Source organism: Paraburkholderia sp. RL17-383-BIF-A, from assembly GCF_046028015.1.
Taxonomy (GTDB): Bacteria; Pseudomonadota; Gammaproteobacteria; order Burkholderiales; family Burkholderiaceae; genus Paraburkholderia.
The window spans coordinates 1-57671 of the sequence record NZ_JARESR010000017.1 but is presented as its reverse complement, the minus strand read 5'-3'; the positions used below and the strand labels follow the sequence as shown (position 1 = coordinate 57671).

Annotated in this window: 45 protein-coding genes (1 of these 45 running past the window's edge); 9 read left to right on the top strand and 36 right to left on the bottom strand. The window is 60.9% G+C overall.

The window, feature by feature from the left end; all coding sequences use genetic code 11:
• The 4 genes from cuyB to P0D71_RS20190 form a co-directional block, all read right to left on the bottom strand.
• A protein-coding gene (gene cuyB / locus P0D71_RS20205) for a cysteate racemase (protein WP_408481736.1) crosses the window boundary here: on the bottom strand, positions 1-267 show its 5' portion. It extends 1230 nt beyond the left edge of the window; 267 of the gene's 1497 nt are visible here — the first part of the coding sequence; its start codon is at positions 265-267; its stop codon lies beyond the left edge, outside the window.
• Positions 268-420: 153 nt separating this feature from the next.
• Positions 421-1734 (bottom strand): MFS transporter, encoded by a 1314-nt coding sequence (locus P0D71_RS20200; protein ID WP_408481734.1) that lies wholly within the window; start codon positions 1732-1734, stop codon positions 421-423.
• 57 nt (positions 1735-1791) lie between these two features.
• On the bottom strand, positions 1792-3021 hold the full coding sequence (locus tag P0D71_RS20195; protein WP_408481732.1) for a CaiB/BaiF CoA transferase family protein: 1230 nt from the start codon (positions 3019-3021) through the stop codon (positions 1792-1794).
• Complete coding sequence (locus P0D71_RS20190; RefSeq protein ID WP_408481730.1) at positions 3018-4784, bottom strand: acyl-CoA dehydrogenase family protein; 1767 nt, start codon at positions 4782-4784, stop codon at positions 3018-3020. The genes P0D71_RS20195 and P0D71_RS20190 overlap by 4 nt, the downstream gene beginning before the upstream one ends.
• A gap of 122 nt (positions 4785-4906) precedes the next feature.
• Between P0D71_RS20190 and P0D71_RS20185 the strand changes: the two genes are divergently transcribed.
• Positions 4907-5833, top strand: coding sequence for a LysR family transcriptional regulator (locus tag P0D71_RS20185; protein WP_408481728.1), 927 nt, complete (start codon positions 4907-4909; stop codon positions 5831-5833).
• Here P0D71_RS20185 and P0D71_RS20180 read toward each other — a convergent pair.
• Entirely contained in the window at positions 5803-6120 is a 318-nt protein-coding gene (locus P0D71_RS20180; protein ID WP_091795362.1) for a single-stranded DNA-binding protein, read from the bottom strand. The genes P0D71_RS20185 and P0D71_RS20180 overlap by 31 nt on opposite strands.
• Positions 6121-6259: 139 nt before the next feature.
• Positions 6260-7159, bottom strand: a complete 900-nt coding sequence (locus P0D71_RS20175) for a LysR family transcriptional regulator (protein WP_408481726.1) — start codon at positions 7157-7159, stop codon at positions 6260-6262.
• Positions 7160-7296: 137 nt separating this feature from the next.
• Here P0D71_RS20175 and P0D71_RS20170 point away from each other — a divergent pair, with 137 nt between their 5' ends.
• The gene (locus tag P0D71_RS20170) at positions 7297-8040 is read left to right on the top strand and encodes an SDR family oxidoreductase (RefSeq protein ID WP_091795368.1); all 744 of its coding nucleotides are present in this window, start codon (positions 7297-7299) and stop codon (positions 8038-8040) included.
• Between the two features lie 113 nt (positions 8041-8153).
• On the opposite strand, the gene P0D71_RS20165 is transcribed toward P0D71_RS20170, so the two are convergent.
• The 3 genes from P0D71_RS20165 to P0D71_RS20155 all read right to left on the bottom strand — a co-directional run bounded on the left by P0D71_RS20165 (position 8154) and on the right by P0D71_RS20155 (position 11759).
• A complete protein-coding gene (locus P0D71_RS20165) occupies positions 8154-9179 on the bottom strand; it encodes an aldo/keto reductase (protein ID WP_091795371.1) in 1026 nt (341 codons plus the stop codon).
• 88 nt (positions 9180-9267) lie between these two features.
• Positions 9268-11001 carry a tetratricopeptide repeat protein gene (locus P0D71_RS20160; protein WP_408481723.1) on the bottom strand — a complete coding sequence of 578 codons (1734 nt, stop codon included), beginning with the start codon at positions 10999-11001 and terminating at the stop codon, positions 9268-9270.
• Positions 11002-11186: 185 nt separating this feature from the next.
• Positions 11187-11759 carry a DUF4142 domain-containing protein gene (locus P0D71_RS20155; protein WP_408481721.1) on the bottom strand — a complete coding sequence of 191 codons (573 nt, stop codon included), beginning with the start codon at positions 11757-11759 and terminating at the stop codon, positions 11187-11189.
• A gap of 424 nt (positions 11760-12183) precedes the next feature.
• Here P0D71_RS20155 and P0D71_RS20150 point away from each other — a divergent pair, with 424 nt between their 5' ends.
• Positions 12184-13164, top strand: coding sequence for a chemotaxis protein (locus P0D71_RS20150; protein WP_408296732.1), 981 nt, complete (start codon positions 12184-12186; stop codon positions 13162-13164).
• 338 nt (positions 13165-13502) lie between these two features.
• On the opposite strand, the gene P0D71_RS20145 is transcribed toward P0D71_RS20150, so the two are convergent.
• The 4 genes from P0D71_RS20145 to P0D71_RS20130 form a co-directional block, all read right to left on the bottom strand.
• The gene (locus P0D71_RS20145) at positions 13503-13850 is read right to left on the bottom strand and encodes a hypothetical protein (protein ID WP_286161957.1); all 348 of its coding nucleotides are present in this window, start codon (positions 13848-13850) and stop codon (positions 13503-13505) included.
• Between the two features lie 49 nt (positions 13851-13899).
• Positions 13900-14478 (bottom strand): lysozyme, encoded by a 579-nt coding sequence (locus P0D71_RS20140; protein WP_408296729.1) that lies wholly within the window; start codon positions 14476-14478, stop codon positions 13900-13902.
• Between the two features lie 1000 nt (positions 14479-15478).
• Positions 15479-16573, bottom strand: coding sequence for an asparaginase (locus P0D71_RS20135; RefSeq protein ID WP_408481719.1), 1095 nt, complete (start codon positions 16571-16573; stop codon positions 15479-15481).
• A gap of 131 nt (positions 16574-16704) precedes the next feature.
• Positions 16705-17634, bottom strand: coding sequence for a LysR family transcriptional regulator (locus P0D71_RS20130; RefSeq protein ID WP_408481717.1), 930 nt, complete (start codon positions 17632-17634; stop codon positions 16705-16707).
• Between the two features lie 135 nt (positions 17635-17769).
• Between P0D71_RS20130 and P0D71_RS20125 the strand changes: the two genes are divergently transcribed.
• Positions 17770-18681, top strand: a complete 912-nt coding sequence (locus P0D71_RS20125) for a DMT family transporter (RefSeq protein ID WP_408481715.1) — start codon at positions 17770-17772, stop codon at positions 18679-18681.
• Between the two features lie 34 nt (positions 18682-18715).
• Here P0D71_RS20125 and P0D71_RS20120 read toward each other — a convergent pair whose 3' ends face one another.
• From P0D71_RS20120 to speC, 9 genes are all read right to left on the bottom strand, one after another.
• Positions 18716-19963 carry a metal-dependent hydrolase family protein gene (locus tag P0D71_RS20120; protein WP_408481713.1) on the bottom strand — a complete coding sequence of 416 codons (1248 nt, stop codon included), beginning with the start codon at positions 19961-19963 and terminating at the stop codon, positions 18716-18718.
• A gap of 60 nt (positions 19964-20023) precedes the next feature.
• Positions 20024-21331, bottom strand: a complete 1308-nt coding sequence (locus P0D71_RS20115; RefSeq protein ID WP_091795397.1) for an MFS transporter — start codon at positions 21329-21331, stop codon at positions 20024-20026.
• Positions 21332-21496: 165 nt separating this feature from the next.
• Complete coding sequence (locus tag P0D71_RS20110) at positions 21497-22414, bottom strand: LysR substrate-binding domain-containing protein (RefSeq protein WP_408481711.1); 918 nt, start codon at positions 22412-22414, stop codon at positions 21497-21499.
• A 114-nt stretch (positions 22415-22528) separates the two neighbouring features.
• Positions 22529-23791: an MFS transporter gene (locus P0D71_RS20105; protein ID WP_408481709.1), complete on the bottom strand. Its 1263-nt coding sequence runs from the start codon at positions 23789-23791 to the stop codon at positions 22529-22531.
• Positions 23792-23961: 170 nt separating this feature from the next.
• Positions 23962-25095: an acyltransferase family protein gene (locus P0D71_RS20100; RefSeq protein ID WP_408481707.1), complete on the bottom strand. Its 1134-nt coding sequence runs from the start codon at positions 25093-25095 to the stop codon at positions 23962-23964.
• An 82-nt stretch (positions 25096-25177) separates the two neighbouring features.
• Entirely contained in the window at positions 25178-27976 is a 2799-nt protein-coding gene (locus P0D71_RS20095) for a bifunctional diguanylate cyclase/phosphodiesterase (protein WP_408296709.1), read from the bottom strand.
• Entirely contained in the window at positions 27973-28767 is a 795-nt protein-coding gene (locus P0D71_RS20090; RefSeq protein ID WP_408481705.1) for a substrate-binding periplasmic protein, read from the bottom strand. The genes P0D71_RS20095 and P0D71_RS20090 overlap by 4 nt, the downstream gene beginning before the upstream one ends.
• Positions 28768-29359: 592 nt before the next feature.
• Positions 29360-31624, bottom strand: coding sequence for a putrescine-ornithine antiporter (gene potE / locus P0D71_RS20085; RefSeq protein WP_408481703.1), 2265 nt, complete (start codon positions 31622-31624; stop codon positions 29360-29362).
• 31 nt (positions 31625-31655) lie between these two features.
• On the bottom strand, positions 31656-34019 hold the full coding sequence (gene speC / locus P0D71_RS20080) for an ornithine decarboxylase (protein ID WP_408481702.1): 2364 nt from the start codon (positions 34017-34019) through the stop codon (positions 31656-31658).
• A 500-nt stretch (positions 34020-34519) separates the two neighbouring features.
• Between speC and P0D71_RS20075 the strand changes: the two genes are divergently transcribed.
• The 4 genes from P0D71_RS20075 to P0D71_RS20060 all read left to right on the top strand — a co-directional run bounded on the left by P0D71_RS20075 (position 34520) and on the right by P0D71_RS20060 (position 38949).
• Positions 34520-36010 carry a DUF3300 domain-containing protein gene (locus P0D71_RS20075; RefSeq protein ID WP_408481820.1) on the top strand — a complete coding sequence of 497 codons (1491 nt, stop codon included), beginning with the start codon at positions 34520-34522 and terminating at the stop codon, positions 36008-36010.
• A gap of 12 nt (positions 36011-36022) precedes the next feature.
• Entirely contained in the window at positions 36023-36940 is a 918-nt protein-coding gene (locus tag P0D71_RS20070; RefSeq protein WP_408481700.1) for a DUF2950 domain-containing protein, read from the top strand.
• The gene (locus P0D71_RS20065) at positions 36937-37281 is read left to right on the top strand and encodes a hypothetical protein (RefSeq protein ID WP_408481698.1); all 345 of its coding nucleotides are present in this window, start codon (positions 36937-36939) and stop codon (positions 37279-37281) included. Before P0D71_RS20070 ends, P0D71_RS20065 begins: the two co-directional genes overlap by 4 nt.
• A gap of 174 nt (positions 37282-37455) precedes the next feature.
• Entirely contained in the window at positions 37456-38949 is a 1494-nt protein-coding gene (locus P0D71_RS20060) for a DUF2254 domain-containing protein (RefSeq protein WP_408481696.1), read from the top strand.
• A gap of 69 nt (positions 38950-39018) precedes the next feature.
• Here the strand turns inward: P0D71_RS20060 and P0D71_RS20055 are convergent, their stop codons facing one another.
• The 3 genes from P0D71_RS20055 to P0D71_RS20045 form a co-directional block, all read right to left on the bottom strand.
• Positions 39019-40809: a SulP family inorganic anion transporter gene (locus P0D71_RS20055; RefSeq protein ID WP_408481694.1), complete on the bottom strand. Its 1791-nt coding sequence runs from the start codon at positions 40807-40809 to the stop codon at positions 39019-39021.
• Between the two features lie 268 nt (positions 40810-41077).
• Positions 41078-41332: an RNA recognition motif domain-containing protein gene (locus P0D71_RS20050; RefSeq protein WP_091795429.1), complete on the bottom strand. Its 255-nt coding sequence runs from the start codon at positions 41330-41332 to the stop codon at positions 41078-41080.
• Positions 41333-41497: 165 nt separating this feature from the next.
• Positions 41498-43249, bottom strand: coding sequence for a SulP family inorganic anion transporter (locus P0D71_RS20045; protein WP_408481692.1), 1752 nt, complete (start codon positions 43247-43249; stop codon positions 41498-41500).
• 453 nt (positions 43250-43702) lie between these two features.
• On the opposite strand from P0D71_RS20045, the gene P0D71_RS20040 reads away from it, so the two are divergent.
• Positions 43703-44290 carry a BPSL1445 family SYLF domain-containing lipoprotein gene (locus tag P0D71_RS20040; RefSeq protein ID WP_091795433.1) on the top strand — a complete coding sequence of 196 codons (588 nt, stop codon included), beginning with the start codon at positions 43703-43705 and terminating at the stop codon, positions 44288-44290.
• A 145-nt stretch (positions 44291-44435) separates the two neighbouring features.
• On the opposite strand, the gene P0D71_RS20035 is transcribed toward P0D71_RS20040, so the two are convergent.
• The 11 genes from P0D71_RS20035 to P0D71_RS19985 form a co-directional block, all read right to left on the bottom strand.
• Positions 44436-44834 (bottom strand): hypothetical protein, encoded by a 399-nt coding sequence (locus P0D71_RS20035; RefSeq protein WP_408296685.1) that lies wholly within the window; start codon positions 44832-44834, stop codon positions 44436-44438.
• Positions 44835-44931: 97 nt separating this feature from the next.
• Positions 44932-45576: a PqiC family protein gene (locus P0D71_RS20030; RefSeq protein WP_408481691.1), complete on the bottom strand. Its 645-nt coding sequence runs from the start codon at positions 45574-45576 to the stop codon at positions 44932-44934.
• A 164-nt stretch (positions 45577-45740) separates the two neighbouring features.
• A complete protein-coding gene (locus tag P0D71_RS20025) occupies positions 45741-47360 on the bottom strand; it encodes a PqiB family protein (RefSeq protein WP_408481689.1) in 1620 nt (539 codons plus the stop codon).
• Positions 47347-48627, bottom strand: coding sequence for a paraquat-inducible protein A (locus tag P0D71_RS20020; protein WP_408481688.1), 1281 nt, complete (start codon positions 48625-48627; stop codon positions 47347-47349). Before P0D71_RS20020 ends, P0D71_RS20025 begins: the two co-directional genes overlap by 14 nt.
• Positions 48624-50153, bottom strand: a complete 1530-nt coding sequence (locus tag P0D71_RS20015; protein WP_408481686.1) for an efflux transporter outer membrane subunit — start codon at positions 50151-50153, stop codon at positions 48624-48626. Before P0D71_RS20015 ends, P0D71_RS20020 begins: the two co-directional genes overlap by 4 nt.
• A gap of 1 nt (position 50154) precedes the next feature.
• On the bottom strand, positions 50155-53388 hold the full coding sequence (locus tag P0D71_RS20010; RefSeq protein ID WP_408342890.1) for an efflux RND transporter permease subunit: 3234 nt from the start codon (positions 53386-53388) through the stop codon (positions 50155-50157).
• Between the two features lie 13 nt (positions 53389-53401).
• The gene (locus P0D71_RS20005) at positions 53402-54820 is read right to left on the bottom strand and encodes an efflux RND transporter periplasmic adaptor subunit (protein WP_286161959.1); all 1419 of its coding nucleotides are present in this window, start codon (positions 54818-54820) and stop codon (positions 53402-53404) included.
• Positions 54821-54834: 14 nt separating this feature from the next.
• Positions 54835-55227: a hypothetical protein gene (locus P0D71_RS20000; protein WP_091795450.1), complete on the bottom strand. Its 393-nt coding sequence runs from the start codon at positions 55225-55227 to the stop codon at positions 54835-54837.
• Positions 55228-55387: 160 nt separating this feature from the next.
• The gene (locus P0D71_RS19995) at positions 55388-55786 is read right to left on the bottom strand and encodes a response regulator transcription factor (protein ID WP_091795452.1); all 399 of its coding nucleotides are present in this window, start codon (positions 55784-55786) and stop codon (positions 55388-55390) included.
• A gap of 148 nt (positions 55787-55934) precedes the next feature.
• Complete coding sequence (locus tag P0D71_RS19990) at positions 55935-56570, bottom strand: response regulator transcription factor (RefSeq protein ID WP_091795455.1); 636 nt, start codon at positions 56568-56570, stop codon at positions 55935-55937.
• Positions 56557-57671, bottom strand: a 1115-nt coding sequence (locus tag P0D71_RS19985; RefSeq protein WP_408481684.1) for a two-component system sensor histidine kinase NtrB, incomplete at its 5' end; no start/stop codon positions are given. The genes P0D71_RS19990 and P0D71_RS19985, both read right to left, overlap by 14 nt.

Here is a 57671-nt window from a genome sequence, read left to right as displayed (position 1 = left end):
GAAGGTATGACTCAGGAAGCACGGCAACACGACCGCTTCGACACCGCGCTTTTCAAACGCGCGTAGGGTATCAAACACATGAATCTTGAACTGGGCGCTCACTTCGCTCTGCGAGGCGGGTCCCTGCCAGGACTGCTGCTCGAGCACGAGATCGAATGGACGCGCCGCGCCGTGTCGCTGCCAGGCAGCGTTCATTCTGCACAGGACATCGGCGCTGGCGAGTTGCGCCGCACCGGTCACGACGCCCAGCGAACGATAGCGATTCATGATGACTTCCCGTGTTTTTCTTGCCATCCGCTTTGATGGTAGGCGGCTTTGGCGCCACTGAGGATGACATTATGTCGGGGGAGTATGACGTGGGGTTAACCACGAAGCGCACATTTCCTCGCGTTTCCAGGCGTCGACGGCACGGATATCCCGCTAGGCCGCTTCGACGACGCCGTGCGCCGCCACGCGCTTGCGGCGCTCCAGCGTACTGATGCACACCAGCGACACCCCGGCCAGCACGCTATAGAACACGGCCAGCGGCCACCAGGCGCCCGGATATCGATGCGCGAGCAACGTTCCGATCAGGGGCGTGAGGCCGCCGGCCAGTGCGGCGCACACCTGATACGACAGCGAAATCGCCGAATACCTGACACGCACGGCGAATGCGGTCGACATGAACCCGGCCATCACCGCATACGAGCTCGACATGCACATCACCGCCAGCGCAATGCCGATCACGATCGCCACCGGCCGCCCGGTCGAAACGAGCGCGAACATGGGATACGGCGAAAGCATCGCCAACGCCGCCGCGCCCTTCAGGAATCGTCCCGTACCGATGCGTTGGGCGAACCATCCCGAACCTAGTTGCGTGAACAACTGGATGAACGCCACGACGAACAGGCAATCGAGAATCAACGATCGATCGAGGCCGAGGGTCTGCGTCGTGTAATTGAGCATGAAGGTGTTGACGAACCACGCTCCGGCCACACCGATCACGTTCGCGCCGAGGCACAGCAAGAGCGTGCGCCACGCATCACGCACGACTTCGGCGACCGGCAGCGCGGCCACTCGCCGTTGCGCCTTCAGTGCCTTGAATTCTGGTGATTCGTCAACGCCCACCCGGACCAGCAAGCCGACCACCAGCAACACCGCGCTCGCGAGGAACGGCAGACGCCAGCCCCAGGTGAGGAACGCATCCTTGTCCATCGAGGCCACCGCGCGAAACGCGAGCAGCGACAGAATCAGCCCCGCTGGGCTGCCGAGTTGCGCGAACGACGCAAAGAACGTGCGCCGTCCTTGCGGCGCGTGTTCGCTCGCCATCAGCACCGCGCCGCCCCACTCGCCGCCGATCGCGATCCCCTGCGCGACGCGCAGCAGCACGAGCAGCACGGGCGCCCACACACCGGCGCTCGCATAGGTCGGCAGGAAGCCGATGCCGACAGTACCCACGCCCATGATCGCCAGCGTCGCCACGAGCGCTTTCTTACGGCCGATACGGTCGCCGAGGTGGCCGAACACCAGGCCGCCGAACGGTCGCGCGAAGAACCCGACCGCGAACGTGCCGAACGAAGCCAGCGTGGCGAAAAACGGATCGCTGCCGGGAAAGAACAGCTTGCCGAAGATCAGTGCGGACGCCGTGGCGTAAATATAAAAGTCGTACCACTCGATCGTGGTGCCGACAAAAGCCGCGGCTGCGGCGCGCGTGGGTTGCCGGCCTGCGGCGTGGACATCGGGCTCGCGATTCATGTCTCTGTCTCCTAGGTCTTTCTTCTGGATGGCGCGGCTTCTTCGTGCCATCACCGCTCACTGCTGCGCTGATGCTGGGTACCCGCCCGCTTTGAGCACGCCGGCTTCGAACAGACGCTGCTGGGTCGCGGAGTCGATACCCAATCTATCGAGCACGTCGCGCGTATCCGCACCGAGCGACGGCGGCGCACTGCGATACGTGGCCGGCGTGCGCGACAATTTGATCGGCGAAGCGGTGCCGCGATACTCGCCCATCTCAACCACCATGCCGCGATGCAAGGTATGCGGATGCCGTGCCACGACGTCGACGGTCTGCACCGGCCCGCACGGCACGCCCGCGCTGATCAGCGCGTGCGCGAGCGGTTCGCACTCGTGCGCGGCGAGCAGACTTTCGAGCGCGGCCTTCAGCGGCTCGCGATGCGCGCAGCGGCTGCGGTTGTCGACGTAGCGCGGGTCGTCGGCGAGGTCGGGTGCGCCGAGATGCGCGCACAGTTTCGCAAACTGCCGGTCGTTGCCCACCGCGAGAAAGATGGGCGCGGTCGCGGTCCGATAGCTGTCGTACGGCGTGATGTTGGGATGCGCGTTGCCGCTGCGCTGCGGCGTGCGGCCCGAGCCGAAATAGTTCGGCAGATGCGGATGCAGCAGCGATACGCCGCAGTCGTATAACGCAATATCGATCGACTGGCCACGACCGCTCTGCGCGCGCTCGGCGAGTGCGAGCAGAATGCCTGCGAGCGCGTTCAGGCCGGTGACCATGTCGACCACCGGCAAGCCGACGCGTGTGGCCGGCCCGTCACGCTCGCCGTTCACGCTCATCAGGCCGGTCATCGCCTGAATCGCGGCGTCGTAGCCGGGCAAACCACCGAGCGGACCGTCGGGACCGAACCCGGATACGGCGCAATGAATCAGCTTCGGGAAGCGCTCACGCAAATCGCGCTCGTAGTCCATGCCCCAGCGCGCGAGCGTGCCGGGCTTGAAATTTTCGACCAGCACGTCGGCGTCTTCGAGCAGCTTCCAGAGAATCGCGCGGCCTTCGTCGCGTGAAAGATCGACCGCGATGCCCTGCTTGTTGCGGTTCACGCCCGCGAAGTACCACGCGGTGTCGCCATAAAAAGGCGGCCCCCAGCCGCGGGTTTCGTCACCGTCCGGTGGTTCGAGCTTGATCACCTGCGCGCCGTGATCGGCGAGCGCCTGCGTGCAGTACGGGCCGCCGAGCACACGGCTCAGGTCGATGACTTTGATGCCCTGCAGCGCGCCTTGCTTGCCGTCGTTCACGTGTGTGGTCATTGCGCGCTCCCTGCCGGCAAGAGTTGCAGCGCCTCTTCAAGCGTCACGCTGCGGCCATTGACCAACGCATCGATCACAGCGCTTTCATCCGATGCCGAATGCAATGCCAGCGGATCCACGGGCAACAGCTTGTGCCGCACCACCAGATGAGCGAGCGCAAGACGCCGGTAATCGGGTGCGAAATGCACGCCTTCGCAAGCCATCAGCACGGCGGCGCTCGCGTGATACAACGCGGTGCCGGCCTGGCGAACCCATTCGTCGCGACCGGAATCCGCCACCCTGGCCAGCGCATCGCACGCACGCGCGAGCGTCGAGCGCAGCAACGCGAGGCTGGCCGTCGGCAAACCCGCCGTGCCAAGCAGATCCTGCAGATAGGTGCGCAACGGTTCGAGCGCGCCGTCGCGTTTCGCCGCGCGCGCGATGTCGAGTGCGACGATGTTGCTCGTGCCTTCCCAGATCGAGCCGAGATGCGCGTCGCGCACGAGCCGCGCGTCGCTCCATTCTTCGATATAGCCGGTGCCGCCGCGCACTTCCATCGCGTCGCCGGTCACGCGGCGCGCGTCGCGGCAAGCGCGGAACTTGATGAGCGGTGTAAGGATGCGCACGCATTTAGCCGCCTGCCGGTCGCCTGCGTCGGCCTGTTGCAGCAGCTGTGCAATGCGCATGAACATCGAACGCGCCTGTTCGGCGGGCAGCATCATCTTGAGCAACTGACGCTGCATCAACGGCATATCGATCAGCTTGCGGCCGAACGCTTCGCGATGGCGGGCAATGTGCAGCGCTTCCGTCAGCGCACGGCGCATCAAACCCGCGGCACGCACACCGTTAGACAAACGCGACATGTTGATCATGTCGGCCATCTGATGAAAACCGCGCCCCACTTCGCCAATCAGATAGGCCACCGCGCCGTCCAGCACGATCTCGCCGCTCGCCATCGAACGGCTGCCGAGTTTGTCCTTCAGACGCACGATCCGATAGCTGTTGCGCGATCCATCCGGCAGGGTCTTCGGCAAGAGGAACAGACCGAGTCCGTTGATGCCGGGCGGCGCCGTGTCCGGACGCGCGAGCACCATCGCGAGATCGGCGTCGGCGTTCGAGCAGAACCATTTGTCGCCGTAGAGGCGCCACGTTTCTTCGCCATTCGCATCGGTCCCGAGCGACGCACGCGTGGCAATACGCGCGACGTCCGAGCCCGCCGCCTGTTCGGTCATGAACATCGCGCCCTGAAACAGCGTGTCGAAATCGCGCGAGGCGAGCATGGGCAGAAAGCGCGCGACCAGCTCTGGCGCGCCGAACTTGCGCAGCGTGCGCGTGAGCGAATCGGTCATGCTCACGGGGCAGCACAGGCCGAATTCTGCCTGCACGAACAAAAAGGTCAGCGCGTACTTGACGAGCGGCGGCGGTGACATTGCGCCGTCGTGCGTCTCATGACTCATCGCGGCGAGTCCCAACTCCGCATATGCCACGCGTTCCAGCGCGACGTAATCGGGATGCTTGTCGATGCTTTGCACTGCTTCGCCGCGCCGCGTGCGATGGTTCAATTGCGGCGGATGCTTGTCGGCGGACAGCGCCCAGGCGTCGAGTTCTTCGGAGGCACGCTGGCCCAGCGAAACGAACTGGCCCTCGAGTTCGTGAAACAGCGTGTCGCCGAGATGCAGCTTAAGCAGACGCTCGAAGTCGGGATCGCTGGTGAAGAAGTTGATGCCCCGGCTGTCGGGAATGTTGGACGAGCCGTGTGCCGGCTGCGCGTCGTCTTCGCTCATGCTTGTCTCCATGCACGATAGTGCTAGTGAAAGGAGCATATGAGCGCCGACGATAATCGTCTAATACAAACTATATCCGGTACGATAGACACAGATTATCGATAAGAAACCGGGAGACAGCCATGGACCTGAAACAGTTGCGCTATTTCGTGGCGGTCGCCGAGGAGTTGCATTTCGGCCGCGCAGCCAAGCGGCTCTTCATTTCGCAGCCCGCCCTCAGCTTCGACATTCGCAAGTTCGAGGAGCAACTCGGCGTGCAGTTGCTCGCGCGCACCAACAAAACCGTGTCGCTGACCAACGCCGGGCAAGTGCTGCTCGGCGAAGCGCGCCGCCTGTTATTGCAGGCGAGCGAAGCGCAACGCATGACCGTTCGCTCGGCGCATGGCCTCGCCGGCCGCTTGCGGATCGGCTTCGTGAATTCGATGCTGTACCGCGGAATGCCGCAAGCAGTGAAACGCTTCGAGGCCGATTACCCCAGCGTCGAAATCGTATTGAAGGAGATGAACACCAGCGAGCAGGTGCACGCAATCCAGCGGATGCAGATCGACATGGGGTGCGCGCACTGGGGCAATTTCCCGTCCGATGTCACTTCCACGCCGATCTTCTCCGAGCCGTTCCTGTGCTGTCTGCCCGCCGCTCATCCGCTCGCGCGCAAACGCAAGGTCGATCTGCGCGCGCTGGCGCAGGAACCGTTCATTCTGTTTCCGCGTACCGTGTCGCCGCACTATCACGACCTGATCATCGCGCAGTGCGTGGGAGCAGGATTCAGTCCGCTGATTCGCCATGAGGCACGCTTGTGGCAGACCGTCGTGACGATGGTCGGCTTCGACATGGGCGTTGCGCTGGTGCCGTACACGTTGCGCCAGGTGCAGGATCCGCGCGTGTGTTTTTTGCCGCTAACGGGCGAGACGCTGTCATCGCAAGTGCTTCTGTTGCGCAGAAGCGGCGACGCGGAGCCTGTCGCCGAGCGCTTTGTCGAGTATCTCAGCGATGCTGGCGGTGCGCCGGGAGCCACGCGTCACTCGTCCGCTTCGCGGCGTCCTTCGTAGGCCGTTAGCAGCTTGTGGGCGACCATATCCACCGCGGGTTTGACGAGCCCGTTCTTGTCGGTCCAGACCTTGGGCGTCAAGGTGCCGCTCAGCGCTACGCTGTCCGCGTCGCTCAACGCGAGCAGCGCGGTTTGCACGTCGTCGTCGAAGGCAATTACGTTGACGAAAATCGTGTCGCCGTCGTTGGTGGTCGCGCGCACCTTGCAGGTCACGAAACGCCTGCCGTTCTGCCCCGTGCGGATCTGCGCCTCGCCGTACAACCGCCCGCCCACCAGTCCATCGATCATTGCCCTGCTCCTTTTGTGCCGTACCGTGCAAAAGCAGAATCGCCCCGCACGGCGCGTATGATCCCACGAGAAGCCGCGCCGCCCGCATAAAAAGCCGCGCGATTGCGTGCGGCCCGGCGTATGGGCTGACGCCAGACGTTCAAGCCGCCGCGCGACGCGGGCTGAAGATGTCGCTCAACCACTGCGCAAACACCCGCACTCGCGACGACAACTGACGGTTCTGCGGATACAGCACGGACACCGGCATCGGCGGTGGCGGAAAGTCCGCAAGAATGATTTTCAACTGGCCCGCTTCCAGTTCCGCCGCGACCCGGTATTGCGGCACCTGCACGATACCGAGCCCGGCAAGCGCCGAGCCGGTATAGAGTTCGGTGCCGGTCACCGACACCGCCGACGGCAGCACCGTCGCCACGATTCGCCCCGCCACGTTGAATTCGAGCGGTACGGCCTTGCCCGTTGCACTCGACACATAATTGACCGCCCGATGCGCGGACAGCGCCGCCGGATCGGCCGGCTCGCCATAGGCTGCGAGATACGCCGGACTCGCGACGGTGACTTGCGCTAGTTGCGCGACGCGGCGGCCCACCAACGTCGAATCCTGCAGATTACCTGCTCGCAGCACGCAATCCACGCCCTCACGAACCAGGTCGACGAACCGGTCATCTTCGCCGATCGTCAATTCGATCTCGGGAAAGCGCGCGAGAAACGCCGGCAGCACGGGCACCACGAAGTGCCGCGCCAGCGTGCCCTGCAAATTCGCCCGCAGCAGTCCCTTGGGCGCGAGGTTCGAAAACGAGCCCTCCGCCTCTTCCATGTCGGCAATCAGCCGCACACAGCGGCGGTAGTGCGCCTCGCCGTCGTGGGTGAGGCGCACCGTACGCGTGGTGCGTTCGAGCAGCCGCGCGCCGAGCCGCTGCTCCATGCGCTTCATCAGGTTGGTCACGGTGGCGCGCGGAATCTGCAGATCGTCCGCGGCGCGCGTGAAGCTCTGCCGCTCGGCGATCCGCACGAAAACGCGCATTTCCTCGAAACGATCCATGTTCAGTGCCTGGCGGGCGGGCTGAGCGCCCATTGTTAAAGCAAATGGAATGATGATGGCCAGTCTAACCGGATTATCTATGGGCGAAAAGCGTCCATGATTCAGCTCATCTACTCACTGGACCAAGGGAACGCCTCATGAACAAGCCTGCCCATACTCAAGTCGCCATCGTGACCGGCGCATCGCGCGGCATCGGCGCGGCGGTCGCGCAACGTCTGGCCAAAGAAGGCTTCGCCGTCGCGGTCAATTACGCGTCCAGCTCGGCCGAAGCCGACGCACTCGTGGCGGAACTCGCGGCTGCCGGCGCGCAAGCCGTTGCGGTGAAGGCCGACGTATCGAACGCCGACGACGTGCGCCGCCTGTTCGAGATCACCGAACAGCAACTAGGCAAGGTGGACGTGCTGGTCAACAACGCCGGCGTGCTCAAGACCATGCCGCTCGCCGACACCAGCGACGCGCTCTACGACCAGACCTTCGACATCAACGTGCGCGGCACTTTCAACACGTTGCGGGAAGCCGCCGCCCGCATGAACGATGGCGGACGCATCGTCAACTTTTCGAGCACAGCACTCGCGCTGAACATGCCTGGCTACGCGATCTACAACGCGACCAAAGCGGCGGTCGAAGCCTTCACGCATGTATTCGCCAAGGAACTGCGCGGCCGCAACATCACCGTCAACGCGGTGGCGCCGGGGCCCATCGCGACGTCGCTGTTCCTCGACGGCAAGACTGAAGAGCAGATCCAGACATTCGCGAAGATGCCACCGCTGCAACGCCTCGGTCAGCCGGACGATATTGCGTCGGTCGTGGCGTTCCTCGCCGGTCCGGATGCGGGCTGGGTGAACGGTCAGATTTTGCGAGCGAATGGCGGCATCGCCTGAAGCGTCCGGCCACTGTCACTACCGCGAACTTTTCACCGCTCCGGCCGAACTCGCGAGGCGATGTCGAACCGGAGCGCCCGCCATGCAGCGCGTTTCCGAATGAGCGCGCTGACTTACACCGCCTTCGGATTACGTTCCGCGAATCCTTCCTGATGCCAGTACGGATAAGCAGGACGCACGGCGCTCGCCGCGTCGAGCCTGGCCACCTGCTCAGGCGTGAGATTCCAGCCCACCGCGCCCAGGTTCTGCCGCAATTGCTCCTCGTTGCGCGCACCGATCAGCACCGTCGACACGGTAGGCCGTTGCAGCAGCCAGTTCAACGCAATCTGCGGCACGGTCTTGCCGGTTTCGCCGGCTATCTCGTCGATCGCGTCGAGCACGCGGAACAGGTACTCGTCCGGAACCGGCGGCCCCATGTCGGCGGTTTTATGCAAGCGGCTCGAATCGGGCAACGGCTGGCCGCGCTTGATCTTGCCCGTGAGACGCCCCCAGCCTAGCGGACTCCACACCACCGCGCCCACGCCTTGATCGACGCCGAGCGGCATCAGTTCCCATTCATAATCACGGCCCACCAGCGAGTAGTAGGTCTGATTCGCGACGTAGCGCGGATAACCGTAGCGGTCCGCTACGTCCTGCGACTTCATCAGATGCCAGCCGGAGAAATTCGACACGCCGGTATAACGGATCTTGCCGGCACGCACCAGATCGTCGAGCGTCGAGAGGACTTCGGCGACCGGCGTTCTGGCGTCGAAGCCGTGCAACTGGAACAGGTCGATGTAATCGGTTTGCAAGCGCTTGAGTGCGGCGTCCACCGCCTGGATCAGATGGAAGCGCGACGAGCCGACGCTGTTCGGCCCATCGTCGAAACGGAAGGTCGCCTTGGTCGAGATGATCGCCTTGTCGCGCTTGCCCTTGAGCGCTTCACCGAGCACCGACTCGGACGCGCCGCTCGAATAAATGTCCGCGGTGTCGAACATGGTGACGCCCGCATCGAAGCAGATGTCGAGCAGCCGACGCGCCTCGGCGACGTCGGTCGCGCCCCACGCCTGAAAGAATTCGCCCTTGCCGCCGAATGTGCCCGTGCCGAAACTCAGCACCGGCACCTTGAAACCGGATGCACCCAGATGTCTGTATTCCATTGATGAATCTCCGTGGCTTGACCGTCGATAAACGGACGATCAGTCTACGCGCGTCCGCGCAAACGCGCCGGCAGCACGAACGGTGTCGCTATCGCGAGTGAGCGGCGCCCATAGCCGGTGCGCTCCACGCGGCCAGCGCGTCGCGCGCGGTCTGCATCACGCTGTCCCAATCGCCCAATGCGGGTTGCCTGAACAGCCTCGCACGCGGATACCACGGCGTATCGGCGCGCTCCAGCATCCAGCGCCAGCAGGTGTCGAAGCGGTTCAGAATCCAGACCGGCTTGCCGAGCGCGCCGGCCAGATGAGCCGTGGACGTGTCCACGGAAATCACCAGATCGAGGTTTGCGACCAATGCCGCCGTGTCGGCGAAATCGCCCAGCTCTTCTGTGTAATCGACGATGCGGCCACTCAACCCGGCGTTATCGAGTTGCTGTGCCGCCGGCCCTTTTTGCAGGCTGAAGAACCGCACGTCCGGCACATCGAGAATCGGCGCAAATCGCTCGATCGCGATCGAGCGGCGCGCGTCGTTCTTGCGAAGCTCCGCGACATGCGGCCGGTTTCCACCTGCCCACACGAGTCCGACTTTCAGGCGGCCGTCGTCTGCCACGTGAATTCGATCGTGCCATTGGCGAGCCGCTTCGGCATCCGCGAAGAGATAAGGCGTGGCAGACGGAATGCTGTCGAGATCGGTTTTGAACGCGAGCGGCAAGCTCAGCAGCGGACAGTGGCAATCGAATGCCGGCAGCGTTTGGCCGGCTTCGATCAACTGGTCCACGCCGTCGAGCGTGCACATGATGCGCATCAATTCCGGCGGCACTTCGAGCACGACCTTCGCGCCGAGCTTCGACACCAGCGCGGCATATCGGCAAAACTGCAGCGTATCGCCGAGGCCCTGCTCCGCGTGTAACAGAATCGTCTTGCCGTCGATCGAAAAGTCCCCGCGCCAAAGGGGCTGCGCAAAAGTGCGCCGGCTTGCCTTGATCCGGCTGCGCTCCCAACGCCACTCATATTTCTGCCAACCGGATTCGAATTGCCCCATTTGCAGCAGACATAACGACGCGTTCCAATGCGTCTCGGCAGCCGCGGGATTCGCGGCCAGTGCGCGTTCGTAACTCGATAGCGCCTGCGCGTGCTGGTTGAGATCGATTTGTGTGAGACCCAGATTGTTCCAGGCATCGGCGAACGCGGGGGCCAATTCGAGCGCGCGACGGTAGCTTCGTTCGGCTTCCTCCGGCTGGTTCAGGTCGCTGAACGCATTGCCGCGATTGCTCCACGCATCGGGATAATTCGGCTGCAATGCGAGCGCGTGATCGCAGCTCGCGAGCGCATCCGCGGGACGGCCCAGATCGCGCAGCACGCAGGCGCGGTTGTTCCAGGCCTGCGCGAAATCCGGCATCAGCGCGATCGCCCGATCAAAACTGCCGAGGGCGTCGAGCGGCCGGTTCAGGCCGGCTTGCGCGTTGCCGCGATTGTTCAGTGCGTCAGGGAATTTTGGCTGCAAGGCCAGTGCGCGATCGGCACTCAGCAGTGCTTCGTCGAAACGCTGCAAGGCGTTTAACGCATAGGCGAGGTTCGAATGAATCGGCGCCTGCTTTGCGTTGACAGCAAGCGCTTTCCTGAGCAGTTCGACGCCCTCTTGCAGACGGCCCGCTTGCAGTGCCAGCGCACCCAGCAATTGCAGCGCGTCGAAATGACGGGGTTTGAGTTCGAGAATCTCGCGATAGAGTTCTTCGGCCTCGGCGAATGCGCCGTTCTGCTGGAGCCCGACGGCTTGCCGAAGCATATGGTCCAACTGTTGTGGCAGATTGGCAGGCTTGCCCATGCGGAGAGCTTTGATCGAATGCGCGTGAAAATCGGGGAAGCTTTCGGAGCGCGCGTCGCGCGAGGTCACACGCGCAGCGAACTCCGAAAGAGCGAAGCCGATTATCGCCGAAAACAGCGCATTCGAACTGTCAAGCGTCGCGTCACGTCACGCCGCGACGTGACGCGTAGCAAAACGTTTGCCGCTTACTGCGCGGTAGTCGACAGATGTTTGCGCTTGGCGAGATCCTGTGCCATTGCGTAGTGCTCCTGGATAGTCGGCAGCGCCTTCTTTGCCGCGTCCTTCAACTGTTCGTCGCGGCCCGAAGCGATTTCCGCCTGAAATGCGGACAGTGCTTTCTGTTCGCCGGCGAGCGCGACCTGTTCGATATAGGCCTTGTCGAACTCGGCGCCACGCAGGTTATTGATGCTCGCGAGCACGGCCGCGTCAGGATCGTTCTTCGGCACATCGACCCCGCGCGGGCTGGCTGCGCGCAGCGCGTCGGAGATTTTCGCGTTGTCGGTGGAGACACGTTCGGCGAACGCCTTGACGTCGCGGTCGGTCGAGCGCGAGGTGGCGATGCGTGCGGCGTCGCGCTGCGTTGCGACGGCCTTGGTGCCGTCCGCGATGAACGTCTGATCGGCGGCATGCAGACGGCCGGCAGCCGCTGCGGGTGCTGCGGGTGCTGCGGGCGCGCTTTGCGCATTGGCCGCAGTGGCGACGACGAGCAGACCAGCCATGCAGGCGCTGCTGAGGGTGGCGAGAGGCAAGCGGATCATACGTTCTCCTTGAGGTGGAAGCGAAACAACGGCAATGCGTGTGCGCCTCGGGGGTCATACCGGCTGCACGATTACCTTTCAGCCAGCTTTCCAGTCACTGACGGCGCCACGCTTTTATCGCTGTGCATTCTAGGAGCCACGCTGCGCACCATGTGATACGACGCTGTCGCTTCTGTAACCGCAGGTAACCTTCATATGAATGACCTGGCGGGCGTGTATTGCGACCAGCGGGTTCGCGCCCCTTCGTGTTCAGGTGGTGGCTCGCCTATAGACTGCGTGTTAACCAGAGAATGCGAGGAAAACAGCGTGCAATCGCTGAATTTTCCGCGCGCCGCGCCGATAACAGAAAGGTAGGGCGCGCGCCAGGGACTCAACGTAACGGTTGTATGGCGCATCACACGCACCGCAACCTTGGAGAGATGCAATGGCAGTAGAACACCGATCGAGCGACGAACGCAGCAACCTGACGAGTTCCAACAAATTCGAGTTGTTGCTATACCGGCTGGGCTCCGTGCCCGGCAGCGACGCGCACGAGCTTTACGGCATCAACGTCTTCAAGGTGCGTGAAATCTCGACGATGCCGGCGGTCACGCCGATCGCCGGTTCGTCGCCGTTCGTAATGGGCGCGGTGGACATTCGCGGGCAGATCATCCCTGTGATCGACTTGCCGCGGCTGATGGGCTGCGAGCCGACGCGCGGTCTGAACATCTTGCTGGTGACGGAATTCGCGCGCTCCACGCAGGCGTTCGCGGTCGAGGAAGTCGACGATATCGTGCGGCTGGAGTGGAACCAGGTGTTGTCCGCCGAGGGCGCGGCCGGCGGCAATCTTGTCACGAGTATTGCGCGGATCGACGGCAACACGGGTGATTCGCGGCTCGCTCAGGTGATCGATGTGGAGCAGGTGTTGCGTGACGTGTTTCCGTCACAGCATCCGAGTGTCGATCCTGCTTCGGTGGGAGAGGCGTTGGGTATCCGGCGTGGAGCGAAGATTCTTGCTGCTGATGATTCCGGGTTTGCTCGCAAGCTCATCGAGCAGGCTTTGAGCGCGATTGGGGCTGACTTTGTCATGACCAAGACCGGGGAAGAAGCGTGGAATACCTTGCAGCAGGTCGCTCGGGAGTCCGCGTCTAATGGAACGCGGGTGAAGGATAGTATTGCGCTGGTTTTGACCGATCTCGAGATGCCTGAGATGGACGGGTTCATGCTGACCCGGCAGATCAAGGCGGATGAACGGACCCGGGATATTCCGGTCATTATTCATTCTTCGCTTACCGGGGCCGCTAACGAGGCGCATGTCAAGAATGCCGGGGCTAATGGGTATGTGGCCAAGTTTGCCGCTGCTGAGCTGGCTAATGCGATTCGGAATGCGCTGGGGGTGGTGCCTTCGGCTGAAGGTGTTGTTTGAGTTTTCTTTTGGGTGAGGCGATGCCTGGTAAACCCTCGAACAGCCTGATCTGCAGGCCGCAAGCGCCTTGTATTACGGATGGCCTTCTGCTTCTTCGGTAACTCAGGAAAACGAGGCGTTTTTTGGGGTTCTGGTCCACTGCATTTCATAGCAGCGCAGGACGACGGGGAAGGTCGCCATCGGCATGTCCTGTTCGTGGACCGGCAGACTCAAACGATCATGCTAAAGCAAGAGCACTAGCGTTGTGATGAAATTTAACAGGACATTGGCTCACCGAAGCTGGCAATCCAACCAATGCCGGTAGATGGCTTGCGTGGCAATTGTTATTCTGCGCACTCTCACCATTTTGACATTTCCAGAAGATCCGTCAGAAATTTATTCTGCGCCTTGCGGACGTTGTAAACACATTCGCCATAGAGCGCTGGAAACATGGAACCATCTGAACTTCTCTCCCATCCCGCGCCTGCGTCGCGCTGCAATTCACAGAATTTCAGTGCATTGTCTTGTGCAGACATGTATGCGTCCAGTAGCTTCGCGTGAGAATTCGCCACTGGTATCTTCGCACGAACATTTTCATAAATCTTCTTGTTGTTCCTGGCTAAATCGGCGCTTAGATTGCCATAACATAAGGTGTCTCCGTATCCGCCGCCGAGATGTTTTAGACACTCTTGATCCGGGTTCGCCATGACCACGTTGCAAAGCCCCGCGAAGACAACGCAAAAAATAATCGCTTTGCTAATGAGAGGCATCGTAGACCCCCGACGCGAAAAGACGTGCCTCCGAATATCGCCTATGCGGCAAGCCGCGATTGTGTCCCACTCGGTAGGTACAAATGAAGTCAGACATTGCCCGGTAGTGCCCAGTGTTCACTTTCTGGATTATGCCTGTTGCGCCGTCGCCCGCGCCGCAGTTATAAACGATGCTAACGAGAGCATCATATTCAAATTGAAATAGCGGCACCATTACATCACTATTCAGTCTTCTTTCCATTCGTTCGACATCCCGCCTCTTAAAGCCCCGCGCCCGCTCCAGTGATATTGACTGTCCAACCTGGATATGGTCTGTGGGTAATATCCGGTGCCCGCACCCAACCGTTGGAATGCCGGCGTTATCCAGATACGCTTGCAAAACAAAACCCTCCGTGACGTAGTGCCCTTGAAAGTTCACGCCGTTCAGTAGCCCCGACTCCCATACAGAAATAAAGGAAAGGCCACCACTACTGACATTCCACGGCTTGGCAAATCGGTCCGTGTACACCGTAACAGAGGAATTCGGATCGGTGTTGGTTGTTGCGGTTGCCAGTGCATCAGGCATTAGTGCTCCTCCTTGTGGCCGAGGTGGATTCGTATGGATTGCGCGCTATCCGTATGATGGCGACTAGTTCGGCCCTGCGAATCCGTTACACCGTGGACGCGGTCGCCCGATGGCAAGAACACCGTGTAATACGTCTTCGGTAGCGCGCTACCAGCCGCGTCGAGTAACGAAAATTGCTCATCGTAGCGATCGGGCTGCTTGTCGGGTGTTGCACCGTTCATACCAGGGGGATTCACGCTATGCGTGAATTCTTCGGCCCGGTCATCGCACCACGACTCGCCGGCGAGGCTCGCAGTAACGTGAGGCGGAGTTGGACATTGGCACAGGACGATATCCCCGTCGAGCGCGGAATCCGGCCGCCGCTGCTCAACGTGTCGCCGACCACTGCAATGCGTCGTCTCATAGTTCGTCTACGCTTGGCGGAGTTAAATCGTGTTGGCGGGCCAATCTTTGAACAGATGCAATACCTCTTTGTTACCCTTGCTTTCCATATGCCGTCTCCCGCTTGTGATTAACAAGACCATCAAGACTCGCGGCAATGGAGCGCAGTCCCTATAAGACTGGTCCGAAAAAGGAAATGGGCATGCGCGACGCATATCTCAATCTATTTTTTTGCGCCTCGCTTCCAGGACACCACAGGACAGGCTGCCACGACGTTTCATTCAACTCCCCGCCGTAGCCACTGACAGACATTTCGTCTTTTCCTGCGTCTCCGGTAAATCGTCTCTCAATTGAACCAGAGCGGTCTGATGCACGTTACGGCTTTAAACGATCAGTTTTGGATCACAGGCAATTCCACGAGAACAGTATCCCGCTGCATCCTTTCTGGCGTTTCTATGCGAAGCATCGGTCCAAGCGGCTTTGCACCGCCGGCTCATATGCGGATCCCCCGCACAGTCACGGTAATAGTGCATCTGGAATCATCAGAGTCCTCGCACCTTCACCCTCAATGACAAGGCAGTCATTCTTTCGACGGCGCCGCGCGCGCCGTAGCGACCGTTCACTGGACCCCGTGCTCCGTTGATCGTTTAAGCATGACCGAAAAAGTCAGCCGGCTCGTTTCAATGCCCATGGTGTTCAACATCTTCGGTCTATGAAACGCCGCAAGTTTCGTGCGTTGCTCCAGCGTTCCAATGTCGAGCAACGCCAGCAATTCGGCGACCACCGCGTACAGGATGCCGACGTTACCATCCTCGATCTTCACCGCGATACCCAGTGCGCCGCGTGCGCCCACCCTCTCCGTCTGCGCCGATGCCCGCACACCTATCGCGTAGCTGCCGTCCGCGCCAACCTTGCCGACCATCGCGCCATCGAAGGCTTGCATCAACTGCGTGCAGAAGCGGCCCTCGCCCGCGACCAACTCGGGATAGGTCGTCATCGCGCGGTAGATTCGGGCAAGCGCTTTCGTGCGCGGTGTGGCAGCCGCCTCCTTCGATACCTCGTCCTGCGCGGCAGCGAGCTTCGCGAACAAACGTGCCAGGCGATCGAGTGGAAAGGCCGGTGTCGGGAGATTGCAGCCGTCCGTGGCCCATTGCACTGCATCGTCGGGTAAATCGCATACGTCCGCGACCGTGTGTTTCACCCGCACCTGCAAAGGATGCTCGGGTCGCTCGTAACCCGCTATCGCCGCGCCGATCGACTGCGCACCCGCCAGCATGCCCGCATGTTTGCCGGAGCAGTTGCTGCATACAGCGCCCGGTTTGAAGTCGCGCTTGAGCCAATCGACGTACACCGCGTCGGATAGCGGTGCGTGGCCGCCGCAACGCAAGTCCGCTTCGCTCGCATGCGCCTTGGCCAGCATGTGTCGCGTGCGTTCGATGTGGCGCGGCTCGCTGCTGTGCGAGGCGCACATCAACGCGAGATCGGCTTCGTCGAAACCGAACCGCTCCAACGCGCCGGTTTCCAGCACCGCCAGCGCTTGCGCCGGCTTGGCCGCCGAACGCGCCAGCGTCACGCGCGACGGATCGCCGAATGACGCCAGCAAGCGCCCATCCGCGTCGACCACCGCGACGTGAGCCAGATGCGTGTTCTCAATCGAATCGCCGCGATAGACAGTCGCCGCAATCGGCCCGGTAGTGCGCAAGCTCATGCTCATTCTCCTCGTGATCGGTTTAATCGTTGCGGCAGCATCGAATCGTGGATGACGCTGGCGATTCTACGTTCGCCTCGCTCGCGGACCAACACAGCGTGGCAAGTTCCCGCTATTCAGCACGCGCGCAATGTTTGTCATGCAGTATCAAGCGCATCGTGAAGATGCTCGACGAGATAGTCGATCAATGCCCTCACTTTGGGCGGCAAAAATCGGTTCGGCGGATACAGCAGCCACACCGAGCCCACATACGCGCGCGCTTCGAGTTTCCATTCCGGCAAGACCTGTATGAGTTCGCCGCTCGACAGCGACTCCGGGACGGCGAACTCCGGTACGCATGCAATGCCGAAATCCTGCAGCGCAGCTTCAACCCGCGCGCCGGCATGATTGGCGATGTAGCGCCCTTTCACATCGACACTCTGTGTCTCCGTGCCGCGGCGAAAGCGCCAGCGGTTGTCGTCGGCAGTCTCGCCGAGGTAGATGCACGCGTGTTTCAGCAAGTCGCGTGGCTGCGCGGGCGTACCGCGTTCGCTCAAATACGCCGGCGACGCCACCAGCAACCAGTGCACCGCGCCCAGTCGGCGACCCGCGAGACCTTGCGGCGGATGTTCGGTCAGGCGGATCACCAGATCGACATCGTCGGCGAGCGGGTCGATGTCCTGATCGGCGAAAAGGAGTTGCAGGTCCACCTCGTCGTAAGCGCGCAGAAAGCCCGGAACGAGCGGGTGAATCACGGACTTCGCGAACTGGGTCGGCGCGCTCAAGCTGACCCTGCCTTGCGGTTTGCCGGCCAGTTGCCCCGCCGCGTCGACCGCACCGGACGCGGCGCTCACGATGTCGCGGCAGAAGCGCGCCACCTGAGCGCCCGATTCGGTGACCCGCACCGTGCGCGTGGAGCGCTCGAGCAAGCGGGTCGCCAGCGCGTCTTCGAGCCGCTTGATTTGACGGCTGACTGTGGACGGCGTGCTGCCGAGTTGCCGCGCCGCCACCGAGAAATTGCCGGCATCGACGACACGCGCAAACACCGCCATATCCGGCAGCAAGGCGAAAAGCTCCGTTGGGGTCATCGTCGGGGTCCGTTGGGGTCCGTGAGCGGGAGCGGTCTATTAATGCATTCGCGACATAAACGCTGTGCGCGATGACCCGATTATCACGCTTGACGCAAAGTTCGACAATACGGGCTCTTTAGCTCGAGGTTCGCCATGTCGAAACAGGAACGCCTGCTCATGCTGTCCGATCTGATGCTGCTCGCTGTCGCCGTGGTGTGGGGCACCAGTTACGGCGTGGTCAAGAGTGCGCTGGAGTTTTATCCGGTGCTGGGTTTGCTGGCGCTGCGCTTCGGCATCACCTTCGTGATCCTGGCGCCGGCTCTGCGCCACCTGCGCGCTGCGGACGCCCGCACGCTGCGCGGCGTGTTCATTGCCGGCGCGCTGCTGCTGGGCATCTTCCTGTGCGAAACCTTCGGGATCCTGATGACTCGCGCAGCCAACGCCGCCTTTTTGATCAGCCTATGTGTCGTGCTGACGCCGATAGTCGAATGGTTGCTGCTCAAGCGCCGGCCGAGCCGCGTCGAATGGCTGGCGGTGGCGCTCTCCCTGCTCGGCGCATGGCTGCTCGCCGGGGACGGCGCACTCAGTTTCAATCCGGGCGATGCGCTGATTCTGTTCGCCGCCCTGCTGCGCGCATTGACGGTGTGCGTGACCAAACGCGTGATGCGCGATTCGGCCCTGCCGCCTTTGTCGGTGACCGCGGTTCAGTCGGGTGTGGTGGCGTTCGGCAGCGCCGCGGCCGCCTGGCTATTCGCGCCGCAACAGTGGCAGCCGATGCCCGCGATTGCGGGGCACGCTGCTTTCTGGGGCTATGTGGGCTATCTGGTGATCGCGTGCACGCTGTTCGCGTTCTTCGCGCAGAACTTCGCGATCAAGCGCAGCAGCCCCACACGCGTCTCGCTGCTGATGGGCAGCGAACCGGCGTTCGGGGCGCTGTTTGCCTGCCTGTGGCTGGGTGAACGAATCTCTGTGACCGCCTGGGTAGGCGGCGCATTGATCGTCGCGGCATCGATTCTGGCGACGGTGCGATGGACCGCACTGCGCGTGAGCGCCGCGCGGGCCTGAAACAACGGCCCGCGCCAAAACCCACGTGTGCCGATCAGCGCGATGCAACGCTGCCGCGCTCGCTCACCACTTCGCCTCGCTGAAACACATACTCGAGGCGTTCGCCCTGCCCGGTCAGCACGCCGATGTCCTTGAGCGGATCGCCGTCGACCACGAGGATGTCGGCAATCGCGCCCGCCTTGATGACGCCGAGCTTGCCGCTCGGATCGACGATCTCCGCAGCGATCGTCGTGACCGAACGCAAGGCTTCCAGATTGCCGAGCACGTCGGCGCGAATGCGCAACTCGTCGCTCTGAAACGTGTGCATTTCGCCGAGCAGGTCCGAACCGAAGCCCATCGGCACGCCGGCATTCGCATAGATCTGCAGCGAATCGCGCCCCGCTTGCCGCACGGTTTCGATCTTGGCGATCGAGTCGGCCGGCAAGCCATAATCGGCGCCGTGTCTGGCCAGTGCATCATACGTAACCAGCGTCGGCACCACGAACGCGCCGTGTTCGCGCATCAGCTTCGCGGCGGCTTCGTCGACGAGGTTGCCGTGCTCGATGGTGCGCACGCCGCAGCGAATCGCACGCGAGATCGCGCGGCCCGTGTACGCGTGCGCCATCACGTAAGTATTGGCCGCCTCGGCCTCGGCGACGATCGCGCGAATTTCATCCTCGGAGTACTGCGTGTTGCCGATCGGATCGGTCGGCGAAGCGACGCCGCCCGAGGCCATGATCTTGATCTGCGTGGCGCCCTTCTGAATCTCTTCACGCGCGGCAAGCCGCACCGCATCCACGCCGTCGACCACGCGCGCAATCGCGCCCGCCCGAAAACAGCACGAGCACGGTTCGAGCATGTCGCCACGCGGACGGAAATCGCCGTGTCCGCCCGTCTGCGAGAGCGCCTTGCCCGACGGGAAAATACGCGGCCCCGGAACCAGCCCGCTTTCCAGCGCCTGCGTCAAACCCCAGTCCGCGCCGCCCGCATCGCGCACGCTCGTAAAGCCGCGGCCGAGCATGGCCTTCAGAATCGGCAGCGCGCGAATCGCGGTGAGGATATTCGGCTGCGCCGCGTTCGTGCCGAGGTTCGCGCGCGAAGCCAATACGTGCACGTGACAATCGATCAGACCAGGCATCACCGTTTTGCCACGGGCATCGATAACACGCGCGTTGGGCAGATCGACGGGACGATCGGTGACTTCGACGATATGGCCGTTTTCGATCACGACATGCTGATGCTCGATCAACACGCCCTGGACCAGATCGAGTAGGTTGCCGCCGCTGATTACCGTAATGCTCATTGATATCTTCCTGACTTGATGAGGAAATGCGTCCGGCCAACCTCAGCCGGACCCGCCGCTTCAGGTGCCGGCCCGGCGCGGATCGCGCACGAAGAACGTACCCACCAGGCTGATGGTCGCGGCGATCATCACGTAGATCGCGGGCGCCATATTGCTGCCGGTCGAAGCAATCAGCCACGTGATGAAGAACGGCGCGAAGCCGCCGAAAATCGTCACGGCGAAGTTATAGGCGACGGAGAGGCCCGTCGACAGCACCTTGGTCGGAAACAGCTCGGAGAACGCAGCGAGGATCGGGCCGGTATAGGTCGCGATCAGCACGCCGAACACGCCCTGGAACACCATCAGCGAAGCGAGGCCCGGTGCCCGGTTGATATAGGCGAACATCGGCCAGGCGAGCAGCAGGATCGAGACAGCGGCGCCCGAGAGAAAACGGCGGCGGCCGAAGCGGTCAGCGAGTTTGCCGACTACCGGCGAGAAGCACATGATCATCAGACCGCCGAGCATGCCGGCAAGAAAACCGGTGGATTGCGGCAAGTGCAGTGTACGCACCGAATAGGTCGGCATATAGAACAGCAGCACATAGGTGCAAACGGTCCACAGAATCACCATCGAAAAGCTGGCGAACGTCTCGCGCGGAAAGGTACGGAACACTTCGGCAAGCGGCGAATCGTTTTTGGCTTCTTCGGCCACCGCGCTGAACGCGGGGGTTTCGTCCATGCGGCTGCGAATGAAATAGCCGACCGGCCCGATCAGAATGCCGATCAGAAACGGCATTCTCCAGCCCCACGAATGCAGCGAGTCCGCACTCAGACTCGCCGTCACGAACGTGCCGACCGCGGCACCCAGCAACACGGCAAAGCCGATGCTCGCCTGGATCCAGCTCGAATAGAACGCGCGCTTGTCCTGCGGTGCGTATTCCGTGAGGAACGCGGTCGCGCTGCCCATCTCGCCGCCGGCCGAAAAGCCTTGCAACAAGCGCGCGACCACGATCAGCACCGGCGCCCACAAGCCGATCTGGTCATAGGTCGGCGCGAGGCCGATGAGCGCGGTGCCGCCCGCCATCAACAGAATGGTCAGCGAGAGCGCCGCCTTTCGTCCGACTTTATCCGAGTACACGCCGAGCACGATGCCGCCCACCGGACGCATGAAAAAACCCACGCCGAAGGTGGCCACGGCGAGCAGCAGCGAGGTCAGCTCATTGCCGGTCGGGAAGAACAGCTTCGCGATGATGACCGCGAAAAAGCTATAGACGGTGAAGTCGAACCACTCGAGCCCATTGCCGAGCACCGTGGCGATGATGGCGCGGCGCCGCTGCCGCGCGAGCGTATCCACGGAGAGTGGAAGGTTGGATGAAAGCGTTCCTTGCATGGTCCCTTTCCTCATCTGGCTGCCTGTCGGCGATAGTGTCGCATCGCGCCACGCCATGATCGAATGGCGCTTTCGCTTGCATAACCCCGATGCTAGAGAGACCTGATTTGTTTTCGAAACGAAAGATTCGCATGCATGCATGCGTGTAGCGCATGCATGCCTGTTTCAGCCCGGCGCCCTGCCCGTCTGTGCTTCGGCCTGTTCGAACACCCAGCGCGTGAAGAGGCGCGCCGCCTGGTTCTGCGAGCGGTCGTTCGGCGACACGACGTAATAGCCGCCACCGTGACTCGCCGACGCCTGCGTGGCGCGCACCAGCAGTCCTTCGCTCAGGCATGCGTCGATCATGTGCCGCCAGCCGAGTACCACGCCCTCGCCGAGAATCGCCATCTGCACGAGCTGCGGATAATGATTGACGACCACCGCCTGCGGCGCAGCCGGCATCTGCAGATCATTGAGACGGAACCATTCGGACCACGACATCCATTGCCGCTGGCCGTCTTCCTGCATCAACAAGGTTTCGTGCACGAGATCGGCGGGTTGCAGCACGCGGCCGGCGAGATATCCCGGCGAACATACCGGGTACACGTCTTCGTCGAACAGGCGGCGCGCGGCGAAATGCGGCTCGGCGCGCTGGCGGATGTAGTACAGGCCCACATCGAATTCCGCGGGCGATAGCGACGCGAGCCCGTCGCGCACGATCATTCTGATCTTGACGTTCGGGTGTGCCGCGCGAAACGCGCCGAGCCGCGGCGTGAGCCACAGCACCGCGACGCCGGACGAACACGCAATCGTCAATTCCAGATCGCCGTAGCGCTTCATCACATCCAGCGTGGCCTCGGAGCAATTGGCAAGTAGCCACTGCACGTGCTTCGCGTATCCTTCACCGGCGATCGTCAGACGTAGCGCGCGGTGCTCACGCACAAAGAGCGAGCGGCCAAGGAAGTCTTCAAGTTGCGCGATCTGGCGGCTGATCGCGCTCTGCGTCAGATGCAGTTCCGCGGCCGCTTTAGTGAAACTGGCATGCCGTACGGCCGATTCGAATGCGACCAGGCATTGGAGCGGAGGCAATGGGGCAATGCGCATGATGAGAGGAGCCGAGTGACGATGTCATCATCATAGCGGGTGAAGCCCCGTGCCGAATCATGCGCACGCAGGCGTCGCGCGAGCCGCGGCATATCCTTGCGCCGGCTGCGGCGATCAGTGGCTCGGCGCCAGTTCCTGTTCACGCTCCAGCGAGCGCGTGCGCCTGAGTTCCGGGAAAAAGCGCATCCACAGCAAAGCAACCGCGATAGTCGCCACACCGCCAACCAGGACAGCCGGCTGCGCGCCCCACCACCCCGCCGTCACACCGGACTCGAATTCGCCCAATTGATTCGACGTCCCGATGAAAAGCGAATTGACCGCGCTGACGCGCCCCAGCATTTCGTCCGGCGTGCGCAGTTGCACGAGCGACAGGCGCACTACCACGCTGATGGTGTCCGAGGCGCCCAGCACCATGAGCGCGGCGAGTGAGACGAAGAACTGATGCGACAGACCGAACACAACCGTGGCCGCGCCAAACGCGATCACGCCGCCGAACATCGCCGCGCCGGGGCGGTTGCGCAGCGGGAAATGCGCGAGCCAGATGGTGCCCGCGAGCGCGCCGATGGCCGTACCCGAGCGCAACAGCCCGAGGCCGAGCGGCCCCGTGTGCAGGATATCGCGCGCGAAGACCGGCAGCAGAGCGGTCGCGCCGCCGAACAGCACGGCAAATAGATCGAGCGACAGCGCGCCGAGAATGACCGGCTCCTTGCGAATGAAGGCAATGCCCGAAAAAACCGAGTCGAGCGTGACGGGCGCGCGGTTCGCCGGCCTGGCCCGCAGTGGAATGCCCCACACGGCCGTGGCGGCGGCGGCGAACGACAGCGTGCAGGCGAGATAGGCCGCGCCGGGGCCAATGCCGTAAAGCAGACCGCCCAGCGCCGGACCCGCGATCTGCGCGGTCTGATTCGCGGACGTAGCCCAGGCCGTCGCTTTGGGCAACTGTCCGCGCGGAACGACGCCCGGCAACAGCGAAGCCACCGCGGGCGACTCGAAGGCGCGCGCCGCGCCGACGCATGCGGCCAGCACATAGATGACCGGCGCGCTGATCCAGCCGCCGAACGTGCCGACGACGAACAGCAATGCTGCGACGCTTTCGAGGCTCTGGCAGATGGCCGCGATCCGCCGGCGGTCGTAACGGTCGGCGACATGGCCAACGACGAGCGTCAGCACGAACATCGGCAGAAATTGCGCGAGGCCGACGAGGCCCAGTGCGAAGGCGCTATGGGTGAGCGCGTAGATGTGCCAGCCCATCGCCACGGCGAGCATCTGGAAGGACAGCGACGAGAGGATGCGGGTGCACCAGAAACGTTGAAATGCAGGCTGTTTCGGCAAACTAACGGATGAGGAACCGGATGGGTCGGCGGGCTCTGGCGGCATGAGTATCTTGGTCTTGATTGGGCTTGCTTGGGCGGCAGCCAGTTTAGAGCAAGATGATCGGTTTTGCTGTACGGCCCCGCGCGGCAAGTCTTACCGTGGTGACATGACGTGGCCGATCGAGGAGAATCGGCAGCACGGGCAACGCGTTGCGGCGCGACGGCACTCCGTCTTCAGGCAAGCACGGTCGGGCGCGCCCGGGTAAACCGGGATTCCACGAACAGATAAGAGAGACCTCCGAGCGCCGCCGTCATCAGGACGCCGGTCAGTGCCGCGACCAGATAGGCGAGCCTGACATCTGTGAAGTTGTTTTGCGCGGCCAGCACGATGGCCGGATAAAAGGGCAAATGCCAGATGTACAGGCTATAGCTTGCGCGCCCCATTGCCGCAAGGGGCTTGAATTCCAGCGCACGCACGATCATTGAGCGCTGGGAGGAATGGATGACCCGGTACATCATCAACGCGAGCGAGACCGCCAGTAGGGTATAGCCAAAAGTCTGAAGCCACGCCAGCGTCTTGAATGGGACGTCTGCAAGCGCCAGGGCAAACCAGATCGATATGAAGATCACCGCGCCGAGCACCGCCGCCGCTGCTGACTGCCTGCGGCCAATGCGGGCCGGCACGAGTGCCAGCAGGCAACCTGCCGCGATCGAGTCGATCCGGCAAAGCGTGAATGTATAGATGCCGTTGTCGGATATCCCGGCGAAATGGCATATCACTCTGAAAGCTATCGCGATCAGCAACAGCGCCACCGCCGGGCGAAAGTACGAGCGACAACGGGCGACGAGAATGGGGAATACGAGGTAAAAGTGCCACTCCAACGCCAGTGTCCAGAAATGCGCCATGGAGAAATGCTGATCGGCAAGCGCGACCCGGTCACCCAGCAGCGACTGCAGGCTGGCTGTGAATGTCCATAGCAGATACTCGTTTTTCAATACCTTGCTATGCGGATCGAGCAGTAGCGCGACAAGCGTGAATATCAGCAGGCTTGCGACGTAGGCCGGCAGCAACCTGATTGCACGGCGCCGAATGAATGTCGAGTATGACGCGACCGAGTCGACCGGCCTCTTCAATAACGTGGTGGTGATCAGAAAGCCAGAGATCACGAAAAACACGTCGACGCCGATCCAGCCCGTCGACGCAATACGCACGATGGCGGGCCATGCACCGTCGAGCCCCGCGAGGCGGCTGGAAAAATAGCTCGTGTAATGAAACAGCACGACCAGCAGCATTGAAATGGCCCGAAGTCCGTCGAGGCCGGCTACGTAGCGCAAAGAGCTTGCGTCTCGAATGCTGTGTGTTTCCATCCACGCATTCTACAGATTACAGAAACGCGCGGGATTGTAATATTCAGAAACGATCGTACGATTGTGCGTTGCGCAATATCGCTCAGGTCATCGAGCCCGAATCAACGTTTCTCTCATCGCGCCCCCGCGGCCAGACTTCCCTCTGCCCACTGGACCCGAAGTTCTGCACGAACTGCTCGAAACCCTGGATCGGAAGCGGCTCGCAAAAAAAGAAACCTTGATAGGCATGGCATCCTGCTACGGCAAGAAAGTCTCTCTGCGCTTCAGTCTCGACGCCCTCGGCGATCACGCCAAGATCGAAGCTGCGCGCCAGCGCCACAATGGTTCTCGCAATGTCGGCGTCATTAGGGTCTTCCAGAATATCGCGCACGAAAGAGCGGTCAATTTTCAACTGGTCCAATGGCAATCGTTTCAGGTAAGACAACGACGAGTATCCAATCCCGAAGTCATCCAGCGAGAAAGTCACGCCGCGGGCCCGCAGGGCGTCCATTTTTTCGATGATGTCCTCGACGTTTTCAACGAGAACACTTTCGGTCAGTTCCAGCTTCAACCTGTCCGCCCTCGCCCCTTTTCGATTGATGACTGCCAGCACGCTTTCCACGAAGTCCGGTTCGCGAAATTGCCGGGCGCTGACGTTCACTGCGATCGACAGATGCGCCATGGACGGCTGCGTTGCCCACAGCGCGAGTTGCGCACAGGCAGACTCCAGTACGGTTCGCCCAATCTCCAGGATGAGGCCCGTCTCCTCCGCCAGCGGAATGAACTCGCCCGGCGCTATCAGGCCGCACGCAGGATGCTCCCAACGCACGAGCGCCTCGGCACCCGCTATATAGCCGCCGTCCACGACTTGCGCCTGATAGTGGAGAACGAAACGGTTCTCCTCGATCGCGTCGCGCAGCCCTACCTCGAGCTCGGCCCGCTTCAGCACGGTGGTCTGCATTGCGGGATCGAAGAAGCACATGGCGTTGCGGCCACGCTCCTTGGATTTATACATGGCCAGATCGGCCTGTTTGAACAGTTCGTCGGTGGAGGTCTGCTCGCCGTTGAAGACGGTGACGCCGATGCTCGCGGTACTGCGGAACTGAACGCCATTGAGCTGATACGTTCTGCCCAGCACGGCGAGAATCTTTTCGCCTACCGCTTCGGTTTCCGCAGTGGCGGCCGCCTTGTCCAGACTCAGATTGCCGAGCACCACAACGAACTCGTCACCGCCCACCCGCGCGACGGTGTCTCCCTTGTTGACGCTGCTGGACAGCCGATACGCAACATGCCGCAGGAGCAGATCGCCTTTGTCATGTCCGAGCGTATCGTTCAACGTCTTGAAGTGATCGAGATCGATGAACATCAGCGCGCCGCACACGTTGTTCTCGCGGCTCGCCAACATCGACTCTCTCAGGCGGTCCAGGAGCAGCGCGCGATTGGGCAGGCGGGTCAGCGTGTCGTAGAAGGCCAGCTCCCGGATCTTCTCCTCGGACTTCTTGCGCTCGGTGATATCGCGCCCGCTCGTGCGAAAACCGACGAAGTCTCCTCTCGCATTGCTGATCGGAACCCATGACACTGAAAGCCAGAGTAGCGAGCCATCCTTGCGCACGCAACGAAACTCGAGATCGTCGCCGCGAAAGCCCTGAAGCCCTTTCTGAAACTCCGGCGCAACGCGCGCTATGTCGTCCGGATGGATCAGCGTGCGCGCGAAGTTAGGCATGGCCATGCATTCGTCGACTGTGTAGCCTGTGTAATGATCGACGGACGGATTGATCCAGCGCGGTTTCCCGTCCGGTCCCCACCAGATCTCCAGGTTCACCGTGCAGTCGGCAATCGCACGAAACTTTTCTTCGCTTTCGCGCAGCTCCCGCGTCATGGCCGAAGCCAGCCGGATAGCGCGCTCCCGCCCTGTCACCATGAGCCACGTCAGAAGGGCCAGCAACAGGCTCAAGCCAATGCCGGCGCCCGCAATCAGCATCTCGGCGTTGCTCCCTAGCCGGGAGCGAAATTCGTCGGAGGCGTTCATCGACAGTGTCCAGTCGCGCCCGTCCACGACCAGGTATTCGTTGGCCGAAATCAGCGCCGGCGCATGCCGGCTGCTCGCTGCCGAGGTGCGATACAGAAGCGCTGCGTCCGATGGCGCTACGCCGTCGTAGACGGCCAGCGAGACGCCGGCCGGCTGTTCGCCATAGAGGCTCGCCATCACATCGTGCATATGGAACGATGCATAGACCCAACCCGTAATGTGGGCCCGGCGCTGCGCGGCGTTCTCCTGCGTTTCGCCGGCGGCGTAGATCGGCAGGTACATGATGAACCCCGGCCGCCGGTCCGAATCCATGTCGACCGACAGATGCACCGTTCCCGAAAGCGCCGCCATGCCGGAGTCGCGCGCCCGCTCCATGGCGGCGCGCCGCACCGGATCGTTCCACGCGTCGAAGCCGGGCGAACTGCGTGCGAGGCCGACATAGGGCTCGCGCTGAACGACCGGCGCATAGTCCTCGCGCTGCCCCGCGGGCTCGATCGTATAGCCGGCGATGCCTTCCTCGCGCATTCTCGCCACGTGGCTCGCCTTGCGCGCCGCAGGCACCCATTCGACGACGCCGACGGCATGGACGCCGGAAAAATTCGCGTCCAGATTCAGCGCGCCGACATAGCGCCGGAACCTGTCGCGGTCGATCATTCCGTTCGCGGCGAACAGACTCTGCACACCTCGCAACATGAGCTCGTAGGTCGCCATGCGCTGTTCGACGCGGCTAACGGCATCGCCCAGAGTGTAATCAAACTGGGTGCGCAGTTCTTTGCTGGTCGCTTGCCGCTCGTGGTTCCATACCATCCACGTCACGCACAGCGACGCGCTCAACACGAGCAGCGGCAACAGGACGGTGCGCAGCCGGATCACGGCGTCGCCTTGAAGTTCACCATGGCATCGGCCAGTTCCGGCCTGAAGTACTTCTCAAAGATGCGGCGCACCGTCCCGTCCGCGCGCATTTCGTCCACCAACGCCCGCCACTTCCTGCGTTCGGCTTCCGGGAGCGATTTCTTCGACATGATCAGTCCGTGCGGCACGGAGGGATCGTTGAATTCGATGATCGTCGTCACGTCGCGGATCTTCTTCTCTTCCAGCGCGGGATAGTCGAATGGCTCGATAATCATGCCCTGGATATGCCGAAGAATGAGCGCCTGATAGAGCGGTTCGAGTCCCCCTGCCTGGCTTACCCGGTTTTCCGAAGTCAGTTTGTCGACCAGTTCATTGGCGGAATCGCTGTAGCGAAAACTGCGAATTACGCCGAGTTGGGCGTGTTCATCGCGCTGGAACTCCGCGACGTCATGAATACCCGCGTCTTTGCGCACGAGCAGATAATATTTGTTGCTGAAGTACCATGCGAACGAAGCATATTGGTTGCGCTCGTCATTCGCGATGCCGGAGAGACTGAAATCGAGCGCGCCCGACTCGATCAGCTTCCAGATACGCGCGCGCGACATCAGATTGACCTTGATCTGACAGCCGCTACGCCGGATCAACTCATCGGCGAAATCCTTGTCGATACCGCTATCGGTATCGAGCGAATAAAGCAGGCCGTGGTCGTGCAATCCGAGCGTGAATGGCCGGGAACAATCCGGCCCCGCCGCAAAAACGTTGCCCACGCAACATGTCGCCAATAACACACCGCCAAGCCAGTTCCGAATCACAGCGCCTCCGTAGCGGAATGTCGCATCATTTAGTTCTTGTCAATCCCCCGGGCCCGACGGTATGTCCTTGCCGCCGTTTCCTCGGGAAATCTGGTCTAGTCGCGCATTTTAGGATGCTTCTCAGCGGCAATGGGTCGTCGATGCGCAACGAGCGTTCAATTTTTGCTTTCGCAAAACCTCTGTACGCTCTAACGGCAACCATTTGTCGTTCTTGAGGACGAGCCGTCGCTTTTTCACGCTCGTCTCCGGCACCGCATTTAGCGAAGCGTCGACAAAATGTGCCCCTTCGCACGAGGTACAGAGACTTCACGCGAGTGGGTGAACGCATGACCAAACTTCAACGGCAAGGTTGCATGACGCTGCGCCATCTATTGGACCGCATGACGGGCCGCAAACGCAAAACCCCGTAAGCACGTGAACTTACGGGGTTTTTGATTCGGCTTCCTGGCACAGAGAGCGGGTTTCGCCGCCAGACAGGCTATTACCCGATCGACGAAAAACAAAATAGCTATTATCTATCAATGATTTATTGACAGCACGCCCCACGCGGGCGTGGGTGCTGCCGGTCGGCGAGCGCAACCCACATCGTCGCTCACTCCGGCAACGCGCTCAACCGGAAGAAGCGCAGCACGTCTTCGTCAGGTTGGCCGAACCAGGCTGTGTACATTGTCCGAAAATCCGCTGATGCGAATGTCTCGCTGAGTGTGCGATCAACCAGCAGCCGCAAATCGTCGTCTCCCCGCGGCATACCGATGGCGACAGGGAGATAGGTGAACTGGCGAGTGAGGACGCTCAACTCCTTCGCCGACGAACTGCTCTTTGCCCGCGCCAACAGGAGCGCCCGCTCTGCAAAGAACACATTGGCTTTGCGGTCGAGCACCTGTTGCACGCCCGCGTCGACACCCGCGACCGGCGTGACCGTTGCCGTGATATCGAACGACTGGAGCTTTCCTGCCACCCACCGCTCGGTGGGCGAACCTGCCACTACGGCAATGGTTTGTTGTGACAGGACTTGAGCCGGCGAGGCACGCCAGAACGGGCGGTTTGGCGTCTGGTTGCCGCTAAGTATTTCCCTCAGCCCAAGGGACGCGTCCGTTCGAAGAATCGCCCCGACGCCGCCGGGATAGACGGGAATCGAGAACGAAATCTCCTTTCTTGCAGTCAGCGTGTCGGCGTCGCCGCACAGCAAATCGATTCGCCCCTCCTGCACGGCGCGAAAGCGGTCGTTGACCGGCACCGGCACCCACTGCACCGCCAGTGCGGAAAGCCCAAGCGCGCCTTTGACATGGTCGGCGATCTTCTGGCATAGCGCCACGGCGTAGCCGGACGCATGACCCGCTTCGTCCTGATAGGCGAATGGCTGCGCATCACTCACATAGCCAAGATTGATTTTGCCCGACTGTTTGATTCGCGCGAGACTGCCCGCCGACGCATTCGTCACAACCACACCGGCGGCATGCGCCCGATGCGGCGTGAAAGCGGCCGCCATCCCGATCGCGATCACCAGCGCGGCTGTCCCCGCCGCCGCCGCGGCAGCCCGCGCAGCTCCGCGCGTGGCAGAGAAGCGCGGCGCGATAAACCCAAAGATCACGTAACCGATCGCCATCACCAGCATGCCGCCGAGCACGGCGTCCTTGCCCGCCGCATAAAGCGCGTAGACGGAGTAAAGCATGGCCACGACAGTCACAATCGCATTGCGCCGGTATACGGCAGGCTCCGTTCCGGCATTGCGCATCATCACGAACAGCGCCGACAGCGAAACGATATACGGCACCACATTCGTCACCACCGCGAGGTTGACGAGCGCCTCGAATTGTTCACTCAGGTTCGGCGAAATCGTGGACAACGCCATGAGCGACTGGACCGCGCCCATGATGATCATGCCGACGACCGGTGCGCCCATGCGGTTCGCCTTGCCGAACACGGCTGGGAACATGCGGCTGTCGGCCGCGTCTTTTGCCGTCTGCGCGAGCGTGAACTGCCAGCCCAACAGGGAGCCCACACACGCCATTGCCGCGAGCGCCATCACGATGTTACCCACCAGCGGGGTGAACATCCGCGCATACGCGAGACCGAACGGACCGGTCGACTTCGCCAGATCGGCGTTGGGCACGATGCCCTGGATTACGGCTGTGGACAGGATGTATATGACGGCCGCGCCCAGCGTTCCGAACAGGCTGGCCAAGGGCACGTCGCGCTTCGGATTCTCCACGGCAGACGAGTTCTGTACCGCCGACTCCATGCCGAGGAACGCCCATAACGTGAGCGAAATGCTCGAACCCATGCCCTCCACGAGCCGCATTCCCTTCGGGTTCCACGAATCCATGAATGTACCGCCGTGGAACCAGAACCAGCCCCCAATGGAGATGAATCCAACCGGCAGGATGACGCCCCACACGGTTACCGAACCGATCTGCCCGGTCAGTTTCGGGCCACCGAAGTTCGCGACGGTGGTAAGCCAAAGCAGGCCGATCACGCCCATGCACGTGGCGATCGGAGAGGCCGTCAGGCCGGGAAAGAACGCCGCGAGATAGCCCAGCGCCGAACTCGCGACCGCTACGTTCGCGATGGCAACCGACACAAAGTAAAGGAAAAACACCTGGAAGTAGCCCGACTTGCCGTAGGCGTCCTCCGCGTAGGCAGCCATGCCGCCCGCCCGCTGGTTGAGAATGCCCGCCTGCGCGAAGCCATAGGCAATCGCCATCGAACCCACCGCTGTCACCACCCACGACAGCAACGAAATCGCTCCGACTTTGGCCATGTTGGCCGGCAGCATGATGATGCCTGAGCCCATCATGTTAACGGTCACGATGAACGTCAACTGCATGACGTTCATTTTCTTTTTCGCTTCAGCCATGGCACCCACTCCTCAATAGGTTCCGCGCCGACTACTCGCGGACCACATAGGTGTAAAACCGGATCCGTCCGTTTTCTCTTTCCTGGTACACGCCCTGCACCTCGTAGTTAAAGCCCGGGAACCGGTTGAACGATTCCTGAAATGCGAGGAAGTAATCGAGCATGGGCGCAGCACGTTCATCCCAGCGTTCGCCGGGCACCACGACGCCGATTCCGGGCGGGTAGATCAGCGCCAGCGTGGCGGAAATGCGGTTCCTCACACTATCGAGCGGTACGTAATCCACTTCATTGGCGACCAGGGCGTCGTAGGCCTCTTCTGCCGACATGGCAAGCTCCGGGAAACTGGACGCACGAAAGCACAGCTTCTGCAGATTCCTGACGTTCGCTTCGCGGTAGAAGTTGTGCATTTCGTCGCAGACCTGACGCAGCGTATAGCCGGCATAGCGCTCGTGGTGCACGGCATACAGACTCGGCAGAACCTCTGCCAGCGACGCATCGCGGTCCCACAAGCTCTTGAATCTGACCAGTCTCGCAAGCAGCGTATTCAGCTTGCTTTCGTCCTCGGCCGGCGTCATCAGGAAGAGGATGCTGTTGAGATCGCACTTCTCCGGGACCACGCCCTCTTCTCTCAGATAGTTTGCAACTACCGTTGCGGGCACACCAAAGTCGAGATACTCGCCGGTCTTCCTATTGATGCCTGGGGTGAGCAGGGTCAGCTTGTTGGGATCGACCATCGTGTAGCCTTCGGCATACCCTTCGTAGCCGTGCCAGCTCGCGTCGGGGTTGAACGTCCAGCACTGCTGCTCGCGCTTGATGACATCGGTCGGAACATCCTCCCACGCGACGTTCGTCAGATCCGCCGTAAACCGGGAGTCCTTGACGTTCACCACATCGGGCACGAACGGGTCGAAGAACCATTGCTCCAGTGGCGTATCGCCTGTCGACGCATAGTGACGCGAGAACTCCCGGAATTTCTTGCGAGTCTCGATACCGAGTTCGATGCACCCGTCCCACAGCACTTCACCCGCCTTACCTTCGTGAATCTTCGCGTTGACGTCGATCGATGCAAATAGCGGATAAAACGGAGAGGTGGAAGCGTGAATCAGGAACGATTCATTGAAACGCTTATGCTCGATAAAACGCTTCTGACCACGAATGTGCTCGTCACGTTTATGGATCTGGGAGGCTTGCGAAAAACCCGCGCCTTGTTTGTGGACCGATTGCGTGGAGAAAAGCCCCGGCATGTCCGGCGTCAGACCTTTCAGGCGCATCGGGCTATGATCTTCGAAGAGCGGGTGAAACGCGTTATAGCCGATCCACGCCTCGTCCCACAGCACATACTCGCAGAGGTGCCCGATCTTCTCCATGACTTTGCGCACGTTGTAGATCGTGCCGTCATAAGTGGCGAGTTGAATACAGGCAAGGCGGAACGGCCTCTCCAACTTGCTGCGCTCCGGGTCTTTCACGAGGGGATTCGCACGAATCTGCTCGCGCAGCCAGCTTTCCCCCCAGGCGTCCCAGTCCACCGCACCGATCATCCCGAATGAATTGCGAGCCGTGGGCAAGAAGATCGGGATGGCACCTGCCTGAACCAGGGCGCCCTGGTGTAGCGATTTGTGGTTGTTGCGATCGAACAGCACCAGGTCGCCGCGTTTGAGCACGGCACCTGTCACGACCTTGTTCGACGTGCTCGTCCCGTTAAGAACAAAATACGTCTGGTCCGCGCCAAATATTGCAGCGGCGTGGCGTTGCGCTTCAGCCGCCGCACCTTCATGAATCAACAGATCGCCAAGGTCCACGTCGGCGTTGCACAAGTCGTTGCGAAAAATGCTCTCGCCGAAATGCTTGAAGAACAGCTGTCCTGCAGGCGACTTTCGATAGAACTGTCCGCCCTGATGCCCCGGGCAATCGAATGCGATATTGGCTTCAGCGTCGTAGGCCACCAGCCCGCCGAAAAAAGGCGGAAGAAGGCTCATCCCGTACTTGACCAGGCTCGCTATCACCTGTTTCGCGTAAAAGCCCGGCGACTGTTGTCCGAGATAGATATAACCCGTCACTTCGCCAAGCGCACCCGTCACCGCAAGGTTGGATATGCGGTGCGAGTCCGCAAGCGCCCAAAGAGGGGTTAGAAAACCCTGCGCACGAATCAATAGCGCCATCTTGCGGGCGTGCTCGAGGTTCTCGCCGTCCACCAGTGCGATGTACGCCCCGACCCCCGCATCTTCATGAATGTCGCGAATGAAGTTGTTCCTGACTTCAATCCGAAACCCCTCCGCCGCGATCAGATCGAGCAAGGCCTTGGTCTGTTCGTTGGTGTGATCGACGATCGCGACCACTTTTAACAGCCGATTGAATGGGACCGGAATGACGGGCGCCTTAACGGAGCGAGGAATCATCGCCAGTCTCCATAATTATGTGGGCCACGCTGGTGACGCCGCTCGCCGCAGCAGGATCGAAGCACACGTATCGCATGCTCGTATCCGGCTCCGGGAACCTCGAAGCAAACTCACACCGAGGAACATCTGAGCGTGCCCTTATGGAAGCACAGGCAGCAGGAACCCGTAATCGGACCTTGGTCTTACGGGTATGCCGACACTATCGGATAACTATGCATCGAGTGGAATCGCCATTGCATGACGAGGTCAAACATCATTCCTGCTGTTCGAAGCGGTCATGGATTTCATTCCGCACAACCGCAATTTCCCGTGTCCAATTCGAAAAGACATGGCGTCTGGATATTGCGCCGCTCAAGTCGTCAGAAGGCGCGCGCATATAGGACCTTAGGCCGATAGTAATCCGCCGCTTGCGATGGTGTACTGACAAAGCGGGCATCTCTCGGGACTCTCGCCTGAAAACCAGAATCTGTGCCACCCATCATATTGGAAAAGGAGCGGCCATGACCCAGTGGAGTGCGCGACTCTCTTATGGGATGTGCATGGGGTTCCTCGTTGTGCTGACACTTGGTTCCAGCAGTGCGCCTGCCCAGACTCCCAATCCCTCGAGCGATGTCGCCGGACAAGCCCAAGCGCAGCAGCCGACATTCAAGCCGGAGGAGATCGAGGCGCTAGTCGCGCCGATCGCACTCTATCCGGACTCCGTCCTGTCACAGGTATTGATGGCCTCGACCTATCCGCTGGAGATCGTGCATGCCGCGCGCTGGGTCAAGGCCAATCCGAAGCTCAAGGGTGATGAGGCCGTGAAGGCCGTGCAGGATCAGCCGTGGGACGTCAGTGTGAAATCGCTCGTTGCGTTTCCGCAAGTGCTCGAACCGATGAACGACAAGCTCGACTGGACACAGAAGCTCGGCGATGCGTTTCTTGCGCAGGAAAAGGACGTTCTCGATGCCGTGCAGCGGCTACGTGCGCGAGCGCAGAAATCGGGCAACCTCAAGTCCAATGAGCAACAGAAAGTGATGACGGAACCGGCCCCGGCTGGCGGGCAAACCACGCAGACCATCGTGCGTATCGAACCGGCAAATCCTGAGGTGATCTACGTGCCGGCCTACAACCCGACAGTCGTGTACGGCACCTGGGCGGCTCCGGCTTATCCTCCGTATTACTGGCCACCTGCTCCGGCTTACTATCCCGGCGCCGCGCTTGCCACCGGCTTCGCCTGGGGCGTGGGCCTCGCGGCCGCCGGCGCAATCTTCGGCAACTGCAACTGGGGCGGCGGAGACGTCAATATCAATGTCAACAAGGCCGCCAATATCGATCGCAACTTCGACCGCAGCAAGGCTCAGAGCGGCAAGTGGCAGCATGATGCGGGCCATCGCCAGGGCGTCGCCTATCGCGACAACGCGTCCCGTGAGAAGTACTCGAAGAACGTCTCGGGCGCCGACGCACGCGGCGACTTTCGTGGCCGTACCGGTGGCGCGACTGACCGCGCCGCGGGCTCCGACAGAGCTGGCGCCGGCAACCGTGCAGGCGGCGCGAACAACGCCGGCGGCGGTAACCGCGGCGGTGGGACAAATAACGCCGGCGCGGGTAATCGCGGCAGCGGAGCGAACAATGCCGGTGCGGGCAACCGTGGCGGAGGAGCGAATAATGCGGGTGCGGTTAACCGCGGCGGTGGGGCAAATAATGGCGGCGTGGGTGAGCGTGGCGGTGGGGCAAATAATGCCGGCGTCAGCAACCGCGCCGGCGGGGCGAATGTTGGCGGCTCGACCAATCGTGCGGACGTTTCCGACCGGGCCAGTGCGGGAGGCGGTCGGGCCGCCACCGGCGGCGGAGGCGGCGGTCGAGACAACGCCTTCCAGGGTGTAGGCGGTGGCGGCGCCTCGCAGCAAGACTTCAACCGGGGGCGCGCAAGTGCGCAGTCTTCGAGCTTTAGTCGACAGGGCGGCGGAGCGCGGGCTGGTGGTGGCGGTGGCGGACGTGGCAGGCGCTAAGGAGACAAAAGCATGAAGTCACCACTACGATTCCTCGCGGCCCGGCTTGGCGCAATCGGCAGCGCAGTTATCGTTGCGCTGACACTTTGCCTCGCGGCACCTCAGGCGGCATACGCGCAGAAGGACTTCAAATCCGCTGAAGATGCAATGACTGCATTTGGCGATGCGATTGCCAACGACGACGAAGCCGCCTTGAAGTCGTTGCTTGGCAATTACTTTCGGGAGCTCATTCCTCCTGTGGGCGCCGAGTTGCGAACCCGCTTCCTGACAGCCTGGAAAACGTCACATGCGATTCAGGCATCGGGCAGCGAACGTGCAGACATCAAGGTAGGCAATGACGGCTGGACCCTGCCCATTCCTCTCGTGAAATCGCCGCAGGGCTGGCATTTCGACACGCACGCCGGCGTGGAGGAAATGCGCTTGCGCCGCATTGGACGAAACGAGCTTGCCGTCATTCAGACCATGCTGGCGATCTACGATGCGCAACGCGAATACGCCAGCACGGACCATGACGGCAGTGGCGTGCTTGTTTACGCCAGGAAACTATCGAGTTCGCCCGGCAAGCGCGACGGCCTGTACTGGCCTACTGGCCCCGACGAAAAACCGAGCCCTCTTGGCGAAGCCTTTATCACGGCCGGCACGCGCAACCCATCGCAAGCGGGCTACTACGGCTATCACTACAAGCTGCTGACCTCGCAAGGCCCTCACGCCCCGGGCGGAGCGTATGACTATGTCGTGAACGGTAAGCTTTTCGGCGGTTTTGCCGTGATTGCCTGGCCGGTTCGTTACGGAGAAACCGGTATCAAGAGCTTCATGGTCAGTCACGACGGGCAAGTCTACGAACGAGACCTTGGACCTGATAGCGCGGCCAAGGCCGCCGCAACCAAGTCGTTCGATCCCGCTCCCGGATGGACCAAGGAGCAACCTTGATACGCATTCTGCTCGCCGCCGGGTGCTGCGCCCTCATCAGCCTGGCGGCCTGCACGTATTACGCAGTACCGGTCGCCGGAACAGTGGTGACGACGCCTGCGAATTACGATCGATCATTTGCCGCTGCCGCAGGGGCAATGCGCGACGAGGGACTGGCGCTCACCGTCGAGGATCCGGCCAACGGCATCGTCGTCGGGAGACTCGGCGGCGGCACCGTCACGACCCGCGTGCAACGGCAGTCCGACGGTAGTGTGCAGGTGCGCTTCGACTCTAGCGATACGCACGATCAGACGCTATTGCAACGCATCTCGCGCAGCTACGATCGTCGTATGGGCCGCTGAGCCAGATCGATGCAACGAGATGCGCGAGACAGCGCCCTACCCCGCGGCTATCGCAGCGTGGCGCGAGGCAGATCATGCGTTGTGGCGCTTGGACTGCATCAGTTACGGAGAAGCGCGAAGACTTACCTTCGTTAGAAGCATTACCCGCCCGCGTGACGGGCGAGGAAGTCCGACATGGCCTGGAACCGTCGATACAGCCTGATCAGCCACGTCAGGTCGTCGCTATGGATCGTACCCATTCTCGCCGTGATGGCCGCGATCGCTCTTAACAGGGCCATCGACAGAATTGGCTACTGGATGTCTCAACGCAGCGGCTTCGATCTGCAACACGGACTGCTTGCCGTGAGCGTCGAGGAAGCTCACGCAATACTCGATCGCATCTTTACGTTAAACCTCTCCTGCCTGGTGTTTACATTCGGCTCCCTGCTCGTTGCCATCCAGGTTGCGGGTGGCCAATATACTCCGCGCATCATTGCGACTACGCTACTGCGCGATAACGTGATCCGGTGGATCGTTGGGCTCTTCGTCTTTTCCTTGCTCTGGACCCACCGGACCATGGCAGAACTTGGGCAACCCTGGGCGGTCCCTCAGTTGCAAGTATCCATTGCAACGGTCATTGGGCTCGGCTCACTCGTCGCATTCATCGTGCTGATCGACTATTCCGCAAGACTGCTGCGGCCCGTCAGTCTCGTGGGACGCGTCGCCGAGCAGGGGTTTGCGGTCATCGAGGTCATCTACCCTCACCCTGCGTCGGAAGAATCGGCTCGCCGGCGCTTCACTACTGAACTGGCATGGACGTCACGCTCGCGCGCATTCGGGACCAACGGCCGGGCGGAGCCGGGCACGCCGGGGGCGCCCGATCGCATCGTCTATCACCCCGGTGGATCCGGGGTGGTGCTGGCGGTGAACCTGGCCGGACTTTCTCGCGAGGCGCAGCGAGCCGGCTGCATCATCGAATTCGCCGCGCAGGTCGGCGATTTTCTCGCCACGGACGAACCGCTCTTCTATTTGACCGGCAGCAGCGATACGATCAGCGACCGCCAGTTGCAGAACCTGGTCGCGCTCGGCTCCGAACGCACAATGGAGCAGGATCCCATGTTCTCGTTCCGCATTGAAGTCGATATTGCCCTGAAGGCCCTATCGCCTGCCATCAACGATCCGACCACCGCAGTGCTCGCCATCGACCAGTTGCATCGGCTGCTTCGCCTGGTCGGACAGCGGTCCCTGGCCAACAGCACGCTCAGCGACGCCAGCGGACGGCCGCGCGTCATTTTTCGCACGCCGGACTGGGAAGACTTCGTTCACGTCACGTTCCGGGAAATACGGCATTGCGGTGCGGGCAGTCTGCAGATCGAGCGGCGCCTGCGGGCCATGATCGTCAACCTGACGAACACGCTGCCCGAGTTCCGCCACCCGGCGTTGCTCCGGGAGCTTGAATTGCTCGACGCCAGCATCGTGCGCCATCATCACTTCGCGGCCGACATTGAGCTCGCCCGCGTCGCCGACCCGCAGGGGCTCGGCGGAGCCCTGGACGTGAACGCGCAGAACGGCGGCGCGGGCGAAACGAAATCATCCACTGCCACGCGGGGAAAAAGAGCATCCTGGCAGGGACATTGGCGAACGCATCCGAGTACTTTGCGTTCGTCACGAAAGCACAGGAAATCCTGACCGTCATGGCGATGATTGCCGGGTATAGGGGCTCCGATCGAAACGGTTGCCAGTTCGAGCATCCCTTCCCTAGCGATCCCTGTCCTCCCAGTCCACCCACTCTACCGGATGGCTCGCGAGGTAGCTGCTGACGGCGGAACCGGTTGTCGGAAAGAACGCCGTTTCGCCAAGCCGTGCAAAGAGCCCGAATCGCTTTAGCTTGTCTTTGACGGGGTCCTTCAACTCGGCGAGACACAACTCAATGCCCGCCGCGTGCAATGTCTCATCCAGATCGGCCAGCATATCGGCGGAAGTGACATCTACGCTCGTAACAGGTTCCGCCGCCACCACCAGCCAGCGCACCGGCGTAGGCGATGTCGCCACCGCATCCAGCACCCGGTCACAGAACAACTCGGCGTTTGCGAAGAATAAGGGCGCGTCCCAACGAAACAGGACTAGCCCGGGAATGCGATGAGCGTCGCGATAGCGCGTAATGTCGTGGTAGCCCTTCAGACCATCGACACGCCCCAGAATCGCCGAATACGGCCGCCACGCATCCCACAGGAACTCGATGACGGCAATCACGATAGCGAGGCCAATGCCCTGAATCGCACCCAGCAGAAACACGCCGACGGTACATACGATGGATAGCCAGAACTCCCAGCGCTGGATCCGATAAATGCGCCGCAGGTCGGCGGCTTCGATCAGGCCAAGCGCCGATGCGATCACCACCGCAGCCAGCGCGCTGGTGGGCAAATTCCGCAGCATGTCGGGCGCCACCATCAGCAGCAAGGCAACCGCGAGCGCGCCGACCACGGCGGTCAACTGGGTCTTCGCACCGGCGGCCTCCGCCACGGGAGTGCGTGACGAGCTACTGCTGATCGGAAAGCCCTGAAACAGGCCGGCGGCGAGGTTGGCGACGCCGAGTCCCACCATCTCCTGATTCGGATCGACATAGACACCCGTGCGCGCCGAATAGACACGCGAAAGCACGCTAGTGTCGGCAAAAGACACCAGGGCAACGGCGCAGCCGCCGATCAGGACGGGCACCATGTCCGCGGTGGCGATCCATGGAATGGAGAACGCAGGCAAGCCCTGCGGCAGCGAGCCGAGAACCGCAACACCTGCGCGTGCCGCAAGGTCGAGCGCGCCAGCCATAACAGTGGCTCCTGCCACGGCGATCAGGACACCCGGGATCCGCCTGCTGCCCTTGAGCAGCAGGATGACGGCCAGTGTGCCTGCACCGACCATGAATGTGGTCCAGTTAGTGTGGCCGTCCATCACTGCGATGACGAGGGCTCGCACGTTTCGCAACGGCCCTTCGCTCGGAATCGAGCAACCGAACACTTTGGGTAACTGGCTGATCAGGACCGTCAGCGCGATGCCATTCATGTACCCGTAGCGGATCGGCTTCGACAGGAGTTCGGTGATGAAACCCATGCGCGCCAGACCGGCCAGGATACATACCGCCCCCGACACGATCGCCATCATGCCCGCCAGTGCTACTGCGCGAATTGGGTCGCCCGCCGATAGGGGCACGACGACGGCCAGAATGACTGCGGCCAGCGACGAATCCGGCCCCAGCACCAGAATCCGACTGGGTCCGAACAACGCATAAGCAAGCAGCGCAATGATAGAAGCGTAGAGGCCATTAATTCCGGGTAAGCCCGACGCCACCGCGTAGGCGATGCCCACCGGCACCAGCATCGTGGTCAGCACCAGGCCGGCCGCAATGTCGTGAGGTAACCACGCGATCTGGTAGGTCCGAAGCGTACGGATGCCGGGCAGCCAGCGCAACACGCCGGCCTGATCGGCGGCCTTCGCCCGGGGCCCAATCCGGCCCGGTTCCGGCGTGGGAGTTGAAAAATCCGGCTTGTTCATTGGATCGTGGACGCCTGGTGGACAGCACACCGTTCCACTACGGCGACCAGGCCTCGGGCGGCGGCTTCGGCTATTCGCCTTGAATCCATCACACGCTCCTGAACGCCAATGCGGAGCAACTACCGCTCTCGCGCATTTCCGCTTGCCTCTCGTTTTTACACGAGGGCTCGGGAAGCGAGAAACCGCCGCACCCTACGCGCGTGAACGCTTCATCATGAGATCAGAACCCGACAGCTGTGCTCGGTGACCGACGCCTGAAAGATACGCCTCACTCCGACCGGTCTTTCATGACCTGCACATTGATTTTCCGATTGTTCCAGAACATGTCGTGAACTCTGGGCTGCAGGCGACGCAACACCTCCGGACTCGTACCTTCGAAGCTGACCACCACCGCCGGCCGCGAGCCTTCCCCTGGAACGTGGGCGATACTGTCGAAAGGCGGAAAACCGTACTTCACAAGAAACGCCTTGATGTCATCTTCGCTGACATGCTCGTCGATATTGCCAATAAATAAATCAGCCATAACGCTCTCCTATTCACTGTCCATGATGCTTGAGCCGCCGTCAACGTGAAGGGTCTGCCCCGAAAGACGACATGCAAGCGGTATCGCGTTTCACATGTGCTGCCCACGTTCATCGTGCCCACGAGTTCCTCAACGGGCGCACACTGCGTTTCATTGCGCAGCAGGTCATAGCGCTCCTGCCACTTGCGGCGGCGCACTTCGCCCTGTCTTCCATTCGTCGATCGTGTCGGCAACCGAGATGCCACGTTGGAGGTAGCCCACCAGGTTCTCAACACCCGCCGCGCGCAGAATATCCCGCACCTCCGCATGAGCGGAGACCAGTCGCAACGTTATTCCGGCCGTCTTCAGCGCTTCATGCAGCTTGGCCAACATGCGCGCACCCGCGAGGTCAACAGCGGGAGAAGTCGACAGATCGCAGATAACCAGTTTGAGCGATCCGTCGCCAGCACGGATCTTGTCCCATACGGCAGCGCGCACATGCTCGACATTGAAATAAAGCAGCGACGCTTCGACGCGGAATACGAGTACGCCTGGCGCCGCTTCGTTGTCCGGGTGGCGTTCGGCGTCGGAGTAGATCCGGGTGCCGGGAATCTTGCCCAGAAATGCCACGTGTGGATGTGCGGCGCGTCTTATAAGCAATAACATTGAAACCAGCACTGCCACGATCACGCCTTTCAGGATGCCTAGCAAAAGCACGGCGGCGAACGCTACCATCGAGACGAAAAATTCAAACCGGCTTACCCGCCAAACGTGACGCATCTCGTCGATATCGACCAGCCCTTTCACCGCAACCAGCACGATCGCGGCCAGAACCACACTTGGCAGATTTTTCAGCATTCCGGTCAGGAACAACAGACACAGCCCGATAGTCACGGAAGCGAAGACCAACGCGAGCGGTGTTTTGGCGCCGGCCTTGTCGTTGACCGATGACTGCGACAAACCACCCGCGACCGGATAGGCCTGAAACAGTCCTGCTGCCAGATTGGCCGCGCCGAGTCCGAGTAGCTCCTGGTGTGGATTGATCTCGTAACCGTTCGCCTGGGCCAGCGCCCGCGCGGCAGAAACACTTTCGACGTACGACAGCAGCATGCACGCGAACGCTAACGAAATCGCACCGTCCACATCGCGGACGCGCAGGCCAGGCCAGCGAAACTCGGGTAGACCTTGCGGCAACGCGCCGACAGTCTTGAAGCCAAGGCCAATCAGCGGTGTCACAGATAACACAATGATCGAGATCACCACCACGAACAATGCGACTGGTCGACCGGGCAGGAACTTCTCCCCCAGTAGCAGCACGACGATCGCCGCAACACCAAATCCGAGCACGGCGAGATTGGTACTGGGAAGTTGACCGGCGAGCGTGACGACGCGATCGAAAAATTGCTCGCCACCGCCCTTCACCCCAAACAACTTTGGTAGCTGAGTCAAAGCAATAGTCAAGGCGGCGCCCGCCTTGAACCCGAGCAGGATCGTCTCGCTAATGAAATTGACCAGCGAACTCAGCCGCAGAATCCACCCCACGAAGCACATTGCGGCGACCAGCAGCGCAGTCAGGGCGGCAATGGCGGCGAATCGTGCCGGATCCCCTCCAGCCATCTCCGAGACTGTCACACCGACCAGCATCGAAATCGCCGAAGTCGGGCCAATCGCGAGCTGGCGGGAAGACCCGAACAACGCATAGGCGAGTCCCCCAACCAGATAACAATAGATGCCGTACTCTGGTGGCAATCCAGCGAGCGTGGCATAGGCGAGCGACACGGGAATCGCGTAGGCCGCCAGGGTGGCTCCTGCAATGGCATCGTGCGTGAGCCACTTCGGCTGATAAGACAATAGCCACGTTAGGGGAGGAAACATGGCCCGCCATCCCGAAGGCACAGCTCGCGTTACATCGCTAGCAGGACGAGGATCCTCGGTCATCGGGTCGTCTCCTCTCTTCAAGGCTGGGTTAGCGCTTCGCCGGCGGAAAGACGACACTTCGGTCTGCACAGACGTGCACGCCCCCGCACTATTCTGTGAGCGTAATGCCCAATCATGACGAGGGGCATCGGACCTTGGTCCTAGATTCGCATCATCCAGATCCCACAGGTCGACGGCTCACAGAATCAGCACGACTGAAAAACACCTGATCTCTTCATGAAGAGGTTTGGCTTTTGCATAAAGGATATCTCCAGCGGAAAGCCGGGAATTCCAGGCTCAAGCGTGCCGAAAAACTTTGCGGCACGGCACATGCACCCGTTCGGCAATAAGACCAAAGTCTGATTCCCCCATTTTTCCGCTGTGACATCATGCATTCAGGAAAGAACTGGAAATCGTCACAACGGGTAACGCATTTGCTGAGCATTCACCTCGGAACCGAAACGGAGGACGATAATGAACCGAAGGAACTTTGTATTGAATACCGCAGCAGCCACTGCCGCCGCGGGCCTCGCGTTCGCGGGCTGCACCACCACAGGCGGCAGCGGCAAGAGTCCCGAAACGGACGCGTCGAAGCGTCAGGCGCTCGACGCGAGCGTCGACGGAACGATGTCGCGGCTTTACGCAACAGTGGGGGGAGCACGCGAACTCGCATCCAAGGCGCAAGGCATCCTCACTTTCCCGGCAGTCAAGAAAGTGGCCTTTATCGCGGGTGCCGAGTATGGTGAAGGCGCATTGCGCGTAGGCGGCGCGACGGTCGGCTATTACAGCACGACGGCTGCTTCTTTCGGCTTCCAGGCCGGCGCCGAATCAACCGCGGTCATCTTCCTCTTTATGACGAAGGACTCGCTCGCCAAATTCACCAGCTCGGCCGGTTGGTCGGTCGGCGGCGACGTGGCGGTCTCCTTGCTAAAGGTGGGTGCGAACGGGTCCATCGACACGACATCCGCATCCGCCCAGGTTGTCGCCATAGTCCTGACCAATACCGGCCTGATGGCGGATGCGTCGCTCGCTGGAACCAAAGTGACCAAGCTCAACCTCTGAAACCGAGGTGTAGCCAAACCCGCGTCCCGGAGACTGCCTGACCAGCAGTCGTAACCGGACGCCTCGCAAAACTATCCGCTCAAAGCGGCTCGAAGCGGGTTGCTGCAGTGCCCTCTTTCCATGAGTTCACCGCATAGTCTGACACTCACTGTTTCCGTATCTTCCACGGCCCAGCACCTTCTTTGCAAACGACAGGCGTCCAAGTCTGCGTCTGTCCTTTCGCAATGGCGACAAGCGTCGCCGTTCTGCATGTTTTGGCACCGTCTTTCACCGTATCGCGTGGCGTGACGGTCCCGTGAATCGACACCGAGTTGCCGGTGCCACTGTTGCTCCAGTTCAGCGACTCTCCATCCTTATTGCGCTCCAGCGCAATTTGCGCCGCGTCGTTGAGCGCCTTTCTGTCTGCGTCCTTCATATAGCTAACCGGTGTGTCTTTCAAAAAATTCAAATTGGCGGCGAAGGCGACGCCTGTTCCGGCAACGAGGACGACACTCGTCAAACACCGTATGAGGCTGCGCGCGGAAAGCAAGGATTGAGCTGGCATTGAAGCACCTATAAGGTAGATGAATTCTGAAACGGGCGGCACCCGGCGATCGCCTCACATCCACCGACATTGCACCGTGATCGTTAGCATGTCTGCTCTATGGCTGAATCATCGTGCCAACTGCCGCCGCAATATCACGACTCACCACAGCAAGCGCCCGGTCATAGGCCGTGGTCATCGCCTCAAAACCTGCGCCGGACACTGGCTCGCGAACAATAGATCGCCCTGAACGAACAGGCTGCTTCCCCGGAGCACGGATGGTCCATTGCGCGTCCACAATGACGTCCTGGCCGGGTTCCGCGTCGAAACGCATGACATCCAGTCTCACGTACCATGTGGCCAGCGGATCGGTCGTACCCGCGAACACCGTCACCTGCTGTGAATTCAGCAGCGTACCCAGATCCGCCGCAACGACCCGCGCGATATTGCCTTTCAGAGGCTGCGCCCATCGCGCGAATTCGTTGATGGCGACTTCGTTGCCGGCCGCCCGGGTCACGATTTGCGGACGGTCCACCAGATCCGGCACGGTAACCGGCCCTACCGCCAGAGGGATCGCGTGAGGCGTCGCCAATGTCGCGAGAGTCGCATCCGGGCTCAGCGTGTAGAACCTGGCGGGTGACGACTTGCATCCCCCCAGCCCCGCGGCGACCAGTCCAACCACGAGGCATGACACGATATAGCGGATCGAATGCGCGGCGCAGCGGTGCAAAACAGCGCTGAATGACGCGGCAAACGGCGCCACGCCTGCGCCAGGCGCATTCCCACGCCTTCCTTGAATCTGTCGACGAACTCCCCCGCCGTTTGGTCCCGCGATGAATACGACAGGAAGACGGCATCCGCTCATTGGCGTGCCGTTTCCGTGCCGAGCCACGTGCCTTGCGCTCCCGTCACGACGCCGATATCGAGTCATGGCTGCCCTCCGGGCTTTCCGCGAACCAATGCTTCGGGATGCTGCGAAAGATAGTCCGCAAGCGTACGGAGTGCCGCGGAGGTACGGGTCAACTCTCTAAGAGTCTCTTCTGTCGTCTGCTGCAAGGACGAATTGGGTTGCAGAGCGCTATTCGCCGAATCGAGCGCCGTTTGCGCGGAAGCCAATGTGTCGTGAGCTCGCGGAATGACATCCGCGTCGAGTTTCGAGAGCATCGAGTTCGTGGTTTGCAATGTGGTGCGGGCGTCGTTTCCGATCGCCTCGAACGGAATGCTATTGAGCTTGGTCAGCAGCCGCGTAACCGAATCCTGCAGCGATTGCAGCGCGCGCGGCACCGCCGGCAACTCGGGCGGTGACCTGCTCCAGTCGATCTTGGCCTTCGGGGCATCAGGAAAATAATCCAGCGCAAGATAGAGTTGACCGGTCAGCGGATTGCCACTCTTTAGCTGGAAGCGAAAGCCATTTTCGACCAGGTAATTGGCGATTCCTTTTGGATCCTCGCTGATGCGGCCGCCGGCTCGCCCCGTCTGATAGCGTGAGGTAAAGCGCTCGGGATAGATCTGGATCTCGACCGGAATGCTGAAGCGCCGGCGTTCCGGGTCGAATCGCGTATAGATCTGTGTCACTTCGCCGATCACTACGCCGCGAAAATCCACGGGTGCGCCAACCGTCAGACCGCGCACGGAATCGGTGAAGTTCACCACATACCTGTCGACAATGCGGTCGTGCTGCTTCATCGCATCGGCGCGAGTCGAATACAGTTCGAATTGCGCATTGGCCACCGCCGCGACCTCCTCCACCGAATCCGCGGGAGACTCGAATGCCACACCGCCGATGATGATCGAAACGATCGATTGCGTCTCGATCCGCAGACCGTTCGTATCGAATGCCATATCGACTCCACTGGCGTGCCAGAAGCGCGTATCGCTTTTCACGAACCGATCATAAGGGGCATTCACGAATACCTTGAGCGTGACGCCTTTACCATCCGGGTCCAACTGATAGGAGGCAATCTGTCCAACCTGAAGCCTGCGGAAATAGACCGGCGAGCCGACATCCAGCGAGCCGAGTCCCGTGCTCTTCAACGTGAATTCGCGCCCGGGGATGTCACTGGCAAATACAGGGGGCACCTCCAGCCCAACAAAGTCATGACGGGCTTTCACGGCATTGCCGACATCCACGTCGATGTAAGACCCGGACAAAAGTGTGCCGAGTCCGGACACCGTGCCGCCGGAGATGCGCGGACGCACCACCCAGAAGCGCGTATTGTCGACAAGCATATTCGCCACATCGCGCACCACGTCGGCTTTCGCGACGACGTGTTTGTGATCCGTTGAGAGTGTCACCGCTTCGACGACCCCGATATCGACGTCTTTGAACTTGAGCTTGGTCTTACCCGCTTCCAGCCCCTCACCCGTCTTGAAGCTGATGGTTATCTTTTCCCCACGTTCCAGCACGGCCTTCGTCGCGAGCCATCCGCCCACCAGCAGCGCCACGATAGGCACCAGCCACACTAGCTGCATGCGCCAGCGCGAGCGCGGGACCACGTCGGCCTCAACCAGATCAGGTGTATCGGGTTTTTCGCTAGGCGTGGTCATGATCCCGCTCCACAGCGTCCCAGATCAAACGCGGATCGAAAGACATCGCCGCCAACAGTGTCAGCACCACCACCGCGCCGAACGCAATAGCCGCGGGACCTGCGTTGATAGTCGCAAGTGCCTTGAATTGGACCAAGGCTACCAGCATCGTGATGACATATATGTCGAGCATCGACCAGCGTCCGACCAGCTCGATTACGCGGTAGATTTGCGTACGCTGTTCAGGCAGCCATTGCGAATGAAGCTGTGTCGAGATCGTCAAATAGGCCAACCCAAGAACTTTGAGCATCGGCACAGCAATGCTTGCGATAAAGACGAGAACGGCAAGCGGCCACGACCCCGATACCCAGAGATAGACCACGCCGCTCAGGATCGTGTCTTTCTGTGCGCCGAACAGCGAACTCGTGTCCATTACGGGTAGAACGTTCGCCGGGATATAGAGCACGGTGGCGGCGAGGAGATACGCCCACGTGCGCGACAGGCTGGCCGGTTTGCGCACGTGCAGCGACGCTCCGCAACGCGGGCAATGCCGCGCAACGGAACCCTTCGGCGAGCCCACCAGCAGACCGCAATCGTGACAGAGCGTAAGTCCGCATGCTGCCCCTGTCAGCGCACCATTCGCGGGAACGCGCCGCGGCAGGCGTAAGCTCCTATCATTGTTTCGTGCAGCGGCAATACGCGACCACACCTCTTGTGGATCGAATGAGGCCGCGGCGGCCGCCAGTATGATCATGAGCGCAATGAAGGACCACAGCGCCGTGCCGGGCACGACCTTCGCGATATGCGCCAGCTTGACGAGCGCAACCAGTAGGCCAAGGATCAGCACCTCGGTCATTCCCCACGGGCGAGCCAGTTGAAACAGCCGGAATGCGCCTACCGGACCCCAAGGCTTGCGCCTGAAATGCAAAGGCAGCAGCAGCCACAGCATCGTCACGGTCTGCACCACCGGCATGAAAATCGTCGTGAGGCCCACCAGCGCCGCAAGCGGCCACATGCCATCCAGGTACAAGACCCGCACGGATCCGGCTAGCGTCGTTTGAACGAGAGTGCCGCTCACCGACAGACCCACGATCGGAAACACGTTGGAGATGACGAGCAACACCACGGATGCCGTCGTAAACGCCAAAGCATATTCGGGACCATTGGAGCGGCCTCGACGCAGCTCCGCGTGGCAGCGGTGACAGCGCAACGTGCTGCCGGGTTGCACCTGGCTTCCACGCTGCAGCAAATCGCAGTCGTGGCAAGCGATGATATCGGTGTCGATCATCGCGGCTCCTGTGCGATTGCCCCATCAGCCGGCGGGACCTGCTGCGCAACCGGCTCAGTGCTCACGGAGGAAGCCGGAACCGGCGCGGCCGACGGCGCAGGCGCGGGATTCGACATCTTTTCAGCTTCCAGAACCCAACCGCCCCCGAGGGCTTTGTACAGACTGACGTACGAGGTGAGCACGGCGCCCTGTGTTTGCGTGTAACCCAGCTGTGCGTTAAAGAGACTGCGTTCGGCGTCGAGCACTTCTATGTAGCTCGTATAACCGCCCTCATAGCGCAAGCGTGCCAGCCGTGCGTAAGTACGCAGCGCTTCCACCTGATTTCCCTGCGACCCTAGTTGCTCATGCGTTTTCTGCACGGAGATAAGCGCGTCTTCAACCTCCTGAAACGCGACCTGGATCGTTTTTTCGTATGCGAACAGCGCTTCCTGTTGACGAGCCTCAGCCTGGCGCACCTGTCCTGAGATATTGCCTGCCGTGAAGATCGGCTGCGTCAATGAACCCGCGAAAGACCACACTCGGGCGGGCCCGGTGAAGAGGCTCGAAAACTGCGTACTGAGCGAGCCGAATAGCCCCGTCAGCGATATCGACGGGAAATAGAGCGCGCGCGCGGCGCCGATCAATGCATTCTGCGAGACGAGCGTTTGCTCCGCCTGCAAAAGATCCGGACGGCGCTCCAGCAGTTCCGAAGGCAGGCCCGCTGGAATCTGCGGCGTCCCCAACGCCGACAGTTCTCGTCCTCGCAGAATCTGGCCGGGATTTCTGCCGATCAACACGGATAGCGCGTTCTCCTGCTGGGCAATTTGCGTTTCGATTTGCGGAATGGTCGCTTGCGCCGACTCGTATTCCGACTGACTTTGGGCGAGCTCCATTTGCGAAACCTCTCCCCCCTGGAATCGGGCAGTGAATACACGTACCGATTCCGCCCGGCTGACTGCCGTGTCTTTCGCAATTTCCAATTGCCGATCGAGACTGCGCAAGTTGACATACGACGACGCAACGGAAGCCACCAAAGCGAGGATGATCGCGCGGTGGCCCTCCTCACTTGCCAGCAGGTTTGCCCGCGCAGCCTCGGTTTGCCGCCGATACTTGCCGAACAGATCGATCTCCCAGGCCACCGACACCGTCGCGTCGAACTGGTTATAAACGGGACTCACGTTTGCCGGGAACGGTACACCCGCGCTTTGCGACGCACGCTGACGTGATGCGTCGGCACCCGCAGCCACTTGCGGGAAGAGAGCGGACCGGGTTGTCACGAACTGGCCGCGAAACTCCTCGACCCGCGCGGCCGCTACCCTCACGTCCCGGTTTTCGCTCAGCGCCGTTGCAATGAGCTGGTTCAGCACCGGATCCAGAAACTGCTCCCACCAGACCGTGTTCGCGACGTCGACCGAACTGTCCTGCGCAAAGCGGAAAGTCGCAGGCACATCGACTTTCGGCCGCACATAGTCGGGGCCGAGCAGGCAGCCACTCAAAGGAAAAAGAATGAGCGAGGCCAGGACGCGCATAAGGGCCAGGCGTTCCATGTCAGTCGCCCTCGCGCGGTGCCGACGGCGCCGGGTGCGTCGAGCCAGGACCTGGCGTCGCATCCGGCGGCGTGGCGGGGTTCACGTTGCCGCCTCCCTGGTCTGGCGTCTGCTTACCGCCGCTTGACCGTGAAGACATCGACTCGAGCAGGTAATAGAACATTGGAATGAAGAACACGGCGAGCACCGTCGCCCCGAGCATCCCTCCAATCACCCCCGTACCGATGGAGTGCCGGCTATTCGCCGATGCGCCGCGTGCGATTGCAAGCGGCACGCACCCCAGAATGAACGCTAGCGAGGTCATCACGATCGGGCGCAGCCGTTCTTCGGCCGCTGTCATCGTAGCGTCGAGAACCGATGCGCCAGTGCCACGATTCAATACCGCGAACTCGAAGATAAGAATGGCGTTCTTGGCGGCCAACGCGACCAGCATCGTCAACCCGATCTGGAAGTACACGTCGTTGGTCAACCCGCGCAACAGAATGGCGAGTAGCGCGCCGAAGAGAGCGAACGGCACCGCCATCAGCACCCCGATCGGTAACGTCCACTTTTCATACTGTGCCGCGAGGATCAAAAACACCATCACGAGGCCGAATACGAACACGAGGCCGGAGGTGCCGCCGGATTGACGCTCTTCATACGCCTCACCGCTCCACGCGACGTCGAAGCCTTGCGGCATTTGCGAGGCGAGGTCTTCCAGCGCGGCGATGACCTGGCCCGAGCTAAAACCCGGAGCAGCATTTGCCGTGATCTTGATGGCGGGAAAGTTGTTGAAGCGCGTGACGAGATCCGGGCCGGTCACATATTGATAACTCGCCACCGACTTGATCGGCACCATCGTACCGCTGCGGCTGCGCGCAAATATCTGATCGAGATCCTCAGGCTTAAGGCGGTACGAAGGTTCCGCCTGCAGAATGACTTGCCAGAGCCGGCTGGACCGGTTGAACTGCGACACGTACAGTGATCCAAACATTGTTTGCATCGCGCTATACACGTCCTCGACCGGAACGCCGAGCGTCTCCGACTTGTCACGATCCACTTTCACCAACAATTGCCTCGACGACGCATTGAATGTCGAGGTCACGCCCGTCAGTTCCTGTCGCTGCTTCGCCTTCTGGACGAACTGGTCCGCCACCTCCGCCAGTTGGGCGACGGTTGCATCCCCTTTACTCTGGATCCACACTTCTGTGCCGCCTGTCGTACCCAACCCCGGGATCGACGGCGGATTGACCGGAATGACGACGCCCTCCTTTACCGTCGAAAATCCGCGATAGGCGTCCACCAAAACCGCCTGTGCGTTCTGCGTCTTTCTGTTCTCCGAGGAATAGCGCTCCTCAAAGCTCTTGAACCCGACAAAAAAAGCGCTCGCGTTATTCTTGTTCTGGTTATCCAGCAGACTGTAACCATCCACCACTGTAATGCTGCCCACAGCCCCCTGTTTCTTGAAGTAATCCGTCACCTGCTGTGAAACTTCACCGGTGCGATCGAGACTCGCGGAGTCAGGCATGATGACCGCGCCGAGCAGATAGCCCTGGTCTTCCGGCGGCAAAAATGCCCCAGGGATAGACCTCATCATGACAACAGCCAGCGCGATCATGCCAGCGAAAAGCACCAGTCCGATCACAAAGCGCTTGATCAGAAGTCTTACCGCTCTCGAATATCCAGCAGTCATGCGCGAGAAAGCGTTGTCGAACCAGCGGAAAAAACCCTTCTTCTCACCGTGCGAACTCTTCAGCAGCAAAGCGGCAAGCGCTGGCGAAAGCGTCAGCGCCACAATACCCGAGATGACCACCGATATAGCGATCGTGATGGCGAACTGTTTGTACATCTGTCCGGTGATGCCACCGAGAAACGCCACTGGCACGAAGACCGCGCACAGCACCAATACAATCGCAATGACCGGCCCCGCCACTTCGTCCATTGCTTTTTTTGCAGCATCTTTCGGGTTTAGCTTATAGACCGTCATGTTGCGCTCGACGTTTTCGATCACAACGATCGCATCGTCCACGACAATCCCGATCGCCAGAACCATTCCGAACAGCGTGAGCATATTGATCGAGAAACCCAGCGGCAGCATGAACATGCATGTGCCCACGATCGAGACCGGGACCGCCACAATAGGGATCAACGTTGCGCGCAGACTTTGCAGGAAAACAAAGACAACGATCACCACCAATATCAATGCTTCAAAGAAGGTGTGGATGACATCTGAGATGGATGCGCGGGTGAATTCCGTCGTGTCCATCGCAATCTCATAGCTCAACCCTTCGGGAAACGACTTCTTCAGCTCCAGAAGCGTCGCCCGCACCTGCTTCGACACCTCGAGTGCATTCGCGCCCGGCTGCTGATAGACAGCAATGACCGTAGCGGGCTTTCCCTGGAAACGGCTGCGAATGGAATAGTCTTTTTGCCCGAGATCCGCGCGTCCAATATCCTTGAGCCGAACAATCGCAGCTCCCCCGCTTGCCGCGCGCACAATGATATTTTCGAACTCAGCGGGCTCCGCGAGGCGGCCGGTCGTGGTGACGGCAAAGGACTGCTCGACCGGCCGCCCGGTGGGTGATTGTCCAATGCTGCCGACCGCGAATTGCTGGTTCTGGTTCGCCACGACTCGCTGAACGTCAGCCGCTGTAACGCCCAACTGCGCCATCCGATCCGGTTTGAGCCAGATACGCATCGCGTAGTCCGGATTACCGAAGATACTCGACTGATTCGCGCCCGGAATACGTTTGATGGCATCGAGCACATAGATGTTGGCAAAGTTCGCGATATAGACCGAATCGTAGCGTTCACTCGGCGAATAGATCGCAATCACCATCATGAAAGCGGACGACTTCTTCTGTACCTGAATGCCCTGCGCCTGGACCGACTGCGGCAATTGCGGAAGAGCGAGGTTCACGCGGTTCTGAACGTCGACCTGAGCAAGCTCCGGGTTGGTGCCGATCTGAAAATAGGCATTGATCGTCAGGTTCCCCGTCGACGAACTGGACGAGTTCATGTAGATCATGTTGTCCGCGCCATTCACTTGCTGCTCGATTGGAGCGGCGACATTGTTCGCCACCACTTCGGCGTTGGCCCCCGGATAGGTCGCAGAAATCGTGATTTGCGGAGGCGTGATGTCAGGATACTGTGCGACCGGAAGCGCCAGCATCGCCAATGCTCCGCCGAGCGTAATAACGATGGAGATAACCGACGCGAATATCGGACGATCGATGCAGAAGTGCGAGACATTCATGTCGTTCATCCATTCACTGGGTGGCGCTGCTTGCGGGTCCGCCCGGCCCAGCATTTCGCCCTTCGGCAACGGGTTCAGCAGCAGGGCTTGCCGCCGAACCAGAAGCCGGCGCCGCTGCACTACCTGCTGCCGGTGCCCCTTTGACGATATTGAGCGGCCTGTCGGCAATGACGCGCAACGCGCCGTCAACCACAATGCGTTCGCCGACCTTCAGCCCGTCAGAGACGAACCAGTCGTCACCGTGCCAATCCCCCACCTCGACCACGCGCTGGTGAGCCTTCGAATCGTTATCGACCACCCACACGAAATGGCTCTTGGCGCCCTGCAATACTGCGCGCTGAGGCACGAGCATCGCATTGGGCCGCGTCGCGCCGGACACCCGCGCTTTGACAAACTGGCCGGGGCGTAAAGTCCCCTTCGGATTCTCGAATACCGCTCTCACAAGAAAAGTCCCCGTTTCCGTGTTAAAGGCGGGGTTGGCAAAATCTATGTGGCCTTTCTCGGAGAACAAGCTCCCGTCCGCCAGAATCAGCGTGACGACAAACTCGCTGTTGGGTGGAAACTTCAACCGCCCTGCGGCAATTTCGTCCCGATATCGCAACATCTCGTTTTCCGAAATGCTGAAGTTGACCCACATTGGGTCAAGTTGATATACATAGGTCAGAAGACCGCTGGACGTCGCTGTCACGTAGCTTCCGTCCTGCTGCCGCGCAAAGCTGGACAGACCTGTCAGCGGGGATTTAATGGTCGTGTACCCCAGATTGAGCTGGGCCGTCTGAACCTCTCCCTGTGCCGCTATCACCGCTGCGGCGCTTTGCTTTTCATTTCCTATCGCGTCGTCCAGATCCTTCTTGCTCAACGCGTTCTGTTCCGCAAGCGGGACCACCCGCCCGAGATTCGCTTTCGCGACCTGGTATCGCGCCTGCTGTTGGGCCAGTTGTCCTTTCGCTGTTTGGAGCGCGGCCTCGAATGGCTTTTGGTCCATGAGGAACATAGTCTGGCCTGCTTTGACAACCTGGCCCTCTACGTACATGCGTTTTTCCAGAAAGCCGTCAACGCGCGCACGGATCTCCACTTCGCGTGAACTTTGGGTCTGGGCCGTGAATTCGAAGTCGACCGGAGTATCCTGCTGGGCCACCGACATCACAGTCACTTCGGGCGGGCGTGCAGCCGGAGTCGCCGCCTGCTTCTTGCAGCCGGGCAATAGCGTGAGTGCCGCAAGGAAAAGCAGCGGCAAGCCGAGGTATGCCAAACTGGGCCGGCGACATGCCACGCCACGATCGTCGAGTCGTGACGCCGTCGCATCGATGCCGGTATTGCGGATGAAATGCGCTACAGCCCGCATTTCCCTGCTGTTGAAAAACCGGACTAGTGCGCCACGGGAGTGGCACAGCTTGCTATACGGGCCAATGAGAAGCGAAGCCGTTTTCATGGCACTGTCCCTGATCAGGAGGGTGTGCAGTTGCCAAACAACACGATTGCATCGCTACTATTGGCGAGCATCAATGTCATTGATCCGTCAGTCGAGTCGAGGATCAGGGTCCATGCGTATCCCATCTCGGTGCCCTCCATGACTACCTGCTCGGGTTCTTTATTGACTACGAGCATAGGCGTGGTGTGAACGGGTCCAATCACCTCTTTCTTTTTAAAGTCCAGAGTTAGAAATCGGGGAGCGCCAATGTCATCGGGCAAGGAACGCTTGCACTCCAGGCCGGGATCGCACGCATGAGCTTCGACGGTCGCGCAAACCAGCTTCTTGCTGCCATTGAAATCGTCGGCGTAAACATTGAGCGCACAAAACGCGAACGAGATCGCGACGACCGTAGACTCGAGTTTCATTACGTGTCTCCTTCAATAGCGCCCCTGACTGCCGCACGACGTCACTCCCGCGTCCACAGCGGAAGCCAACAGGCATCGCAACGTATGCTTCGACGCAATTCAGTTTGCTTGACGACCCTGCACGAGACAATCGGACCTTAGTCTCATATACAGCGACGAATCAGCAATCTCCGCTATTGCTCGGGTTGATGCCTAACGCCTGCTCGACGGCTTTGATCAAGGCTGACCCGTTGAACGGTTTGCGCAGATAGGCAGTCGCGCCAGACGCCATGGCTCGTTCCCGCACAGTGATATCGTCATGAGCGGTGATGATGATGACTGGGAGATCGCGCGGAGCAAGTTGCCGCTGGACCTCTAGCCCATTGATGCCTGGCATCTGGAGGTCCAGAATGACGCAGTCCGGAGAAAACGAAGGAACAGCCGATAGCGCGTTGAGAAAAGCTTCCCCACTGACAAACGTTTCCGCCCCGATTCCCGCGGAGAGCAACAAACGTTTGATGGAGCGACAGACCGACTCGTCGTCATCCACCACAGCGACTATTCGACTGGACTTGACCATTGTATGGACGCAATCGCGCAAGTGCTCCTGTGAGAAGATCCCAGCAGGTTCATCCTAAAGACAGATGAGCGATCGTGGTATAGGACTTTGGTCCACTAGAAAACTTGCACAAGAAGTAATCAAGTGAAGTACGCGCCGAAGGAGGCGGTCAAGTAGAAGGTGATTGATCATCGGCCGCGTGCACACCGGCCTTATCCGCGAGGCGAATGAGTTCGACGATTGATCTCGCCCTCATCTTCTCCATCACACGCCCGCGGTGAATCTTGATTGTTTTCTCTGCGGCTCCTAAATCACTTGCGACCTGCTTATTCAAACGCCCAGTCAGAACAAGGGCCATGACCTCGCGTTCGCGACGCGTGAGTTGATTGACACGCCCCAATAGCTCCGCATGTTCCCGCTCTACTTCAAACTCTTTGCAGGCAGATTGCAGAGCTCGATCGACAGCGGCAATCAGCACCGATTCCCGAACCGGTTTGATCAGAAAGTCTAGTGCGCCTGCCTTCATCGCGTCGACACTCGATTCGACATCGCCACGTCCGGTAAGAAATACGATGGGAACGCGTCCATTCAACCGATGTTGTACGTCGAGCCCCGTCATTCCTGGCATCTGCAGATCGAGTAGAAGGCACGCAGGAGAACTCGAAAGATCCACTCGATCGAAAAATACCTCGGCACTGTCGAAGGAATGCACACAATAGCCGGCGGCGCGAAGCAGGCGCGAGATCGCGCAACGCACCTGCTCATCGTCGTCGACAAGGAATACTCGACTGTTAGGCTGACTCATGGTCATTTGCTCCAGCAATTCCGCCGTATGTCTGACGCGGCGGGAATGTAATATGGAAGCACGCACCCGGGCCGTCGTTCTTCTCAGCCCACATGCAGCCACCGTGAGCGTTGACTATCGTGCGGCTGATGGATAAGCCCAAACCCAATCCCTGCGGCTTAGTGGTGAAGAAAGGCAGGAACACCTTGTCGATATGATCCGCCGGCAATCCGTTACCGCTGTCTTTTACCGTAATGTGCGCGCCGCCGTCAGACGCGCGGTGCACCGCCAATTCGACGACACGTTCCGCAGGCGCGCGCGCCTGCACGGCATCGAAGCCATTCAGTAGCAGGTTAAGTAGGACTTGTTGCAATTGAACCCGGTCGCCGCGCACCATGGTCAATGCATCTTCGACACAAAAGGTCACATGTACGCCGCGAACCATTGCGTCGCTACGCACCAGCGCGGCCACATCCGCGACCACCGTCCCCAGGTCCAACGGTTTCATCTCGATGTTGCCATTCCTCACCAGCGTGCGGATTCTCTGGATGACTTCGCTGGCTCGACAGTCATCAGCAACAATATCTTGTAGCGCTTCCCGAAGTTCTGCGTTTTTGCTTGCGCCCAGGTTCACCAACCTTTGCGCGGCCTCCGCGTTACTGAGGATCGCTGTCAACGGTTGATTCAACTCGTGGGCAAGGGACCCGGCAAGTTCACCTAGCGACGAAACCCGGGCTAGATGCGCAAGTTCGTTCCGACTCAGTTCGAGCTCGCTGCAATCACTGCGGTCGGATATAGCGACTATCTGCGCCTCTTGACTATGCGACTTGACCCGAACGATCCTGATTTCCGCTGGGAAATCCCCGCCCCTGCGGCGACTTGCTACCAGTTGACGTACCAGAACTCTTTCCGGGCGTTCGCCAGATGTGGACAGATGGTCAACGGCACGGTGCCCTTCGCAATCAACAGCAGGTGGAAAAAGCACCTCAATTGATGCGCCCATCATCTCGTCCTGGCTACGCCCAAACAATTCAACGGCGCCGCCATTGGCGAACGTGATGAGATTTTCCGCGTCCACTGTCAGGATGGGAACAGGCACCAACTCGAGCGCATCTCGCAAAG

Coding starts and splice junctions, on each gene's coding strand:
- P0D71_RS20170 (WP_091795368.1), top strand. CDS start 7,297: ATGAACAAGCCTGCCCATACTCAAGTCGCCATCGTGACCGGCGCATCG.
- P0D71_RS20045 (WP_408481692.1), bottom strand. CDS start 43,249: ATGACCGAGGATCCTCGTCCTGCTAGCGATGTAACGCGAGCTGTGCCT.
- P0D71_RS20000 (WP_091795450.1), bottom strand. CDS start 55,227: ATGAAACTCGAGTCTACGGTCGTCGCGATCTCGTTCGCGTTTTGTGCG.
- P0D71_RS20025 (WP_408481689.1), bottom strand. CDS start 47,360: ATGACCACGCCTAGCGAAAAACCCGATACACCTGATCTGGTTGAGGCC.
- P0D71_RS20160 (WP_408481723.1), bottom strand. CDS start 11,001: ATGGGCAAGCCTGCCAATCTGCCACAACAGTTGGACCATATGCTTCGG.
- P0D71_RS20050 (WP_091795429.1), bottom strand. CDS start 41,332: ATGGCTGATTTATTTATTGGCAATATCGACGAGCATGTCAGCGAAGAT.
- P0D71_RS19995 (WP_091795452.1), bottom strand. CDS start 55,786: ATGGTCAAGTCCAGTCGAATAGTCGCTGTGGTGGATGACGACGAGTCG.
- P0D71_RS20200 (WP_408481734.1), bottom strand. CDS start 1,734: ATGAATCGCGAGCCCGATGTCCACGCCGCAGGCCGGCAACCCACGCGC.
- P0D71_RS20130 (WP_408481717.1), bottom strand. CDS start 17,634: ATGACCCCAACGGAGCTTTTCGCCTTGCTGCCGGATATGGCGGTGTTT.
- P0D71_RS19990 (WP_091795455.1), bottom strand. CDS start 56,570: ATGAGTCAGCCTAACAGTCGAGTATTCCTTGTCGACGACGATGAGCAG.
- potE (WP_408481703.1), bottom strand. CDS start 31,624: ATGGCTGAAGCGAAAAAGAAAATGAACGTCATGCAGTTGACGTTCATC.
- speC (WP_408481702.1), bottom strand. CDS start 34,019: ATGATTCCTCGCTCCGTTAAGGCGCCCGTCATTCCGGTCCCATTCAAT.
- P0D71_RS20180 (WP_091795362.1), bottom strand. CDS start 6,120: ATGATCGATGGACTGGTGGGCGGGCGGTTGTACGGCGAGGCGCAGATC.
- P0D71_RS20185 (WP_408481728.1), top strand. CDS start 4,907: ATGGACCTGAAACAGTTGCGCTATTTCGTGGCGGTCGCCGAGGAGTTG.
- P0D71_RS20060 (WP_408481696.1), top strand. CDS start 37,456: ATGGCCTGGAACCGTCGATACAGCCTGATCAGCCACGTCAGGTCGTCG.
- P0D71_RS20120 (WP_408481713.1), bottom strand. CDS start 19,963: ATGAGCATTACGGTAATCAGCGGCGGCAACCTACTCGATCTGGTCCAG.
- P0D71_RS20155 (WP_408481721.1), bottom strand. CDS start 11,759: ATGATCCGCTTGCCTCTCGCCACCCTCAGCAGCGCCTGCATGGCTGGT.
- P0D71_RS20035 (WP_408296685.1), bottom strand. CDS start 44,834: ATGCCAGCTCAATCCTTGCTTTCCGCGCGCAGCCTCATACGGTGTTTG.
- P0D71_RS20175 (WP_408481726.1), bottom strand. CDS start 7,159: ATGGATCGTTTCGAGGAAATGCGCGTTTTCGTGCGGATCGCCGAGCGG.
- P0D71_RS20110 (WP_408481711.1), bottom strand. CDS start 22,414: ATGCGCATTGCCCCATTGCCTCCGCTCCAATGCCTGGTCGCATTCGAA.
- P0D71_RS20070 (WP_408481700.1), top strand. CDS start 36,023: ATGAAGTCACCACTACGATTCCTCGCGGCCCGGCTTGGCGCAATCGGC.
- P0D71_RS20010 (WP_408342890.1), bottom strand. CDS start 53,388: ATGAATGTCTCGCACTTCTGCATCGATCGTCCGATATTCGCGTCGGTT.
- P0D71_RS20020 (WP_408481688.1), bottom strand. CDS start 48,627: ATGATCGACACCGATATCATCGCTTGCCACGACTGCGATTTGCTGCAG.
- P0D71_RS20135 (WP_408481719.1), bottom strand. CDS start 16,573: ATGAGCATGAGCTTGCGCACTACCGGGCCGATTGCGGCGACTGTCTAT.
- P0D71_RS20190 (WP_408481730.1), bottom strand. CDS start 4,784: ATGAGCGAAGACGACGCGCAGCCGGCACACGGCTCGTCCAACATTCCC.
- P0D71_RS20015 (WP_408481686.1), bottom strand. CDS start 50,153: ATGGAACGCCTGGCCCTTATGCGCGTCCTGGCCTCGCTCATTCTTTTT.
- P0D71_RS20105 (WP_408481709.1), bottom strand. CDS start 23,791: ATGCCGCCAGAGCCCGCCGACCCATCCGGTTCCTCATCCGTTAGTTTG.
- P0D71_RS20145 (WP_286161957.1), bottom strand. CDS start 13,850: ATGGCGAACCCGGATCAAGAGTGTCTAAAACATCTCGGCGGCGGATAC.
- P0D71_RS20140 (WP_408296729.1), bottom strand. CDS start 14,478: ATGCCTGATGCACTGGCAACCGCAACAACCAACACCGATCCGAATTCC.
- P0D71_RS20075 (WP_408481820.1), top strand. CDS start 34,520: ATGACCCAGTGGAGTGCGCGACTCTCTTATGGGATGTGCATGGGGTTC.
- P0D71_RS20115 (WP_091795397.1), bottom strand. CDS start 21,331: ATGCAAGGAACGCTTTCATCCAACCTTCCACTCTCCGTGGATACGCTC.
- P0D71_RS20150 (WP_408296732.1), top strand. CDS start 12,184: ATGGCAGTAGAACACCGATCGAGCGACGAACGCAGCAACCTGACGAGT.
- P0D71_RS20040 (WP_091795433.1), top strand. CDS start 43,703: ATGAACCGAAGGAACTTTGTATTGAATACCGCAGCAGCCACTGCCGCC.
- P0D71_RS20100 (WP_408481707.1), bottom strand. CDS start 25,095: ATGGAAACACACAGCATTCGAGACGCAAGCTCTTTGCGCTACGTAGCC.
- P0D71_RS20055 (WP_408481694.1), bottom strand. CDS start 40,809: ATGAACAAGCCGGATTTTTCAACTCCCACGCCGGAACCGGGCCGGATT.
- P0D71_RS20125 (WP_408481715.1), top strand. CDS start 17,770: ATGTCGAAACAGGAACGCCTGCTCATGCTGTCCGATCTGATGCTGCTC.
- P0D71_RS20165 (WP_091795371.1), bottom strand. CDS start 9,179: ATGGAATACAGACATCTGGGTGCATCCGGTTTCAAGGTGCCGGTGCTG.
- P0D71_RS20005 (WP_286161959.1), bottom strand. CDS start 54,820: ATGAAAACGGCTTCGCTTCTCATTGGCCCGTATAGCAAGCTGTGCCAC.
- P0D71_RS20195 (WP_408481732.1), bottom strand. CDS start 3,021: ATGACCACACACGTGAACGACGGCAAGCAAGGCGCGCTGCAGGGCATC.